Source organism: Paraburkholderia sp. SIMBA_054, from assembly GCF_046534875.1.
Classification (GTDB): Bacteria; Pseudomonadota; Gammaproteobacteria; order Burkholderiales; family Burkholderiaceae; genus Paraburkholderia; species Paraburkholderia hospita.
The window spans coordinates 285,254-342,924 of sequence record NZ_JAWRXV010000002.1; the positions used below are offsets into that span (position 1 = coordinate 285,254).

Consider the following 57,671-nt stretch of genomic DNA (forward strand, 5'->3'; position numbering starts at 1 on the left):
CCCCTGCCGATCTTGCGTCCGGCGATCGCCGCGATGACCGTGGCGAAAAGCGGCACGGTCGCGACCATCACGGCCGCTGTGCCCGTGCCGACGGTGCGCATCCCGTACGCGAGCATCCCGCTCGACAGTCCAACGAGCATCGTGCCAACCATCCCGGCATTGCGGATTTCCGTGAGGGGCGGCCACGTAGGTTTGCGGCGCATCGCGAAGATGAACAGTCCGACACCCGCGAAGAAATTGCGCAGCCCCGACATCAGCAGCGGCGGAAACGAGCCGAGCGCGACGTGCACGGCCAGATAGGTCGAGCCCCAGACGATATAGACGACGCCGAGCGCAAGCGCGATCTGTCCGCCATGGGATTGCGGAAGGCGAAACGGGAAACGGTCAGGAAAATTCAGCGCCACGTTCAGCCCGCCCGTGCCGGCGATTGCGCCGCGGCCCCGCTGAACACCCACGAACGGGACGGCAGGCGCCGCATCGGCGACGCGGCAGGAAGGGCAAAGCGGGCGGGCATAGCAGTAGAGCGGATGTCGAACGGCAAGGGAGGCACCAGGTCAATGGTGCGAATTGATGGCCTACGCGATGCAGAATGCAACAACAGCAGCCAACGGGCGCGAATCGCTCGCGCCGCCGAGCATTATGCAATATCTGGGCAATCCTCCGGCAAGAGAATCGTAACTTTCGTTGTAAGCGGGATGAAACGTCGAGCGCGGGCAGGAATCGCGCGCCGCCCGCCCGGATTCGCCACAGTCAGTCGTAGCTCACCAGCACCGTCACGGCACGTTCCGTTGGCGCGCCGCCCACGATCGACAGCGTGCCGCCCGCGTGGCCCACGCTGTACTGCGCGCGCGCTGCCAGCGTGACGCGATTCGCGTTGTCGGTGAACCGCGTCTTCAGCGTATGCGGTGCGGCGACGCCCGCGTCCGTATTGATGAGCACCGCGATATGCGCTGCCGGCGAGGTATCCGGTGCGGGCGTGAACGTCACATCGATCGTCGATTCATGCTTCACGCCCAATTTTTCAGTATGGAATCCTTGATAATTGTCCAAAACGTAACTCGCGATATCGTACGGCGGCGCGACGATCGTCCCCTTGAACGTGATGGTCCCTCCCGGCCCAAACGACGCTGCTGCAAGCGCCATCGGCGACCACAGCGCTGCCGCGACGACACTTGCGGCTACCGCCCCGAGCGCCCGACTCGATATTTTCATTGCACGATCCTTTCAAACTGATTTTGTTTAGGCTGACTGATCAATCATCTGCCTCGAGGGGTGTATCGGCTCGGCTCGGGCAAACTTGAATAGAGCCGGTGAATGTTTGCCCGGGGACAAAAAACCTTTCTCCCCAGCATTGATGAGATAACAGCCTGAGTGGGGCGCGAGCCGCACGCCAGCGATGCGATCGCAAGAAAGCCCGATGTAGCGCGGCTTTCCCGCCGGCCATGGCACGCGCAAATCGCGCGAGGCGCCCGCGCATTCCGCCAATTTCAAGACAAGTTGCCAAACCCGGCCCGGCCAGGTTATCGTGTGCGCTGCTAACGCGGGGGTCCTGCGTTGTGCGTCGCCTGAAAGACACCGGGCACCGCACGGCGTGGGTGAGAAATACCCTTTGAACCTGATCTGGATAATGCCAGCGCAGGGAAGCGTTCGGGCTCGCCGCTTCACCTGCCGCACCGTTTCACCCTCCTCGCGCGAACCCGGTCCACTTCCCCTTCGTCTCGTTCTCCTGCGTAGCTGTAACGCCCCACATTTGCATGGAGAGACGCATGAACGCCAACCCAAAATTCATTTCCGCGGACGCGCACGTCGACGAAGCCGCCGTCGCGCCGCTGCCGAACTCGCGCAAGGTCTACGTGACCGGCTCGCAGCCCGATATCCGCGTGCCGATGCGTGAAATCACGCAATCGGATACGCCGACGGGCTTCGGCGGCGAGAAGAATCCGCCCATCTACGTGTACGACACATCCGGCCCGTACACCGATCCCGACGCGAAAATCGACATTCGCGCGGGCCTGCCCGCGCTGCGTCAGGGTTGGATCGAAGCACGCGGCGACACGGAATCGCTGGACGGTCTGTCGAGCGATTACGGCCGCGAGCGCGCCGCCGATCCCGCCACCGCGCAACTGCGTTTTCCCGGCCTGCATCGCACGCCGCGCCGCGCGCAGCCCGGCAAGAACGTCTCGCAGATGCACTACGCGAGGCAAGGGATCATCACGCCGGAAATGGAATACATCGCGATTCGCGAGAACCAGCGCCGCGCCGAGTATCTGGAGAGCCTGAAGACGAGCGGCCCGACGGGCGAAAAGCTCGCCGCGATGATGGGCCGCCAGCATCCCGGCCAGGCGTTCGGCGCCAGCGCGTTCGGCCCGAACGGACTGACGGAAATCACGCCCGAATTCGTGCGCGAGGAAATCGCGCGCGGCCGCGCGATCATCCCGGCGAACATCAATCACCCGGAAAGCGAGCCGATGATCATCGGCCGCAACTTCCTCGTGAAGGTCAACGCGAACATCGGCAATTCGGCCGTGACGTCGTCGATCGGCGAGGAGGTCGACAAGATGACGTGGGCGATCCGCTGGGGCGGCGACACGGTGATGGATCTGTCGACGGGCAAGCACATTCATGAGACGCGTGAATGGATCATCCGCAATTCGCCCGTGCCGATCGGCACGGTGCCGATCTATCAGGCACTCGAAAAGGTCAACGGCAAAGCCGAGGACCTGACGTGGGAAATCTTCCGCGACACGCTCATTGAACAGGCCGAACAGGGCGTCGACTACTTCACGATCCATGCGGGCGTGCGCCTGCAGTACGTGCCGCTCACCGCTAACCGGATGACGGGCATCGTGTCGCGCGGCGGCTCGATCATGGCGAAATGGTGTCTCGCGCATCACAAGGAAAGCTTCCTGTACGAGCACTTCGAAGACATCTGCGAAATCATGAAGGCCTACGACGTGAGCTTCTCGCTCGGCGACGGCCTGCGCCCCGGTTCGATCTACGACGCGAACGACGAAGCGCAGCTGGGCGAACTGAAGACGCTCGGCGAACTCACGCAGATCGCGTGGAAGCACGACGTGCAGGTGATGATCGAAGGTCCGGGCCATGTGCCGATGCAGCTCATCAAGGAGAACATGGACCTGCAGCTGGAATGGTGCGACGAGGCGCCCTTCTACACGCTCGGACCGCTGACGACGGACATCGCGCCCGGCTACGACCACATCACGTCGGGCATCGGCGCGGCGATGATCGGCTGGTTCGGCACGGCGATGCTCTGCTACGTGACGCCGAAGGAGCACCTGGGTCTGCCGAACAAGGACGACGTGAAGACGGGCATCATCACGTACAAGCTCGCCGCCCACGCGGCCGATCTGGCGAAGGGCCATCCGGGCGCGCAGGTGCGCGATAACGCGTTGAGCAAGGCGCGCTTCGAGTTCCGCTGGGAAGACCAGTTCAATATCGGCCTCGATCCCGACAAGGCGCGCGAGTTCCACGACGAAACCTTGCCGAAGGACTCGGCGAAGGTCGCACACTTCTGTTCGATGTGCGGCCCGCACTTTTGCTCGATGAAGATCACGCAGGACGTGCGCGACTACGCGGCGAAGGAAGGCATGAGCGACACCGACGCGCTGAAGAAAGGCATGGAAGTGAAGGCCGTCGAGTTCATCAAGAACGGCGCGGAGATTTATCAGCGGCAGTGAATGTGATCCAACCACGCTTCTAAATGCGAAGCCCGCCTGCAGTCGAGGCGGGCTTTTTTGCGCGCGTTTTTACCGCATCGCGTCGCGTTTGCATGTGCTTTTTACGTCATGCCGTGATTGTTCGACGCGTCGAAACATTTGATTACCAAACCGACACTTTACTGACAAGCCCATACAAACAGAAACGGCACGCGGCGATACCATCGAATCACCAGATCAGGACCGCGATTTGCGAGTCCCGTCGATACGAACATCAGGGAGACGCAATCATGAAAACCTTCCATCGAATCGGTGCGCTGGCTACGGTCATAGCCGTGGTGGCAAGTCTCTCCGCATGCGACGGCATGACCACGCGGCAGCGCGATACGGCAATCGGCGCGGGCGTGGGCGGCGCAGCGGGCGCGGCGATCGGCGGCAACGCGCTGTCGACGCTGGGTGGCGCGGCCGTCGGCGGCGTGATCGGCAATCAGGTCGGCAAGTGACGTAGCGAGCCATTGACTGAAGTGCGAGCGCTCTCATCAAGCGATTCGCGCGCAACATGAAATACGACAAATCGCCGTCGAAGGCGATGCAGGCAAACGGCTTCGAATCCCGCGCCGGCGAGGTTGCAGTCGCGGAAATTCAAAGCCGAAGGGAGATGGGCAAAGTCCGGCGCGCACGTACGCGCCGGACATGTCCTTTCACTGATCGTGCATGAAATACCCCGTTACCACTTTGTGACGTGCGCGTTGAAACGCTGACGTAAGCTCCATAGATAACGCGCGCGAAATGCGCGCCGCGAGATTATGAGGAGCACGTCATGAAACCGCTCGATGCAACGATGCGCGCCGCCAGCGCCGTTGCAGCGCTGGCAATGTCGGGCGTGCTGTCCGGCTGCTACTACTATGGCCCGTACGGCTACTATCCCGGCTACGGGTACTATCCCGGCTACCCCGCTTACCCCACCGTGCCGACGGCGGCAACGCAGCAAGAGATGCCCATCGGACCTGGCTATCCAGCCGGCGGTCCCGCACAAGCCTCCGCTCAGGCGCAATTCGCTATGCCTGGCGACAGCGCGTCCTATCCGGCCGGACCCGCCTACGACCCCACTGTCGCTTACGCCGCCGCGCCTGCGTATTACCCTGTTGCGTATCCCGTCTATCCGTACGGTTACCCCTACTACGGCTGGCCCGGCTGGTGGGGACCGTCGATCTCGCTGAGCTTCGGCTACTGGGGCGGATGCTGCGGCGGCCACTACGGCTACTGGGGGCATCACGGCTATTGGGGCGGCCATGGCTACTGGGGCGGCAACGGACACGGTTCCTGGGGCGGCGGCCACGGCAACTGGAATGGTGGCCATGCTGGCTGGGGCGGCGGACATGGCGGCTGGGGTGGCGGCGGTAACAGCTGGGCAGGCGGCGGCCACGGGCGCTCGCACTGAGCCGTATCGAATGCGGCACGCGTCGAAGCACGCGCGCCCCGTTCCGCGGACACCAACGAACGCTAACGAAACACCAACGAAGCGCCAACGAAGCGCCAACGAAAGCCCACGCTACGATTCAGCACCCACTTCTATTCCCGCAACAACCTTCTTCGTTTTCCCTGCTTGACTGGAATCGCCAGCGCTCTATGCTGGCGGTTGCCTGTGCAACATCTGTTTAATTGCGTGATCCGACGTCGCGCGTTCCCCAGCTTTCCCCACTCCGCGCTACGCCGCTTTCATCCGTCCAGCCCTGCCGCTTCGCCGCGTCGGTGCAGTCCTCGCGTCGAATCGAAAAACAATGATGGAGACGTGATGTTCCACCAGTTTCTGACTCCTATCGGCAATTCGCTGTTGCCATCGTTTCTCGTTGCTGCATTGCCCATTTTCGTCGTGCTCGTGTTGCTCGGCTGGGCGCGTCGCCCGGCGTGGCAGGCGTCGCTGGCCGGTCTCGTCGTCGGGTTGCTGATTGCGATCGTCGGCTGGCACTTTCCCGTCGGCCTCGCGCTCGATTCCGTCGCGGCGGGCGCGGTGTTCGCCTGCTGGCCCGTGATGTGGATCGTCGTCACGGCGATCCTGCTCTACAACATCGCGCAGTACTCGGGCCGCTTCGCCGCCTTCCGCATGTGGATGATCGACAATCTGCCGAACGACCGGCGCATCGTGCTCGTCGTGATCGGCTTTTCGTTCGGCGCGCTGTTCGAAGGCATTTCGGGCTTCGGCACGCCGATCGCGATCACCAGTTCGCTGCTGATCCTGCTGGGCTTCCCGCCACTCGAAGCGCTAACCTTCACCCTGATCTTCAACACGGCGCCCGTCGCGTTCGGCGCGCTGGGTGTGCCGATTACGGTGCTCGGCGCAGTCACGCACCTGCCCACCGACGCGCTCGCCAAAATGGTCGGCCGCCAGTTGCCGTTCTTCGCGTTGGCGCTGCCGTTCTACGTGATCGGCGTGTACGCGGGCTTTCGCAACATGCTGCGGGTGTGGCCCGTGCTGCTGGTGTCGGGCGGCAGCTTCGCGCTGACGCAGTTCGTCACGTCGAACTTCATCAACTACAGCCTGACGGACGTGCTGTCGTCGCTAGTTTCGCTGATCCTGACAATTGCCTTCCTGCGCGTCTGGCGCCCCGCCGCCGATCCCGCCTTCGCCATCAACGTCGATCGCGTGAACGAGACGCGCGGCAAGATCACGGGCGCGCAGGGCTGGTATCCGTGGCTGATCGTGTCGGCTGTCGTGATCATCTGGACGATCTCGAAGATCTTCATGATCGGCGACGTGAAAGTGCCGTGGCCGGGTCTCGACAAGGCTGTCTTCATCACGCTGTACAACGCGCCGTATGGCGCGATCTGGGACTTCCAGCCGCTCGCGACAGGCACCGCGATTCTCGTCGCGGCGCTCATCACGGCGTTCGTCGTCAAGCTGAAACCCGGTGACTTCGGCCGCGCGATCGCCGATACGTGGGTGCAGACGCGCATCGCCATCCTGACGGTGGCGACCATCGTGGGCCTCGCATACCTGATGAACTATTCGGGCATGAACTACACGCTGGGTCTCGGCGTGGCGTCCGTGGGCGCGTTCTTCCCGCTGGTGTCGGCGTTCCTCGGTTGGGTCGCCGTGTTCCTGTCGGGCAGCGATACGTCGGGCAACGCGCTGTTCGGCAATCTGCAGGTGGTCGCAGCGAATCAACTGAACCTGAACCCGGTACTGATGGCCGCGACCAACTCGTCGGGCGGCGTGATGGGCAAGATGATCTCGCCGCAAAACATTTCCACAGGCGTCGCGACGACTAATCTCAAAGGCAAGGAAGGCTTCGTGTTCGCGAAGACTTTCAAGCATTCGATCCTGCTGACCGTCCTGCTCGGCATTCTCGTGTGGCTGCAGCAGAACGTGCTGCAATGGATGATTCCGCATTGACGCCTGATCGTTGCCAGAGCGGGCGCGACACGCTTCGCGCCCGCGCGCCCGCCTGATAGCGCCAATCCTGACGGGCGAATTGTCGATTCTTGCTGTTTCATCCCATCGTGAAACGACGCGCGTAATCCCGGTGTTAGCATGCGTACGCATCGCGACTCAACTGCGCGCGATACCTTCACGATGAATCCAGTCAACATCCTCCAGCTTCTCATCCTCGCGGCCCTCTGGGGCGCGTCGTTCCTGTTCATCCGCGTCGGCGTGAGCGACTTCGGAGTCGCGCCGCTGATGGCGCTGCGTGTCGGCATCGGCGCGCTGTTTCTGCTGGTCGTGCTCGTCGCGCGGCGCCCGTTGCGCGAGTCGGCGGCGACGTTGCGCACGCGCGCGCTGCCGTTGCTCGTGGTCGGCATTCTCAATTCTGCCGCGCCGTTCTGTCTGTTCGCGTATGCGGAGATCACGCTGTCGGCGGGCGTCACCTCCGTGATCAACGCGACGACGCCGCTGTGGGGTGCAGTCGTCGCCTTCGTGTGGCTCAAGGACCGTCTGAGCGTGCTGCGTACTATCGGTCTCGCGATCGGTTTCGCGGGCGTGCTGATGCTCGTCTGGGATCAGATCGCCACGCCGAGCGGCACCAACATCTCGCCCGCGACGACGGCGCTCGCGGCGGCCGCCGCGCTCGGCGCGACGCTACTGTACGGCATCGCCGCCAGCTATACGAAGAAGCATCTGACGGGCGTCGACGCGCTCACGGTCGCGACGGGCACGATGATCGGCGCGACGATCGTGGTATTGCCGCTGGCCGTGGCGACGTGGCCCGCGGTCGCGCCGTCCGTGAAGGCATGGGGCTCGGTGATCGCACTGGGCGTCGCGTGCACGGGCATCGCCTATATGCTGTTCTTCCATCTGATCGCCGTCGCCGGTCCCGCGCGTGCGATCACCGTGACGTTCGTGATCCCCATCTTCGGCATCCTGTGGGGTGCGATGTTTCTCGGCGAGCACGTGTCGATGGGCATGATCGAGGGCTGCGCGGTGATTCTCATCGGCACCGCGCTCGCGACGGGCGTAGTCAAGCGCATTCCAGGCTTCGGCGGACACCGGGCGAGCGAGCGCTGCTGATTCGCCGGTCTGCCCTTCGCTGCACCTGCTGGTAACGGCGGCGACGGCGGCGACGGCGGCCGCACAAAAAAAATGGCCCGCGCTCCAACCATGGAGCGCGGGCGAAACCGCCGCCCTACGAGGATAGGCAACGCGGCCACTGAGACGGACGCTGCGAGACGCCCGTCCATATCCGGCGATAAGCACATCGATCCGCAACGGGCGCAAAGCCTGGGCAGGTTCACGGTCAAACTTCCCGCAAATCCAGACCGCATCAGGCTTTTCGACCCATTTCGTCAAGCTCGGGACAGTTAAGAGCAGCTACCGCGCCAATCACGCGCGTCGCGTGTTATTCACGCAAGTGCTTGCTTTGGTGTGGAGAATCGAAAGTGAGGGCGCTGCGGGCCGCCGTGTGTGGCGCGCGTTACGGCGTAACGTCACGTTACGCGCGGGCCGCGACACGAGCGCGGGGCCTGCGTGGATCATGCTCGATGGAGTTTGCAGAGTCCGTGAAGTCCGCGCCGCGCTGCGCGAAACTTCGAAGGTGGAACGACAGCGCCGCGCCGCACATCACAGCGAGCACGATCAGGCTCACAACCCACATCCAGTACGGTATGACGTCGAACATGGCCGGTCTCTTCCGATGGTTGGCCTGATCGACGTCTGAGCAAAACGCATGCACGTGTGCTTCGCTTCCACTAGAGGCAGTCGCCGAAGCGGAACGCGTCGGCAATAAAAAAACCCGCGTGACGACGTCCGTCACGCGGGTTTTTTTGTCTTTGGCCGCCTGAAGCGCGGCCTTTGGCGTCAATGCAACTGATCAACCATCAGCGACATGATCTGCTTCGCTTGCGGCGACGAATCGACGTCGCCCTTGTCGTCGACGACGGCAACACGCGTCTGGTTCGGCGTCACGGCGCGCACGTTCACGCGATACTGCTTGGCGACCTTTTCCTTGCGGCCGTGGAACACCTGGTTCCAGAAGCCCTGCTCAGCCGACGTCATGTCCTTCGGATCGACATAGCGGACAAAGTAGATGCCGCGCGTGAGATCGCGGTCGTCGACGGTGAAATTGCTGCGGTCGAGTGCGAGACCGACGCGCAGCCACGCGCGGTCATACGGCTCGCCCAGCGTCAGTTCCGTCGACGAGAGCTGCGCCGACGTATCCTCCGACCTGACATCCGGCGTCGACGGCTGCGCAGCCAGCGCGACATTCTGTGCAGCCGTTGCGGCCGCTGCCGACTTCGCGCCGCTTGTCGCTGCGTTCGGCGGCGTTTGCGAGCCGGCGGGCGAGGCATCTGCGGGTGCCGTCGCGCTGGCCGTACGCGTGCCCGTGTCGTTCTTGGCGAGCGTCGCCATCAGGCGCTTCAGGTATTCGGTTTCGAGCCCGGGATCATTCGGCTTCGGTTCCCACTTGCTCGTGTCGTTGTTCACGCCGCTGAGCGCTTCGCGCAGGCCCTTCTGGCTGATGAACACATAGGTGCCGCCGTTCGGCGCCGCTTCCAGACGCGTGCGGTACTTGTTGCGCTCGGCCGTCACGTACGAGTTGCCCATCGCCTTCGACAGCGTGCTGCGGATCAGGCCGTCGTTGATGGACGGATGCGTTTCGTTCCAGTCCGTCTCCATCACGCCCTTGTCGCGCTGGTCAACGACGAGCAGAAAGCCCTGTTCCTGCCAGAAACGGCGGATTTGCGGCCACGCCTTGTCCGGGCCCTGATTGTCGAGCACGAGCCAGCTTTCCGTGCCGTCGCGCTGGATATGCATGCCGCTGACGGCGGGTGCGACAACTGCCGCGGTCGGCGCATCGCTTTGCACCTGCTGCAACGTGGACAGCGACGTCTGACCGCTTTGCGGCGGCAGCGAACGCTGGTCTGCGGTTTCCTCGAGCATGTTCGGCGGAACAGCGAGTGACACTTCCTTCGATTTCGAGTCGCTCTTGTAGTCGATCTTGTTCGGCGACGACGTGCCGCAGCCGGCGACCAGACCGCCTGCCATCAGCAATGCTGCAAACCGCTTGGTAAGACGAAGTTCAGTCATGTTCCAGGAATCCTTCCTATAAGCCACGGAAGCCACGGCAAGTCCGTGGACTAACCCATCATTTTACCGGCCCGGCGACACGAAGTGCAAAAAGCGCGGCTTACCGCGCGTCATTTTGCTTTCAATCGAGGCCTGATTGACCCGTCCGCTTGCTGTGTCGGGTGTTCGAATTGCGAACTTCCGCGTCGGCCGCCCCCGCGCCGCAAAAAAACCGCACGCATCATCTCACAATGAACCGGGAAGTCTGCATTTTGGACCGGTTTTCGGCTCGATATTTAACATTCCGACACAGTGTTTTGGGCGGCGGAAACGATCAATCGCCTTGCTCTATGTCATTGATTTCCATGAACTAAATGTGCGTGGTCGGGGTGTCGCATTTTGAGAGACGCACGTGACGTTTCTGCGGTCGCAAATCTCATCTCAAAACCCCGGTGCTATCTTGAATTAACGATCTCAAAAACAAGCCCGACGGGCCCGAGGGAGTTGCCACATGTCATTCATCCGTACTCATCCGGCGACCGCCATCGCTACATCCGTCGTGTTCGCGCTGTGCGCGAACACACTCGCTGCCGGCGACGCGCGCGCCCAGCTCGGCGGCACGATGCCCGCGTCCCAGGTCACCGGCAACCCGACACAGCGCGTATTGCCGGGCAGCGCGGTGCGGGTGCGTTCGACCGTCGATGCAGGTGGCACGACCATCAACGAGTACGCAACTGGCGACGGTTTGATCTTCGCCTACGCGTGGCAAGGCCCGACCATGCCGGACCTCACGCGAATGCTGGGCCCGTATGCGGAGCGGTATCGCGCGAAGGCAGCGGAAGTGTTCGACGCGACGGGACATCTTCATGCATCCCGCGTCGAGCAACCGGACGTCATCGTTGAATCGGGTGGACAGATGCGCAGTTATGTCGGTCGGGCGTGGCTTCCGGCTGCCCTTCCAGCCGACGTTTCGCTCGCCGATCTGCGTTGACGGGATTTCCCATGAACAAGGTACTGATGGGTGCAGTTCGCTTTGCGCAGGCCACGATCGTTACGCTCGCCACACTGGTCACATTAGCGGGATGCGGTGGCGGCGGTTCCAGCACGACGAACGCCGCCGGCAATTCGCCCCAGTCAACACCCGCTTCGCCTGGCGCAACGGCCAGCAGCACACCATCGGCCAGCGCGCCCGCAACCGCACCCGTCGCGACAGTGCCGCAATCGACGACCCCAAACGTTCATCCGGTGGTCGTTACGTCGACGCCCACGCAGACCCGCAACATGCTCACGACGAGCGTGACGGTATGCGTGCCGGGCACGTCGAATTGCGTGACGATCGACAACGTGCAGGTCGATACGGGTTCGCAGGGCCTGCGCGTGCTCGCCTCACAATTGCCGGCGAGCCTCGAGCTGCCCGCCGTGCCCGCCACACCGCCTGCGGGCACGGCAAACACGCTCAACGGGGAATGCAGCGTATTCGGCACGGGCTTTACCTGGGGCGCCGTACGCTCCGCCGATGTCCGCATGGCCAGCCAGCTCGCGCCCGGCATCGCGATCCAGGTGATTGCCGATCCTTCCGTCCCGACGGTGCCGTCCGATTGCGCCGCTTCAGGCTTGCCAATGATGACGCCCAGCGCGCTGCGCGTGAACGGCATTCTCGGCGTCGGCCTGTTTTCCGCCGATTGCGGCGGAGGCTGTATCACGTCGGCCTTGCCTCGCTGGTATTACGCGTGCGACCCGGCGGGCTCGTGCACATCGACCAGGCAGCCCCTTGCTCAACAGGTGGCCAACCCCATCAGCCAGTTTGCGCTCGACAACAACGGCATCGTACTCGACCTGCCCGCCGTGGGTCCGGACGGCGCGGCGACGTTGAATGGATCGATGATCTTCGGCATCGGCACGCAGGCCAACAACACGCTCGGCAACGCGACTGTGCTGAAGGCCAACACGACGAGTGGCTATGTAACGACCTCCCTCAACGGACAACCGTATTCACAAAGCTTTTTCGACAGCGGTTCGAACGGCCTGTTCTTCCCGAGCACGACGCTCGCGCGTTGTGGTTTCTGGTGGTGCCCCGCGTCGGCGCAATCGCTGACGGCAACGGTGACGGGCACCAACGGTGCATTGGCTTCACCGGCATTTTCGATTGCCAACGCGCAAACGCTGTTCGCCACCCAAAACTATGCGTTCAATAACCTTGGCGGCCCCTCGAACGCGTTCGACTGGGGGCTGCCGTTCTTCTTCGGAAGGCGCGTCTACACCGCGATCGAATCGCGCCTGACTTCCGCCGGCAAGGGACCGTTTTACGCGTTTTGAACCTGCCGCTCATGCGCGGTTAATGAACGGTCGTAACGCGATGTCTGGCACGGGTGCAGAAGGAACGGACACCCGCGCCAGCTCACCGCAGTCAGTTGCCGAGCACGATGCCGATACCCGCACGCACAATCGTGCTGTTGCTGCCCGACGACGCTACGCCCGCATTGAGATTGATCGTCCCCTTCTCGTTCCAGCGCGACACGCCTAGCCCGAATGCCGCCTGGCCGCGATAGCCGGCGACACCGGCATTGAGCGTCGTGCGCCCGGGCAGATAGGGCGTAACGATCTGCAAGGCAGAAGCGGATGCAATGCCCTTTCGCGTGCTTCGGTCGAGATCGTTGATCGACTGGTAAGTCTGATCGACAGCTGCATTCAACTGGTTCAGGTTGACGGCATCCGTGCCATGCGTGCCGGGCGCGACATTGACGATCTGCCGCTCGCTGCCCGCCTGACCGACCGACACGGTATTCGCCCGATCCGCAACCGAGCCCGCGCCGAGCGCAACCGAACCGCTGGCAGTGGCCTGGCTACCCGCGCCGAACGCCGAAGCGTTTGCGCCATTGACGACGGCCTGTGCGCCTACGGCCGTCGCGGCGGCAGCATTGGACTGCGCGCCGCCGCCGATCGCAGTCGCCTGATCGCCATTCGCGACCGCGGCTGCGCCTACCGCCGTAGCATGGGTACCTGTCGCGGACGCAGCTTCCGTCGTGGCGTCTCCATTCGCGCTCACGAATGGCGTGGACGCCGTTTGCACGTTGATGACCCGGTTCATTGCGTCGTTCAACTGACTGAGGTTGATGGCGTCGCCAGCAAGCACGCCATCGGCCAGATTGTGAATGACGGTGCCGCCCGCCACGCCTTGCCCGAGGGTCACGCTCGCGTAATCGACCTGGCCGTCCGGGTTGTCATAGACCACCGCGCTCGCCATATGGCCATTGCCGTCAACCAGCCCCGCCTGCTTCAACTGGGCGACGTTGACTGCGTCGGTGTCGGCCGTACCCGCGGCGACATGCGTGATCTGCCGCTCGTTACCCGCCGATCCCACCGACACCGAATTGGCGCGATCAGCCACCGCGTTCGAACCGAGCGCGACCGAATTCGAAAACGCCGCCTGCGCGCCGCCGCCGATCGCGACCGACTCCACGCCTGTTGCCAGCGAGTCGGCAAGTGTCGAACTGGCGTGGAAGTAGTGCGGTTCGACGCCATTGTTGATCACGTTGCCGAGTGCGATGTTGAGGTCGTTGATCGCGCTGGCGTTGGTCGTGACCCGGGTATCGAGATTGCCGAGTGCGTCGCCAACATTGCGAAACACGCTGCCGCCGACGCGATAGGTCGGCGCCACGACCGTTCCATCGGGCGACACCGACGCGCCGCCGCCTAACGCCGACGCGACACTTGCGCTCAGCCCATACAGTTGACTACCGTTGATCGCGTCGTGGCTGGCAGCATCGACTGCGCCGTTGGCCACGTTGGCGACCCGCACGGGCGCACTTGCTGTCACGCCGCCCAGCGTGACGGAGTCATGCGCGGACGAGTCATACGTCACGGCATCCGCCAAACCTGACGACACAGCGTCCCGCAACTGACTGACGTTGACCGCGTCCGTGTTGGCCGTGCCTGCTGCGACGTTGACGATCTGGCGTTGCAGCGTCGCATTGCCCACCGACACCGTGTTCGCCCGATCGGCCTTCGCGTTCGCGCCCAACGCGACAGCGCCGTCTACGAGGACAAGGCTGTTCGATCCCAGCGCCAGACTGTCTGCCGCGTTCGAACCGGTAAAGGCGTTGAAGCCAAAGGCGAGCGAGCGCTGCCCCGTCGCGATCGAAAACGAACCGAGCCCGAGTGAATCACTGCCGTCCGCCGCCGCCATATAGCCGATCGACACCGCCCGGTCCGCATTGAAGCCTGTCGACGCGCCATATCCGATCACCGCCGAGTTCACAGCCAATGCAGCCGACAGCGAGCCGATCGCAGTCGATCCGGTGCGCGCCGCGCCCGCCCCTGCTCCGACGGCCAGCGCATTGTCGCCCCACGCATTCGCGGACGGCCCGATGGCCATTGTGTTCAGGGTGTTCGCTGCCGTGGTGGGCGCGCCCGTCATTACGTTGTTGCTCACCGCGATGTAGTCGGTGACGGAAGCAGCGCGCACCGCCTGCGGCGTCCCTGCCATCGTGCCCACACTGATCGCGACGGCCATGCCGGCATACCCGCGACGGGCGAAACGCCCATTCGCGCGGCGACTCGGCGAAGAAGCCGGCTCACGTCCAACACCTGTTCCACGTTGCAAATTGCTCATCCAAAACCTTGGTACGGTTACAACCTCTCTCCCCAGAATGCAGCAACGCGCGGGGCGTGGCGCATTCACTTCGCATACCGAACCAATATGGTCACAGTATTCGAAACACGATTGCACCTACGCATCCGCAAGGATGCCTCCTACGTACCGTCACTTCTTCGATGTCGGTTACGACAGGCAAATCCTACGGAGACGGTTCATCCGTCAATACAAGAAAACTCCCAAAGTCGGAATTCTTCGATCAGCGGAGCGACCCACGTCGAGCGGCCATGCAAGCCGCACGAAGCGAACCCGACGATAAGCAAAGGAAAACCCGTGCCGAAAGCGCGCGAGCGGGCCGGACGAAAACCGGCGAGAAGGAATTCGGGCTACGCGCCCTGATGGCAATGGAATCGTGCCGCGCTACGAGCCGCCGCCCGCCAGCACCTGTTCGAGCGCCATTGAACGTGCGGCTTCCTCGGCTTCTTCAGGGGTGTCGAACACGCTGCCCGACACATGGACCTGATGCCATTCGGGTTTGTCGGCGGCGTCGCGGAAGATGCGAAAGCGCGCGCAGTAGCCGCGCGGCGTGACGGGCACTACGTCGATATCGACGGATGCGCCTTCAATCTGATGTCTGACGAAGCCGTCCATGCTGCCCTCCTGACATCTGCATTGCACGCGGAAATCCTAGCATGACAGGAGTGCGTGCGTTGCAGCATGGCGACGTGTGGCGCAAACGCCGCCTGTATCACTCGTCGGAGTGCGTTTCGTCGTCCGGCGATGTGGCTTTCACGAGGCGTGCCGGCGCCAGCCAGCGGAACGCGCTCTGCTGGCCGTTCGCGTCGTACGTGCACTCCGCTGCGGCGGCCACCGCTGTTGTTGGCGGCTGGGTCTTTGCGATCGCGGCCATGAGGGGCGCGAGCAACCCGGCTTCGATGATATTGGTGTTGGGCGGCTTCGCGACGGCGGCTTCCGACGCCGTCTGCGGATGCTCGAGCGTGCCTTCGACGACCACGCGGCTGCCATGAATGCCCGAACCCGCGTGCGTAACCTTCAGCGTGTCGCTGCCGGAAAGCTCGCTCGCCGACTGCCGCATCGTCTGCTCGCATGCGCTCGTGTTTTTGTACACGGCCGCGCAGCCCGCGGACAAAGCGGCGGCAACCATGCAGCAGGCGATAACAGGAGTGCGGGTCTTCATCGATCTTCCATCATTCGGGGCGACGGCCATTGTAGCGTAGCTGTCCGCCCCGAGCATGAAGCGCGGGCGCCAGAAAGAAACAAGGGCGCCTGAGGCGCCCTTGCAACGATGCACGACAGACAGCGTTCAGTCTTCCCAGCTATCCGGCAGGCTTTGCGTGAGCGTCGACACGAAGTTCGCGGTTTCCGGCTGCGCCGGGCGCGTGAAGATGTCGCGCGAACGGCCCTGCTCGACGATCGCGCCGTTGCTCAGAAACACGACATTGCGCGCAATCGATGCCGCGAGCCGCAGGTCGTGCGTCGCCATCAGCATCGTCATGCCTTCCTTCGCGAGCTGGCGCAGCACTTCGACCACTTCGGCGGCGAGGCCCGGATCGAGCGCGGAGGTCGGCTCGTCGCACAGCAGCACTTCCGGCGAAGGCGCAAGCGCCCGCGCAATCGCGACGCGCTGCTGCTGACCGCCCGACAGCGTGACAGGCCATGCATCGGCCTTGTGCGCGATGCCGACCTTCTCCAGCAATTCGAGCGAGCGCACCCGCGCGCGTTCGCGGTCCCACTTCTGCACGGTGAGGAGCCCTTCCATCACGTTCTCGATCACCGTGCGATGCGGGAACAGCTGGAAGTTCTGGAACACCATACCCGTACGGCGGCGCATCGCGAGCACCGCTTCCTTCGACGGCTTCTCCGTGCGGCTGAACTGAATGCGCTGGTCGCCGAGTTCGAGCGAGCCGGCTTCGGGAATTTCGAGCAGGTTCACGCAGCGCAGCAGCGTACTTTTGCCGCTGCCCGACGGCCCGATCAGCGCCGTCACGTTACCTTGCGCGAGCGCGAGATCGACGCTGTTCAGCACGCGATGATCGCCGAAATACTTTTCGATTTTTTCGAGGCGGATCATCGTTCAGTTACCCGACGTGAAAAGCGCGTGACGGCCGAAGCGGCGTTCGAGGCGCACCTGCGCGGACGACAGCACCGAGCTGAACACCAGATAGATCAGCGCGGCTTCCGTATAGAGGATCAGCGGCTCGTAAGTCACCGACGCAATACGCTGCGCGGCCTGGAAAATTTCCGGCACGGTCAGCACGGCGGCCAGCGACGTGTCCTTCACGAGCGCGATAAACGAGTTCGACAGCGGCGGCAGCGCCACGCGCGCCGCCTGCGGCAGGATCGCGCGGCGCAGCGCCTGGCCGCGCGTCATGCCCATCGAGTACGCGGCTTCCCACTGCCCTTTCGGGATCGACTCGATCACGCCGCGTATCACTTCCGAGTTATACGCGCCGACGTTCAGCGAGAAGCCGATGATGGCTGCCGTCAGCGGATCGAGCACGATCCCGACATTCGGCAAGCCATAGAAGATGACGAACAGCTGGACCAGCAGCGGCGAGCCACGAAACAGCCACACATAGAAGCGCACGATCGCTACCGACCAGCCCGGCCCGAACAGCCGGACCAGCGCCACGATGAACGCGAGCGCGATCCCGATCGCAAACGACACGAGCGTCAACGGCACGGTGAACACGAGGCCGGCATACAGCAGCGGCCACAGCGATTCACCCATCAGGTGCAACCATGCAGGCATGATTCAGACTCGCCTTGTCGCTTACTTGGAAACGTCTTTGCCGAAGTACTTTTCGGAGATCTTCGCGTACGTGCCGTCCGCCTTGATCTCTGCCAGCGCCTTGTTGATGGCGGCCTGCAGTTCAGGATTGCCCTTGCGGATCAGGACGGCCGAGTGGTCCGAGCTGTCCGAGGAGGTATCGATGGCGGCGATCTTCACCTTCGCATCCGGCTTGTGCTTCTTGAAGTCGAGGAACGACAGCGAGTCGTTGACGGTCGCGTCGACGCGGCCCGACGTCAGCAGATCGATCGATTCGTTGAAGCCCTGCACGGGGATCACTTCCGCGCCGTGCGCGGCAGCGATCTTGCCGAAGTTGCTGGTCAGCGTGTTGGCCGACTTCTTGCCCTTCAGGTCGTCGAAGTTCTTGATCGTGGTGTTGTTCGAGGCCACGATCAGCGCGGCGTGCGACACGATGTACGGGTCCGAGAAGTCGTACTTCTGCTTGCGCGCGTCGGTCACGGCCACTTCGTTGATCACCGCGTCGTAGCGGTTCGCGTCGAGACCGGCGATCAGGCCGTCCCACTTGCCTTCGATGAACTCTGCCTTCACACCCAGCTTGGCCGCGATCGCGCGGGCAATATCGACGTCGAACCCCGTCAGCTGGTTCGACGAGTCGTGGTACGTGAACGGCGCATAGGTGCCTTCCGTGCCTACCTTGAAGGCGCCGGCGGACTTGATCTTCGCGAGGTCGTCAGCGGCGAATGCGGCCGTCGCCGTTGCGACTTGCAACAGGCCGATCAGCAGAAGGGATCGAATCGACTTCATAGAGTGTGCTCCGAGGTTCGTTTTGTCCGGTTTTGCGTGTTGTCTGCAGGAACACCCGTCCGGCAGCGTGGGCGGACTGTAGCAAACGGTCCTTATTTCCACAACGCATTTGAAGGCTTATTCATATGCCGAGACGGAATAAACCGGACTGATTTCTTGGGGTTGAGCAATGCGCAAGTATAGGGTGGCAGGCCAAACCCCTGCAGACTTTGGGGCCTTGCTAATGCCAGCATGTCGCCTGCAGCGAGGCGCGAAAGCATACCCGAAAACGAAAATGGCCGCTCCCGCTGCAAAAATGCGGGGCGGCCGCGCGTGCTGCACCGCGACGAAACGGGTGCGGCAAGCCGTTAGCGCTCGACGGGATGCGGCTCCTTCAGCTTGTTCGCGACCCGCACGGCGTCGTAGTAGGCGGCGTTCGGCGGACGTTTAAGATACTGCCCCGCGCCGCGTTGCGCGCGCAGATCGCCGTCGGCCCATGCATGCGCGCCGCGCGTGAACGTGTGCATCGCGACGCCCTGCACCGTCATCCCTTCGAACACGTTGAAGTCGACCTTCTGATGATGCGTCTTCACCGAGATCGTCTTCGTCGCGGTCGGGTCCCAGACGACGAGATCCGCGTCCGCGCCGACCTGCACCGCGCCCTTACGCGGATACAGGTTGAAAATCTGCGCGGCGTTCGCCGACGTGATGCGCACGAACTCGTTTGGCGTGATGCGCCCTTTGTTCACACCCTCATGCCACAACACCGACATCCGGTCTTCGACACCGCCGCAGCCGTTCGGAATCTTCGTGAAGTCCTCGCGGCCCATCGCCTTCTGCGACGCGCAGAATACGCAGTGGTCGGTGGCCGTCGTGTGCAACTGGCCCGATTGCAGCCCGCGCCATAACGCCTCGCGATGCTCGCTCGTGCGGAACGGCGGGCTCATCACGTGCGCGGCGGCGCGCGTCCAGTCGGGATCGCGATACACCGATTCGTCGATCACCAGATGCCCCGGCAGCACTTCGCCGAACACGCGTTGCCCTTCGTTGCGTGCGCGAGAAATCGCTTCGACCGCTTCTTTCGACGAGACGTGCACGATGTACACCGGCACGCCCAACACCTGCGCAATGCGGATCGCGCGATTCGCAGCCTCCCCTTCCACTTCGGGCGGACGCGACAACGGATGCGCCTCCGGTCCCTTGAAGCCCTTCGCGAGCAACTGTTTCTGCAACTGGAATACAAGCTCGCCGTTCTCCGCGTGCACGGTCGGCAGCGCGCCGAGTTCGAGCGAACGCGAGAAGCTGTTCACGAGGACTTCATCGTCGGCCATGATCGCGTTCTTGTAGGCCATGAAGTGCTTGAAGCTCGACACGCCATGCTCGTGCACCAGCGTGCCCATGTCGCGATACACGGAGTCGTCCCACCATGTCACGGCCACATGAAAGCCGTAATCTGACGATGCTTTCTCGGCCCAGCCGCGCCATTCCTTGAACGCATCCATCAGCGGCTGCTTCGGGCTGGGAATCACGAAGTCGATGATGCTCGTCGTGCCGCCCGACAAGCCCGCCGCCGTGCCCGTATAAAAGTCGTCGCTGGCCGTCGTGCCCATGAACGGCAATTCCATGTGCGTGTGCGGATCGATGCCGCCCGGCATCACGTACTGATCGTGCGCATCGACGATGTTCGCGCCCGCGGGCGGATCGATCGTGCGTTCGATCTGCAGGATCGTGCCGCCGTCCTGCGGATCTGCGATCAGCACGTCGGCTCTGTGCGTGCGGTCCGAATCGATTACCGTGCCGCCGCGAATCAGGGTTGTCATCGGGTGCCTCCTCTATTAATTCATCAGAACCGCGCTTCTCACGCGCTCGCCATGCTCGCGCCAGGACTGCGGCGCATCTTCATCCACGTGCCGTACACGATGGATGCGAGCGCCAGTCCCACGAACCATGCATACGTGTAAAGCGTATTGAAGAACGCGGGCACATTCGGAAACGATGCGGGAAACGCGGTATGCAGAAAGCCCGGCAGATTCGGCAGCACGCCAATCACCAGCGCCACGACAGCGGCGATGTTCCATCCGCCCGTGTAGCTGTATTCGCCGTTCTCGTCGAACAGTTCGCGCTGGTCGAGCCGCGTGCCGCGAATGAAGAAGTAATCGACCATCAGAATGCCCGCAACAGGCCCGAGCAATGCCGAATAACCAACGAGCCACGTGAAGATGTAGCCCTGCGTGGTCGCGAGAATCTTCCACGGCATCATCACGATGGCGATAGTCGCGGTAATCATCCCGCCCGCGCGATACGAAATACCCTTGGGCCACAGGCTCGAAAAGTCATACGCGGGGCCGACCAGGTTCGCCGCGAGATTGCAGCACATCGTATCGAGCGTGAGGATGATGAGCGCGACGCCGACGCCGATGCCCGTCATGCGGCTGGTCAGATCGATAGGGTCCCAGATCGCCTTGCCGTAGATCACGACCGTCGCCGACGTGACGACAACCGAGATCACAGACAGCAACGCCATCGGCACGGGCAGCCCAATCGACTGGCCGACGATCTGGTCGCGCTGCGTCTTCGCAAAGCGCGTGAAGTCGGGAATGTTGAGCGCAAGCGTCGCCCAGAAACCGACCATCGCCGTGAGACTCGGCCAGAACGTGAGCCAGAAAAGCCCTTCTTTCTTGCCGCCCGGCGCGAATTGCGAAGGGGCCGACAGCATCGAGCCGACGCCGCCCGCTTTCGACGTCGCCCACCACACCAGTGCGATGCACATCACGACCTTGATGGGCGCCGACCAGCTTTCCAGCCAGCGGATCGAATCGGTGCCATGCACGATGAAGTAGATCTGCAGGGCCCAGAACGCGAGAAAGCACGCGAGCTGCGCGATCGAAATGTCGAGAAACGGCAGCGCCGCGCCGTGCAGCGCGTTGCCCGTCAGGATGTTGAGCAGCGTATAGATCGCGCTGCCGCCGAGCCACGTCTGGATGCCGTACCAGCCACACGCGACGATCGCCCGCAGCATCGCGGGCAGTTTCGCGCCCTGCGTGCCGAACGACGATCTCACCAGCACCGCGTACGGAATGCCGTGCTTCGCGCCCGCATGCCCGATCAGCAGCATCGGCACCAGTACGATCAGGTTGCCGAGCAATACCGTCAGCACAGCCTGCCACGGCGACATGCCCTCTTCTGTCAAACCGGCCGCGAGCATGTACGACGCGATGTTCATCACCATGCCGACCCAAAGCGCGGCGAAGTGATACCACCTCCACGTGCGCTGCGCGGGGCCCGTCGGCGCGAGGTCTTCGTTGTATAGACTGCTGCCGGCGTGAGTCGTATCGGCGGATTGCGCTGTCTGCTTCATCGATGGATCTCCACTTGATCGCTCGTTGATTGTTGAAGTTCAGGCCGCTTTTACCGCGTGTTCCTGTGCGTGCGTTGTGTCAGCTGCGTCCGCAACGACTCGCGCCGGATTGTTCGGATGCGTGGTCCAGTTCGCGTACTCGCCGCTATCAACGCGCTCCATCGTGATGCATTGCTCGACGGGACACACATGCATGCAAAGATTGCACCCGACGCACTCCGCATCGACCACTTCGAAATGACGCTTGCCGTCCTTCTCACGCGTGATCGCCTGATGCGATGTGTCTTCGCAAGCGATGTGACAGAGGCCGCACTGGATGCACTTGTCCTGATCGATGCGGGCCTTGATGTCGTACTTCATGTTCAGATACTTCCAGTCCGTGACGTTCGGCACCGCACGGCCGCGAATGTCGTCGAGCGTCGCGTAGCCTTTTTCGTCCATCCAGTTCGACAGGCCGTCCGCGAGATCGGAGACGATGCGAAAGCCGTAGTGCATGGCGGCCGTACACACCTGCACGCTGCCAGCGCCGAGCACCATGAACTCGGCCGCGTCGCGCCACGTAGAAATACCGCCGATGCCGGAGATCGGCAGGCCCGGGGTCTCTGAATCGCGCGCGATTTCAGCGACCATGTTCAACGCGATCGGCTTCACGGCCGGGCCGCAGTAGCCGCCGTGCGTGCCCTTGCCGTCGACCGTCGGCATCGGCGCCATCTGGTCGAGATCGACGGCGACGATCGAGTTGATCGTGTTGATCAGCGACACGCCATCCGCGCCGCCTTTGTAGGCCGCGCGCGAGCCCATACGGATGTCGCTGATGTTCGGCGTGAGCTTCACGAGGCACGGCAGTTTCGTGCCTTCCTTCACCCAGCGCGTGACCATCTCGATGTACTCGGGCACCTGGCCGACAGCGGAACCCATGCCGCGCTCGCTCATTCCGTGCGGACAGCCGAAGTTGAGTTCGACGGCATCGGCGCCCGTGTCTTCGACGAGCGGGAGAATCCATTTCCAGTCGCGCTCGTTGCACGGCACCATCAGCGAGACGATCATCGCGCGGTCGGGCCAGTCACGCTTGACCTCTTTGATTTCGCGCAGATTGACCTCGAGCGGCCGGTCGGTGATCAGCTCGATGTTATTCAGGCCCGCCATGCGCTGGCCGTTCCATTGCACCGCGCCGTAACGCGAGCTGACGTTGACCACGTGCGGGTCGAGCCCGAGCGTCTTCCATACGACGCCGCCCCAGCCCGCTTCGAACGCGCGGTTCACGTTATAGGCTTTGTCCGTTGGAGGCGCGGACGCGAGCCAGAAAGGATTCGGCGAAGTGATGCCGGCAATTGTGCAGCGAAGATCAGCCATGTTCGGCTCCGTGGGGATTCGGTTTTATCGTTTTCGCGTGATGCGTGCTCGCGTGTTCGCTTCAGGCCTTTAGACCTTCAGGCAGCCTTGACAGCGGCGAGCGCGAATGCAGCGTCGATCGATGCCGCCGCGAGCTTGCCGTCCTGCACCGCCTGCACGGTCAGATCGACGCCGCCCGATGCCGCGCAATCGCCGCCTGCCCAGACTTTGTCTAGCGACGTGCGCAGATCGGCGTCGACTGCGATGCGGCTTTGATCGAGCGTCAACAGTTCGTGGTCGAGGCCGACGCTCACGAGCGTCTGGCCGATCGCCTTGAGCACCATGTCGGCTTCGAGCGTGAAGCGCTCGGCGCTGCCGTCGCTCGCAGTACGTTCGAATTCGACGCCCGTCACCACGCCGTCGCCGCCGATCAATCGCACGGGCTTCGCATGCGTGATGAGCGTCACGTTCTGCGTCTGCGCGAAATCGCGCTCGGCCCACGTCGCGCTCATCGACTCGACGCCGCGCCGGTACACCATCGTCACGCTCGTCGCGCCGAGCTTGCGGCTTTGCACGGCAGCATCGACGGCCGTATTGCCGCCGCCGATCACAATCACACGGCGGCCAACCGGCACCGTCGCGAGATCGCTCGCCTGACGTACCTGCTCGATGAAATCGACGGCATTCATCACGCCGTTCAGTGCTTCGCCTTCAAGCGCGAGCGCGCGCACGCCTGCGAGACCGATCGAGAGAAACACGGCGTCGTGTTGTTGACGCAGCGAATCGAGCGATACGTCATGTCCCAGCTTCATGCCCGTCTTCAATTCGATGCCGCCTACCGACAACAGCCATTGCACTTCACGCTGCGCGAAGTCATCGACCGTTTTATATGCGGCGATGCCGTATTCGTCGAGGCCACCGCCCTTGTCATGCGCGTCATAGATCGTCACGCTATGACCCGCCACGGCAAGACGATGCGCGCATGCAAGACCCGCCGGGCCTGCGCCGACGACGGCCACATGCCGCCCGCTATCCGGCGCGCGCGTGAATTTCACGGCATCGCGCGCCATCGCCCAATCGGTTGCATGACGCTGCAATGCGCCGATTGCGACGGGCTTCGCATCCTGGTGATTGCGCACGCATGCGCCTTCGCAGAGGATCTCGGTTGGACACACGCGCGAGCACATGCCGCCCAATGGATTCGCCGAAAGAATATCGGTCGCGGCGCCCTTCAGATTGCCGTTGCCGATCTTGCGGATAAAGCTCGGGATATCGATTTGCGTGGGACACGCCTGCACACACGGCGCGTCGTAGCAGTAGTGACAACGGCTCGCGGCCGCGGCGGCTGCCGTGGGATCGAGCAGCGGCGCAATGTCGGCGAATTCGCAAGAAAGCTGTTGGGACGACAAGCGCTGCGCCGCGATGTCGCCCGTTTGCTTGATGGCCATACGCGTTCCTTCGTCAAAGTGAGGACGTAGCCGTACCTGCCGGCTTCGCGTGAACGAAGCCGGGACGGCGTGTTTTATGGGTACAGCGTTACAGCGTGATCAGGCTCTTACGATGCCGGTTCGCATGCACGCTCCAGCATCGCGTGCAACAACACGTTTGCGCCCGCCTCGATCCATTCGGGCGTCGCATCTTCGATTTCGTTGTGACTGATGCCGTCCACGCACGGCACGAACACCATCGATGTCGGCGCCACCTGCGACAGATAGCACGCGTCGTGGCCCGCGCCCGACACCATGTCGCGATGCGGATAGCCGAAACGCTCGGCGGCGGCACGCACGGACTTCACGCAGGCCGGGTCGAACCTGACGGGCTCGTAGTAAAAGATCTGTTCGAGCTGTGTTTCGAGGCCGATGCCGCCCGCGATCTTCGCGACGCCTTCGCGTAGCGCGGCGTCCATCTTCGCGAGCACGGCATCGTCGGGATGACGGAAATCGACGGTGAAAAACACGCGACCTGGAATCACGTTGCGCGAGTTCGGATGGACCTGCATCATGCCGACCGTCGCGCACGCGAGCGGCGCGTGATCGAGACCGATACGGTTGACGAGATCGACCACGCGCGCCGCGCCCAGCAACGCATCCTTGCGGCGCGGCATCGGCGTCGGGCCCGCGTGCGCCTCCTGGCCTGTCAGTGTGATTTCGTACCAGCGTTGGCCTTGCGCATCGGTGACGACGCCAATCGTCTTGTTTTCCGCTTCGAGTATCGGCCCCTGTTCGATGTGCAATTCGAACGCTGCATGCAGAGGGCGGTCGCCGCACGGCACGTCGCCCGCATAGCCGATGCGCGTCAGTTCCTCGCCGATCGTCTTGCCGTCAACATCCTTGCGCGACAAGCCATAGTCGAGCGTGAAAACGCCTGCGAACACGCCGGACGCCACCATCGCGGGCGCAAAGCGCGAGCCCTCTTCGTTGGTCCAGATCACGACTTCGATCGGATGCTCGGTTTCGATGCCGCGATCGTTGAGGCTGCGAATCACTTCAAGCCCGCCGAGGACGCCGTAAATACCGTCGAAGCGGCCGCCTGTCGGTTGCGAGTCCGCGTGCGAGCCCGTCATCACGGGCAGCGCATTCGGGTTCACGCCCGCGCGCCGCATGAACACGTTGCCCATCTGATCGATGCTGACCGTGCAGCCCGCGTCCTTCGCCCAGCTGACGATGAGGTCGCGTCCCTCCTTGTCGAGATCGGTCAGCGCGAGGCGGCAGACGCCGCCCTTTTGCGTCGCGCCGATTTTCGCCATCGTCATCAGGCTGTCCCACAGACGTTTGCCGTTGACGGTGATCGACGTATCGAGTCCTTGTTTCAACGCTTCGGATACCGCATTCATTCGTTGCTCCTCTGGATCAACACGCTTTGCAATTCAACCGCGAGCGGCTTTGCGTCCTCTCGCGACGAAGTGAAACTGGTGCATCGGCGGCGCGTTCGAATTCGCTTTGGGGCATGGCTGCACAGTCGGCGTGCACGTTTCCCAAGCCTTCGTTTTAGCGGTAAACCCTGGCCACCGGCCGCTCTGCGAATCCTGTCCGATTGGACAGGTTGTAGCCGATTAAAAACATCAAATCAATGTCTTTCGTGCGGACAGGAACAGAAGAACACGAGAGCGAGAACCATGCCATTGCAACGCAGCATGACTTTCTGCGTGCGCAATGAAACGGTGCATACGTTGATGTCGATCCCGACACGAGCGGCTAGAATGAAGCGCGACGCGGCACAAAGGCTAACGATGAGACACGACGACACGACAGTGAGCGAGACCGGCAACGACGAAGCGCCTGCACCTTTGCGGCGGCGCAAGGCTCACATTCGTGAGAGCAATGAAACGCATCTTCTGGCGTGTGCGGAAGCCGTTTTTGCGGAGCGCGGCTTCGAAGGGGCGAGCACGGCGATGATCGCGGAGCGTGCGGGCTTACCGAAAGCCAACGTCCACTACTACTTCCCGACCAAGCTCGCGCTCTACCGGCGCGTGCTCGAAGACCTGTTCGAAGACTGGCATCGGGCGGCGAATACGTTCGAAGGCAGCGACGATCCCGTCGAAGCCATCGGCGGCTATGTGCGCGCGAAGATGGAGTTGTCGCGGCGGCGGCCGCTCGGCTCGAAGGTGTGGGCGAACGAGATCATTCACGGCGCGGACCACATGCTCGACATTCTCGAGCAGCGCGTGAAGCCGTGGCTCGATACGCGCGTGACTGTCATCGACGACTGGATCGCGCGCGGCCTGCTCGCGAATGTCGATGCGCAAACGCTGATGTACATGATCTGGGCCACGACGCAGCACTACGCGGATTTCGACGCGCAGATACGCGCGCTGGGCGGCAAGCGCGCGTTCTCGCAAAAGGCCTTCGATGCAACCACGGAGCAGGTCGTGCAACTCGTGATTCGCGCGTGCGGGGCGCAGTCTCCATCGGCGAAGACCTGACGCCCGCGCGCGCTCAGTATGTTTCCAGATGCAGGCGCCCTTCGCGCTTGAGCCGCTGCCACAGCGCGTCCCATTCGAGGCCATGCAGGTCGGCGATGTCCTTCAGCGACTGCAACACGCCATCTTCCATCCCTTTCAACCCGCACACGTAGATGTAGGTGTTGTCGTCGCGCAGCAACTGCGCGACGTCGACGGCACGCTCGCGCATTGCGTCCTGCACGTAGCGCTTCGGCTCGCCCGGCGTGCGTGAAAACGCGAGGTTCGTGTCGATGAAGTCTTTCGGCAAATTCGTCAACGGCCCGAAGTAAGGCAACTCTTCCTTCGTACGCGCGCCGAAGAACAGCATCAGCTTGCCCGTTGCGCCCTTCAGCCTGCGCCTGCGCCGATACTCGGTCATCGCGCGCATCGGTGCGGAACCCGTGCCCGTGCAGATCATCAGCAGATGCGAATTCGGATGGTTCGGCATCAGGAATGTGCTGCCGAATGGGCCTATCACGTTGACGACGTCGCCCTTCTTCAGGTCGCACAGATAGTTCGAGCACACGCCGTTCGCCGCGTCGCCCTGATAGTCCTGGGTGACACGCTTCACGGTCAGCGAGACATTGTTGTAGCCGGGCCGCTCGCCGTCGCGCGGACTGGCAATCGAATACTGGCGCGCATGATGCGCGCGTCCATCGGCGGCGCTGCCCGGCGGCAGAATGCCGATCGACTGCCCTTCGAGGACAGGGAACGGCATCGAGCCGAAATCGAGCACGATGTGATGGATATCGCTTTGCGTCGTCTCGTCCGTCAGCCGATAGTTGCCGACGACCGTGGCCGTCGTCGGATTCTTGTGCGTGTAGAGATTCACGTACGGACGCGCGGCGGACCACGGCGGCACCACCGCGCCGCGCACCGTATCGACGTCGATGCCTTGCGCTTCGCTGGTAATGTCGCTGCTCGCGGCGTTTTCTTGCGCCGGCGTCTCGGTTGAAGATGGCAACGCCATCGTGCCCTGCTCCGGCAACACATCCCATGTGTATTGCTCGTCGATGCTGTAGGCGTCTGCCTTGAGCACCGAGCGCCAGTTGTCGATCGCGCCCGTCGGACACGGCGGCACGCACGCCATGCAGCCGTTGCACACGTCCGGCATTACGACGTAATTCGTGCCGTCGTGCGTGATCGCATCGATCGGACAGGTCTCTTCGCATGTGTTGCAGCGAATGCAGATCTCCGGATCGATCAGATGCTGCTTGAGAATTTCGACCGGTACGGGCGCGTTCATGATGGTTCTGCCTTTTGCCTTACGTTACGTTCAGTTGCGTTCAGTTGAAGCGCACGTATTCGAAGTCGACGGGCTGGCGGTTGATGCCCATCGCGGGCGGCGCGATCCAGTTCGCAAACTTGCCGGCCTCGACGACACGCCCCATCAGCGATGCGACGTACGCGCGATCTTCCGCACTGGGCATCCATTTCGCTTCGTTCGCTGCCCATTCCGTCTCGCTGATCACGCGGCCATCGGGCGACACACGCGTGCCCGCAAAGGTGCCGATCTGCCGGTTAAACGCCTTGTGCGGCACAGTCAGGCGAAAATCGATGCCCGCCTTCTCCAGCACCTTGTTCCAGCGTCCGACACCCGCGACGGAATCCTTGATGTAGTCGTCGCGCAGCACTTCGTTCATGGCGTTGAGCATCGGCACTTCGCGCTCAATCAACTTGCCGTCCGCGACATCGAGCAGCTTGTAGCTCTGCCCGTTCAGTTGATGATCGTCGTCGCGCTTCGTTTCCTCGTAGCGGCCCTTGAGGCCCGAGCTATAGAACGTCGCCGCATTCGACGAATGGTCCGCGCCGAACAGATCGATCGTCACCGAGTAGTGGAAGTTCAGATAACGCTGGATAGTGGGCAGATCGATCACGCCGGCTCCGCGAATCTTGCTTGCGTCGTCCGTCTTCAGTTCGTTCATCACCTGCGCGGTGCGCTGCACGACACGCGACACACCCGATTCGCCGACGAACATGTGATGGGCTTCTTCCGTCAGCATGAACTTCGTGGTGCGCGCAAGCGGATCGAAACCGGATTCGGAGAGCGCGCTCAACTGGAACTTGCCGTCGCGATCCGTGAAGTACGTGAACATGTAGAACGCGAGCCAGTCGGGCGTTTTCTCGTTGAACGCGCCGAGAATGCGGGGGTTGTCGTCGTCGCCCGAGCGGCGGCCGAGCAGTGCTTCCGCTTCCTCGCGCCCGTCGCGGCCGAAATGACGATGCAGCAGATACACCATCGCCCACAGATGCCGGCCTTCCTCGACGTTCACCTGAAAGAGGTTGCGCAGGTCGTACATCGACGGCGCCGTGAGACCGAGGTGACGCTGCTGCTCGACGGAAGCCGGCTCCGTATCGCCTTGCGTGACGATGATGCGGCGCAAGTTCGCGCGATGTTCGCCCGGCACGTCCTGCCACGCCGCTTCGCCCTTGTGCTCGCCGAAGTTGATCTTGCGATCCTGATCGCCGGGTGTGAGAAAAATGCCCCAGCGGTAGTCAGGCATCTTCACATAATCGAAATGCGCCCAGCCGCCGGGATCGACGCTGGTCGCCGTGCGCAGATAGACGTCGAAGTCATGCGAGCCATCGGGGCCCATGTCGCCCCACCATGACAAGAAGTTCGGCTGCCATTGCTCGAGCGCGCGTTGCAAGGCGCGGTCGTCGGCGAGGTTGACGTTGTTCGGGATCTTGTCGGTGTAGTTGATCGTGGACATGTCGGTTCCTTGAGCGCGGTGCGATGGTTCGCATTCGGTCGCGTTGGTTCGCGTTTATTCGGCTGGCGAGAGGCTTCGGATCGGTGCGATTGATGTGATGCAAGCGTGATGCGGGCCTACACGCGCGATACGTCGAATTGCGCCTTGCTGCCCTTGCCGTATACCTTGAGCGCGCCCTTCTCGCCCACCGCGTTCGGCCGGTTGAAAATCCAGTTCTGCCACGCCGTCAGACGGCCGAAGATGCGCGTCTCCATCGTCTCGCGGCCGTTGAAACGCAGATTCGCTTCCATGCCCGTCAGCGCATCCGGCGACATCGCCGCGCGTTCTTCGAGCGCAATGCGGATTTCGTCAGCCCAGTCGATGTCATCCGGCGACGCCGTCACGAGACCCAGGCGCTCCGCTTCGACCGCCTTCACGGGCTGACCGATCTTCGCGCGCACGGCATCGAGCGGCTCCGTTTCTTCGTAGAAGCGCCGCGCGAGCCTCGACTGATGCGTGACCATTGGATACAGCCCGAAGTTGACTTCCGACAGCGTGATCGCGGGCTCTTCATCTTCGTTCGCAGGCAGCGCGGCCATGTAGGTGCGGTCGGCGGCGAACGCGAACTCGGCGAACGTGCCCGCGAAGCACGAACCCGGCTCAATCAGCGCAAACAGCGAACGCGACGACACGTCGATGCGCGCGAGCGTGCGGCGCAACAGGCCGATCGTTTCGCGCACCAGCCAGTGGTCCTTGTGTTGCAGCAACGTGGCGTCGACAGCGAGCACCGCGCGTGCGTCGCCTTCCGTCTTAAGGATCCACGTGCCGATATCGAGCTCGTTCGTGCGCATCGACAGGATCGCGTCGTCGAGTTCGCGCGCGTACTGCAGCGGCCACCAGCTCGCGCCCTTCGCGACGATGGCGTCGATATCTGTCGGCTGTTCGGTCGTAGGCGCTTTGGCCGTGAAAGTGGCCGTGCGTTTCGCCCGGTCGATGGTCACGTCGAGCGTCGCATACGTGAGGCCGTCGTCGCGATCCGTGCGTTCGATGCGCGTCAGCGCCACGCCTTGCGCATCCGCTGGACGATCGCTTTGCTGCGCGAGTTCCAATGCACGCGCAGCGATCGCCTGCTCGAACTGGTTCGGCTTCACGACTTCATCGACGAGACGCCACTCCTTCGCGCGCGCGCCGCGGATGCCTTCGACCACGGTGCAGAAAATGTCGGCGCGATCGTGCCGCACCTTGCGTTTGTCGGTGACGCGCGTGAGGCCGCCCGTTCCCGGCAGCACGCCGAGCAGCGGCACTTCCGGCAGCGCCACCGATGACGAGCGGTCGTCGATCAAATAGATCTCATCGCACGCGAGTGCCAGTTCGTATCCGCCGCCTGCACATGCACCGTTGACTGCTGCAAGAAACTTCAGGCCCGAATGACGCGACGAGTCCTCGACGCCGTTGCGGGTTTCGTTCGTGAATTTGCAGAAGTTGACCTTCCATGCATGCGACGACAGGCCGAGCATGAAGATGTTTGCACCCGAGCAGAACACGCGGTCTTTCAGGCTCGTGAGGACGACCGTCCGCACTTCCGGATGCTCGAAGCGGATGCGCTGGAGTGCATCGTGCAGTTCGATATCGACGCCCAGGTCGTATGAATTCAGCTTCAGCTTGTAGCCGTCGCGGATGCCTCCGTCTTCGGCGATGTCGATCCCGAGCGTCGCCACCGGACCATTGAACGCGAGCTTCCAGTGCTTGTACTGCGAGGGATCGGTGCGGTAGTCGACTCGTACGGCGGCGGTCTCTGCCGGGAACACGGCTGCGGACATGGGGCGTCTCCTGAGACGGATGCAAATTGTTTGAAAGAACAATAGTGCACCATCACAGCCATGTAAAGCACTTTACTTCATGTTTTCGGGTTATCCCTATCTCAATCGGCTCTGGACCGACTTCGGCACATGCATCAGGTTTCATCGCCCAGTTCTGCGGCGAGACGCGCGGCGAGGCGGTCGCGCAGTTGCAGATAGGCGTCGGCCAGCGTGCGCTCGCTGGTGTCGAAGGTCATGTCGGCACGGTTATAGAGTTCGCCGCGGCCCGCGAGGATGCGCTTGAGGTCCTCCATCGCCTCCTTGTTGCCCGACATGGGCCGCAAGTCGCCCTGCGCGACGACCCGGCGCATGTGCTCTTCCGGGGTGGCCTGCAGCCACACCGTGAAGCAGTGCGCGAGCAGCGCATTGAAGGTGGCGGGCTCCGACACCAGTCCGCCCGGCGAGGCGATCACGGCGCGCTCGTGCTCGCCGATCACCGCCTCGAGCGCACGCTGCTCGTAACGGCGGTACGCGCTCGCGCCATACAGAGAATGGATCTCTGCCGGCGGACAGCCCGCCATCTGCTGGATCACCTTGGTGATCTCGATGAACGGCACCTTGCGCTCCTGCGCCAGCATGCGGCCGAGCGTCGATTTCCCCGCGCCGCGCAGCCCGATCAGCGCGATGCGGTCCTTGCGATGCGGATCGCGCGGCGCCTGCGCGAACATCTCCGACAGCGCGACGCGCGCGCGCTGCAGCGCCGCCTGGTCTCGCCCCTGCAGCAGTTCGCGGATCAGCAGCCATTCGGCGGACGACGTGGTTTCATCGCCGATCACTTCGGCGAGCGGGCAGTTCAGCGTGGCCGCGATTTGCCGCAGCACCAGCACCGACGCGTTGCCGACGCCCGACTCGAGATTCGCGAGATGCCGCTCGGATAGGCCCGTTTCCGACGCCAGCGTCTTGCGCGTCATGCCGCGGCGCGCGCGCAGCAGGCGCACGCGCTCGCCCATCGCGGTCAGGAACGGATCGCGTTCTTCGCGCTCGGCTTTCGGCGCTTCGTCGTCTGCGCGGGGGTTTGGCGGAGCGTTCCCCGCAGCGTCGGAGTAAGTTTGGTTCATGTCGCTAAGCCTCATCGACTAGGTATATGTACTATAGTGCTTGACATGCTCAAGGTGAACGGTTAATTTTCGCCGCATATCGATGCAATAACAACGCCGAATGCCCTCCACCGGATGGCATAGGCAAAATCGGAGACGATCGGCGGCAGAGCACATGAACTAAGGTGCGTGTCGACCGGCAGCAAAATCATCTTGCATGAGACCTGAGCAAGGCGCGGGCAGGCAAGCGCGAAAGCGTCAGCTTCGTTCGATACGCCGGTTCAGGTCGACAGGAGGCAAGCATGTCCCCTCAGGATTTTCAGCGTCTGATTGCAGGCGTGACCGCGCAATTGGACGGCCGCCCGCTCGACCCGTCGCTGGCCGGGTGGCTCAACGCGACCTGGCCCGCCGGCAGCGCCACTTACGACGAGCTCGCCAACGCATGCCGCGTGGGCGTCGCCGAAGGCTGGCTGTGCAATCGCGAGCACGGCGGCATCCGCTACGGCCGCGTCATCAAGCCCACACCCGACACGCACGGCTTTTCAGTCGACGTCGTCGACATGCAGGACATTTCCGGTCCGCATCACGTGCACCCACACGGCGAAATCGATCTGATCATGCCGCTCACAGAAGGCGCGACCTTCGACGGTCATCCGGCCGGCTGGTGCGTGTACGGTCCCGGCAGCGCGCATCGACCGACGGTCGCGCGCGGACAGGCGCTCGTGCTGTATCTGCTGCCGCAAGGTGCAATCGAATTCACGCGGGACGCCAGCGTTGCCTGAAACGCCCCACGCGCGCTTTCACGTCCCCTTTTCCGTTCCCATGCACTCCGCCTCAACTCGCCGGAGGAAACATGCAAGCCTTGCTGGAATCGCACCCGGGGGAGCCCGCGCCGAACGTCGAAGCGCCCCCCGCGCAGTTCAACTTCGCGTCGCATCTGTTCCGCCTCAACGACGTGCGGCCCGACAAGCCCGCCTATATCGACGACGCCGGCGTCACCACCTACGCGCAACTCGAAGACCGCGCGCGCCGCTTCGCTGGCGCGCTGCGCTCGCTCGGCGTGCATTCCGAAGAGCGCATCCTGCTCGTGATGCTCGACACGGCCGAATTGCCCGTCGCGTTTCTCGGAGCGCTTTATGCGGGCGTCGTGCCCGTGGTCGCGAACACGCTGCTGACGTCCGCCGACTATCTGTACATGCTCACGCATAGCCACGCGCGGGCCGTGATCGCATCGGGCGCACTGCTGCCGAATGTCGAAAAAGCGATGAGCGAGGCGGAACACGACGGCTGTCTGTTGATCGTGTCGCAGCCTGTGCAGGTCGATCCGCCGCCAACGTATGTTCTTGGCCAGTTGATCGACGGCGCCGAGCCGTCGATGAAACCCAATGCATGTAGCGGCGACGATATTGCGTTCTGGTTGTATTCATCCGGTTCAACCGGCAAACCGAAAGGCACGGTGCACACGCATGCAAACCTGTACTGGACTGCAGAGCTCTATGCGAAGCCGATACTCGGCATCAGCGAACGCGACGTGGTGTTCTCCGCCGCCAAGCTGTTCTTCGCCTATGGCCTCGGCAATGCACTGACGTTTCCCCTGTCGGTCGGCGCTTCGGCCGTGCTGATGGCCGAGCGTCCGACACCCGACGCCATCTTCAGGCGACTCGTCGAGCATCGGCCGACGATCTTCTACGGCGTACCGACGCTGTACGCGAACATGCTCGTGTCGCCAAATCTGCCGCCGCGCGAGCAGGTCGCGATGCGCGTCTGCGCATCGGCGGGCGAAGCGTTGCCGCGCGAGATCGGCGAGCGCTTCACCGCGCACTTCGGCTGCGAGGTTCTCGACGGCATCGGTTCGACGGAGATGCTGCATATCTTTCTGTCGAATCGCCCAGGTGCAGTCGAGTACGGAACAACGGGCCGCCCTGTGCCGGGATATGAAGTGGAGTTACGCGACGAAGCGGGCCATTCCGTGCCCGACGGTGAAGTCGGCGATCTGTTCATCAAAGGGCCGAGCGCCGCGCTGATGTACTGGAGCAACCGCGAGAAGTCGCGCGCGACCTTCCTCGGCGAGTGGATTCGCAGCGGCGACAAGTACAGCCGCTTGCCGAACGGCTGCTATCAATATGCAGGCCGCAGCGACGACATGCTGAAAGTAAGCGGCCAGTATGTGTCGCCCGTCGAAGTGGAAATGGTCCTCGTGCAACATACTGCCGTGCTCGAAGCCGCCGTCGTCGGGGTCGATCACGGCGGCCTCGTGAAAACGCGTGCATTCGTCGTGCTGAAACGAAATGCCGATGCATGCGATGCACTCGCGGATGAACTCAAGTCGTTCGTCAAGGACAAGCTCGCGCCGCACAAGTATCCGCGCGATATCGTCTTCGTCGATGATCTGCCGAAGACGGCAACCGGTAAGATTCAACGCTTCAAACTGCGGGAACAGCTCAACAGCTGATGAACGGAATGGCCGAACCTGTTACGACCTTGCGCGAAGACGCCGGTAGCGCGTCGGTCGCGTTGCCTGCGACTGCACAACGCGACGCGCTGGATATCGAATACCGCTGGCTCAACGCGCATCTTGCCGATGCGCCGCTGGCCGTGTTCCTGCACGAGGGACTCGGCTCCGTCGCGATGTGGAAGGACTGGCCCCAGAGCGTATGCGACAGGCTCGGCATGCGCGGCCTCGTGTATTCGCGCCCGGGCTATGGACGTTCGACACCGCGTCCACACCATGTCAAATTGCCCGTCGATTTCATGTCGGTGCAGGCGCGCGACATCTTGCCCGCGTTGCTCGATGCACGCGATGTGAGCGCTGAGGAAAGAAAACGCATGTGGGTGATCGGTCACAGCGACGGCGGATCGATCACGCTGCTTTATGCTGCCGCTTTTCCGGATGCACTGGCCGGCGCCGTTGTGGTTGCGCCGCATGTCTTCGTCGAGGACATTTCCGTCGCGAGCATTGCCGAGGCGAAGACGGCCTACGAGCAGTCGGATCTGCGTAGCAAGTTGGCGCGTCACCACGACGACGTCGATTCGGCCTTTTATGGCTGGAACGACGTATGGCTAAGCGATGCGTTCCGGTCGTGGAGCATCGTCGATGAACTCGAGTGCATTCGCTGCCCGCTGCTTGCCGTGCAGGGGTACGACGATCATTACGGCACGATGGCGCAAATCGACACGATTGCGCAGCGCGCTCCACATACTCAACTGGCGAAGCTCGACAACTGCGGGCACTCGCCTCATCGCGATGCGCCGCAAGCGCTCAACGATGCGATCATCGATTTCATCAAGAAGCACGACGCCACTGCGCAGGCTTGAATCGGCAAGCGAACCAAGCCGGCTTGAGAGTGCAGCAAAGCATTGCACTGTAGTTCTCCACAGAAACCGTTCATAAGCCTGTGGGTAACCTGGGCAAGACCCGCTCAAGTCATTGATGCAATTCAGATTGCACACGCTGCATCCACCTCGCGTCCGCGCGCACGCTTCTTCTGCGCGCGGACACGCCGCGAGGTTGTCCACATTTTCCGTGACCAACCTTGTGGACAACGCGCCGATAACGCACTCAAGTCATTGAACCGTCACAGGGAATGCGCGTTGCATCGGATGCAGCGCATTCCACTGCATATCGATGCACACGCGCACCGTCGCGCATCCTTACACGCATCTTTCTGCACTTCCTTCCGCGCTCGCTCTGCATTTCTTTCGTCGCCTCACGCTTCACAATAGCTACACACACGATGGCTATCGTTACGCGTCTCTCAAGCATGGTGCCGGAGGATGACGATGCCCGCTCTGCACAAAACAGCACATAGCCCGCAACGCAAGCGATTGCACTGGATGCTCGCCGTCGTCGCGGCATCGATCGCCGCCACGGCATGCAGTGACGACTCGTCGATGCAGGCGTCGCAAGAACAGAATCAGCAGCAACAGACACAACGCGAGCAACAGCCCGCCCTCGCGACGACATTCAACGCCCCGCCCACGCAATCCACGTCGGCCGCCGGCACCACGCTTCAAACACCGCAATCCCCTTCCGCGCAGGCACAAACCGCAGCCCCCGGCGGCGCCAGCGCAGCCGATTCCGTCGTTCTCGCACCACCCGTGATTCACACCGTCGATTGAGTTCTGCCCAGTCAGGCTCCATGCCCCCGCATGGATGCCGTCCCTTACCGTTTCTTCCCTCACGATCAAAGGCAACATGACTTCAAAAAACCGCCGTGATTTTCTGCGAGCCGCCGCCCAGGCAGCCGGCTCCGCCACCGCATTGACGATGCTCCCCCTCGGCATCCGCAATGCGCTCGCGATTCCCGCGAACAACAAGACGGGCAGCATCCGCGATATCGAACACATCGTCGTGTTGATGCAGGAAAACCGCTCGTTCGATCATTACTTCGGCACGCTGCGAGGCGTGCGCGGTTTCGGCGACACGCGCGCGATCAACCTGCCGAACGGCAAACCGGTGTGGCATCAACCGCTGGCGGGCGGCGCCGGCGAAGTGCTGCCGTTCCGGCCGACGGCGCCGAATCTCGGCCTGCAGTTCCTGCAAGACCTGCCGCACGACTGGCCGACGACGCACGGCGCATGGAACGGCGGCCGCAACGACCAGTGGGTGCCGAACAAGGGCACGACGACGATGGCGTACCTCACGCGCGACGACATCCCGTTTCACTATCAGCTGGCCGACTCGTTCACGATCTGCGACGCGTACCACTGCTCGCTGATGGGCGCGACCGACCCGAACCGCTACTACATGTGGACCGGCTGGGTCGGCAACGACGGCTCGGGCGGCGGCCCTGTCGTCGACAATTCGGAACTGGGTTACGGCTGGTCGACGTATCCTGAGGTGCTGGAAACAGCGGGCATTTCGTGGAAGATCTATCAGGACATCGGCACTGGGCTCGACGCGAAAGGGTTTTGGGGCTGGACGGACAATCCGTATATCGGCAACTACGGCGACAACTCGCTGCTGTACTTCAACCAGTATCGCAACGCGCAGCCCGGCAATCCGCTGTATGAAAAAGCGCGCACGGGTACGAACGTGTCGGCAGGCGACACGTACTTCGACATCTTGCGCAAGGACGTTCAGAACAACCAGTTGCCGCAGGTGTCGTGGATCGTTGCGCCAGAAGCGTATTCCGAGCATCCGAACTGGCCTGCGAACTATGGCGCGTGGTATGTCGATCAGGTGCTGCAGATCCTGACATCGAACCCCGAGGTGTGGAGCAAGACCGCGCTGCTCATCAACTACGACGAAAACGATGGTTTCTTCGATCACGTGTCGCCGCCGTTTGCGCCGTCGTCGAGTGCGAATGGTCTGTCGACCGTCGATACCACCAACGAAATCTATCCCGGCGGCAACAACGGCAAATACGCAGCCGGTCCGTACGGCCTCGGACCGCGCGTGCCGATGCTCGTCGTGTCGCCCTGGTCGAAAGGCGGCTGGGTGTGCTCGGAGGTGTTCGATCACACGTCCGTGATCCAGTTCATCGAAGCGCGTTTTGGTAAAGGCCACAAATTGTCGGAGCCGAACATCACGCCGTGGCGTCGCGCGGTATGCGGCGATCTGACGTCGGCGTTCAACTTCAAGAACCCGAACGATGCGTTCCCGACGCTGCCGTCCACCGCATCGTACAAGCCGCAGGATCAGGACCGTCATCCGGACTACAAGCCGTTGCCGCCCGCCGTCGGCTCCGTGCCGAAGCAGGAGTCGGGCGTGCGTCCGGCGCGCGCGGTGCCGTATGAGCTGTTCGTCCGCATCAATGACAACAGCAGCGGCAAGCTCTCGATGCGCTTCGTCAACACGGGCGACGCCGGCGCGAACTTCCTCGTGTTCGAAGCGCTGAGCGCCGATGCGCCGCGCACGTATACAGTGGAAGCGGGCAAGCGTCTCGTCGATCAGTTGCCGGTCAACGCAGATGGTTCGTACGATTTCACGGTGCACGGGCCGAATGGCTTCCTGCGCCGCTTTGCCGGCAAGCAGGTCGCGCAGCATTTCTGGAATAGCCACGATCGCGCGAACCCGGAAGTCGCGGAGGGCTACGACGTCGCGAACGGCAATCTGCAACTGCGTCTGAAGAACGACGGCAACACGCGCTGCCAGTTCAAGATCGTCAATGCGTACGATTCGGGCAAGCCCCTCACGCACACCGTACGCGGCGGCGACAGCGACACCGTGAATCTCGATTTGCGTCACGTGTACGGCTGGTACGACCTGACGATCACCGTCGATAGCGACGCGTCGTTCACGCGCCGTTTTGCGGGTCACGTCGAGACGGGCAAGCCGAGCATGAGCGATCCGGCGCTGGGCGGGCAGTAAGCGAGTTACCGGTTTGGCGGTTTAGCGCAGCTCAAAACGAAAGCCCGTGCCGTTGTGTAGACGGCACGGGCTTTTTTACTATCTGCGCTTACGCGCGCTTCGGAATGTCCAACCCTCGCGCGACAGCGGGACGCGCCAGAAACGCGTCGAGCGCGCGCTTCACATGCGGGAAGTCGTCAAAGCCGACAAGATCGGAAGCTTCATAGAAGCCGACCAGATTGCGCACCCACGGGAAGGTCGCGATATCGGCAATCGTGTAGTCGTCGCCCATGATCCACTTGCGCGTCGCGAGCCGCTCGTTCAGCACGCTGAGCAGCCGCTTCGATTCGTTGACGTAGCGCTCGCGCGGACGCTTGTCCTCGTAGTCCTTGCCCGCGAATTTGTGGAAGAAGCCGACCTGACCGAACATCGGTCCGATCCCTCCCATCTGGAACATCACCCATTGAATCGTCTCGTAGCGGACCGACGCGCGCTGCGACATCAGTTGCCCCGTCTTGTCCGCGAGATAGATCAGGATCGCGCCCGACTCGAAGAGCGGCAGCGGCTCGCCATCCGGGCCGCTCGGATCGATGATCGCGGGAATCTTGTTGTTCGGATTGAGCGACATGAATTCCGGCGACAGCTGATCGTTCGTATCGAAGCGCACCAGATGCGGTTCGTACGCGAGGCCTGTTTCTTCCAGCATGATCGACACCTTGACGCCGTTGGGCGTCGGCAGCGAGTACAGCTGGATGCGCTCTGGATGCGCAGCGGGCCACTTCTTCGCGATCGGGAAAATGGATGGGTCAGGCATGAAAGGTCCTTGTGAGCTTGAGTCGGCAAACAGGGACCAATATAGACGGGTTGAGTGCGCTTTGCTTGCGGTTGAACGGATGAGGGCTCGCGGACGCAACGTAGTGCGGTCTCGCTCAATCGATACGCGATATCCGCGCTTGCGTCTCCGATGGATCGAACAGATGCGCCAGCGTACGCACGCTCAGATAGCCGATGAACAGATTCGCGCCGACGAACACAGGCACCGACAGCGTCTGGGCAGGCGGCACGCCCGCGTGCGCGAGCTTCATGCATGCGAGCGTCGCCGACGCGACACCGAACGTGTACGCCCACCATGACGGCGCGAACGGATGCTTCGTCAGCCATCCGCCGAGCCGCAAGCCAATCAGCATCTGGAACAGGCCATAGCCGAGCAGCATCACGATCCAGTGATCGACGGAACCCGGCTGCAACACCAGCGCGGCCGCCGCGCCGACGACGGGCGGCGCGAACTGGATGCCGAGCAACGGCCGCTGCTCGGGCGGCAGCGCGGCACCGTGCCACAAGCGGTAGATGATCAATGGCTCGATTGCGAGCCACGAAAAAATGCCTGCACCGAACAGCAGCCAGCCCCATTCGGGACGGCCCATCGTGGCGAGCGCCGCCGCGCCTGTGAAGTTGCCGGCGACGGTCGGCAGATAGAGCGTGGGCGCCGTGTCGAGCATGTCGCGCCCGCCCTGCCACAACATCCCCGTATGCCACAGCGCAAAAGTCAGATGCCACGCGAGGCCTGCCACGGCGAGCGCCGCTGCGAGTCCGCGGGAATACGGGAAGACGGCCTGCACGATCAGCAGCGTCGACACGCCGAGCAGCGCGGCTGTGCCGCCCGCGACGGGATGCTTGAACTCGTCGACGACTTCGGCGGGATTGCGCAACGCGTGCAGCACGTATGCGATCAACAGGCCGCACCAGACGAGCGTCGCAAGCAGCAGGATCGCTTCACCGACGGCGGCGCTCACATGCCACATTCGCGCTGCGACCCGCCATGACTGGCCGAGGCCGGACAGACCGAGCACGATGCTGAAGAGCGAAGCGGAAATCGAGGTGCTTTTCATGTTGCGGGTTGATCTGACTGCGTGCGAAACGCGTTGCGGCGCAGTGGGATCGCGAGCATGCATAGCCGTGCACGCACGCTCGATCCGTTCGCGCGAGATTGCCCGAAGTATGCCGTCGATACGTGGATGGCGCCCGTCAGAACGATTGGCCGAAGTGCGTCGACACGCGGGCGGCAGAGCCGTCAGCCGCCCGCGGGACGGCGTCGGCCCGTTGATCTATTGCCGGATGGCCTGAGCCCTGTGCGGCAATCGTTGTGGCAACGTGTCGCAGACGTGTTTCCATCGCGCTCGGTTTCGAGCGCGATGGACCAGGCGCAAGCGGTGCGTCAACGTGCCGGGGCTACGCGAGAGCGCTTGACGACCTCGCCCTGACGCGCGCGGCGTCGTGTCGAACGAACGACGACGCCGCGCCGCCTTTGCTACGTCAGCCTGCGCTCACACGCGCGCCCACTACGTCCTCGCCAGAGTCACCCGCTACCCTCGCCAGCACCGGCTCCAGCGCCCGCCCCGTATGGCTCGCCGCGACGCGCACGAGGCCTTCGGGATCTGTCGACGCGACGATCGAGCCGCCACCCACACCACCCTCGGGTCCGAGATCGATGATCCAGTCCGCTTCGGCGATCACATCGAGATCGTGTTCGATCACGACAACGCTGTGCCCCGCGTCAGCGAGCCGATGCAGCACGCGAATCAGCTTTGCGACGTCGGCCATATGCAGGCCGACAGTCGGTTCGTCGAGCACGTATAGCGTGTGCGGCGCCTTTTGTCCGCGGCGTGTGATGTCGTCGCGCACCTTGCTCAGTTCGGTGACCAGCTTGATGCGCTGCGCCTCGCCGCCCGACAGCGTCGGCGACGGCTGGCCGAGCGTCAGATAGCCAAGGCCGACGTCCTTCATCAGTTGCAGCGGATGCGCGATGTTCGACATCGGCGCGAAGAAGTCGACGGCTTCGTCGATTTCCATCGTCAGCACGTCGCCGATATTCTTGCCGCGCCACGTCACCGCGAGCGTTTCCGGATTGAAGCGCTGACCATGGCACACATCGCACGGCACCTTTACGTCGGGCAGGAAGCTCATGCCGATCGTACGCACGCCTTGTCCTTCACACGCCGGGCAACGGCCGTCGCCCGTATTGAACGAGAAGCGCGATGCCGTGTAGCCGCGCGCCCGCGCTTCGAGCGTGTCGGCGAACAGACGTCTGATGGTGTCCCATACGCCGATGTACGTGGCAGGACACGAGCGCGGTGTCTTGCCGATCGGCGTCTGATCGACTTCGAGCACGCGGTCGATCGGCTCGAAGCCGCTAATCGATTCGCAGCCCTGCCACGCATGCGCGACGTTCAGCGACGGCCGGGACGCGCTGCGTGCGAGCACGCTCGAACGACGGTTCGCAGCGGGCGCCTCTTCCGTTTGCGCGGCCTTGCGCGCGCGGCGCACGGCGGGCGACGACAGCACCGACCGGCCGACGGCATCGAGCAGATTCGTCATCAGCACATCGCGCGCGAGCGTCGACTTGCCCGATCCGCTGACCCCCGTCACGGCGACGAGACGCCCGAGCGGAATGCCGACGGTCACATCGCGCAGATTATGCAGCGTTGCGCCATGCACGGTGAGCCACCTTTCCGGCACGGCGGGCGCGCGTTTTGTGGTGAGCGAAACAGGACGCCGCGCTTGCAACGGATGAAGAATCGGCTGTGCGAGAAACTGACCTGTCAGGGAATTCGACTGCGCGGACAGATCGCCGACGCGTCCCTGCGCGACCAGCGTGCCACCGCGCTTGCCCGCGCCCGGACCAATATCGATGATGTGATCCGCGCGGCGTATGGTGTCTTCGTCATGCTCGACGACGACCAGCGTATTGCCCTTGTCGCCGAGCTTGCGCAGCGCGTTCAGCAGAATCTGGTTGTCGCGCGGATGCAAACCAATAGTCGGCTCGTCGAGCACGTAGCAGACGCCCTGCAGATTGCTGCCAAGTTGAGCCGCCAGACGGATGCGTTGCGCTTCGCCGCCCGACAGACTCGGCGCTGCCCGGTCGAGGCTCAGATAACCAAGGCCCACTTCCTCGAGGAACTGCAGGCGGCTGCCGATTTCACTGATCACGTCGCGTGCGATTTCCGCATCACGCCCAGTCAGTTCGAGTTCATCGATCCAGCGTCGCGTATCCGACACGGTCCACTGCGCGACGTCGACGATCGACGTTTCGCTGAACGATACGGCGCGAGCGGACGGATTCAGACGCGTGCCGTGGCAATCCGGACACGGCTCGTCGACGACGCCCTCCGGTTCCTGCTCGTCCGACGGCAAGGTCTGTTCGCGCCCGCGGTTGTCGTCGACGAGGACGGTGTCGTCATAGTCGGCGCGCTGTTCGCGAGTCAGTGCGAGACCCGTACCGACGCAGGTCGTGCACCACCCGTGCTTGCTGTTGTACGAGAACATGCGCGGGTCCAGTTCGGGATAACTGGTGCCGCACACAGGACACGCGCGCTTGACCGACAGCACCTTCACTTCGCCGACATGCGCGGTCGGCCCATTGCGGGTCATCGCGTGTTCGAGGCCGTCGAGCGGCGCGAGCAGATGGATCACGCCCTTGCCCGCTTCGAGCGTTTCGTCGAGCAGGCGACGCAGTTCGGCTTCCTTGTCCGCCGACACGACAATGTCTCCGACGGGCAATTCGATCGTATGCTCGCGGAAACGATCGAGCTTCGGCCACGGATCGACGGGCACAAACTCGCCGTCGACGCGCAAGTGCGAATTGCCGCGCGCTTTCGCCCACTTCGCGAGGTCGGTATAGACGCCCTTGCGGTTCACGACGAGCGGCGCAAGCAGTCCGACATGATCGCCTTTGTGATCGCGCATCAACTGCGCGACGATCGACTCGACACTTTGCGACGTGACGGGCGCGCCGTCGTGAATGCAATGCTGGATGCCCAGCTTCACATACAGCAGACGCAGAAAGTGCCATACCTCCGATGTCGTCGCGACCGTGCTCTTGCGTCCGCCACGCGACAAACGCTGCTCGATTGCAACGGTGGGCGGGATGCCATACACAGCATCGACTTCGGGACGGCCGGCGGGCTGCACGATGGAACGCGCATACGCATTCAGCGATTCCAGATACCGGCGCTGCCCCTCATGGAACAGGATGTCGAACGCGAGCGTCGACTTGCCTGAACCCGAGACACCTGTGATGACGTTGAACTTCCCATGTGGAATATCGACGTCCAGCGCTTTCAGGTTGTGCTCGCGCGCATTGACGATGCGCACGACGTCTTCGCCTTCCACCGCGCGCCGCGCGCGCGCCGCGTTCAGCGCCGTCTGGAGCGGCATGCCATGTGCGGCGGCTTCCGCCTTTTCGGCCGCCTCCGTCGGCTCGATTGCGAGCCCCATTGCGCGGTCGTATTGGACGAGCGCTTCGCCTGTGTGCGAACCCGGGCATTGCTTGACGTCTTCCGGCGTACCCGCGCACACGACGAGGCCGCCGGCATCGCCACCCTCGGGACCGAGATCGATCAGCCAGTCAGCCGCACGGATCACGTCGAGATTGTGCTCGATGACGATCAACGAATGACCGCTCGCCAGCAGCTTGCCGAACGCCTGCATCAGCTTGGCGATATCGTCGAAGTGAAGACCGGTGGTCGGCTCGTCGAACATGAAGAGGCGTGCCACCGGCGCCTGCTTCGCACCGCGCGCCGTCTTCGCTTGAGCGGTTTCCGCGAGGAAGCCCGCGAGCTTCAGACGCTGCGCCTCGCCACCCGACAACGTCGGCACCGGCTGGCCCAGTTTCACGTATTCGAGACCGACATCGACGATAGGCTGCAACACCCGCAGGACTTCGCCATCCGCGGCGAACATCGTGACCGCCTCGTGCACGGTCAGTTCCAGCACGTCTGCGATGCTCAGCCCGCGACCGGCGCGCTCGATCTTCACCTCGAGCACTTCGGGCCGATAACGGCTGCCGTCACAGTCCGGACAACGCAAATAGACGTCGCTCAGGAACTGCATTTCGATATGTTCGAAGCCGGAGCCGCCGCAGGTTGGGCAGCGGCCGTCTCCCGAATTGAAGCTGAACACGCCCGCGCCATAGCCGCGTTGCAGCGCGAGCGGCGCCTTCGCGAACAGCTTGCGGATTTCGTCGAACGCGCCGACGTAGCTCGCGGGATTCGAGCGCGTGGTTTTACCGATCGGCGACTGGTCGACGAATATCGCGTCGCTGATCTGCTCGACGCCCGTCAGACTGCGGTGCGCGCCCGGCGATTCTGTCGCCTTGCCAAGCTGGCGCGCCAGCGCGGGATACAGCACATCCTGGATCAGTGTCGACTTGCCGGAGCCCGATACGCCCGTCACGCACACGAGACGTTGCAACGGAATGTCGACCGTCACGTCGCGCAGATTGTGCTGGCGGGCGCCTTCTAGCACGATGCGCGGCGTGCTTGTATCGACAGGCCGACGTGCCCAGTGCGCGGCATCTGCGACGTGCTTGCGTCCGCCGAGATACTCGCCCGTCAGCGTGCCCGCCGAACGGATCTTGTCCGGCGCGCCGTCATAAATGATCGTGCCGCCGCGTTCGCCCGGCCCTGGTCCCATGTCGATCAGGCGATCGGCGGCGAGCATCACGGAAGGATCGTGTTCGACGACGACAAGCGTATTGCCCGCATCGCGCAGCCGATGCATCGCTTCGACGATTCTGTTCAGGTCGCGCGGATGCAGGCCGATGCTTGGTTCGTCGAGCACGAACAGCGTCTTGGTCAGCGACGTGCCGAGTGCCGTGGTCAGGTTGATCCGCTGCACTTCGCCGCCCGACAGCGTACGGCTCTGACGATCGAGCGTGAGGTAGCCGAGGCCGACGTCACACAGATATTTGAGGCGCGTGCGCACTTCGGCGAGCAACAGCTTTAGCGCGTCGTCGAGCAGCGCGCTCGGCAACGTGATCTCGTCGAAGAAGCGCCGGATGCGTTCGATGGGCAGCAGCATCAGGTCGTGCACCGTCAGCCCCGCCAATGCTTCGAGCTGCGCACGGTTCCAGTCGACTCCGCGCGGCATGAAACGCCGTGCCGGCTCCAGCACCCCGTCCGCATTCTGTTTCGAACCGAGTCGCCACAGCAGCGATTCCGTCTTCAGGCGCGCGCCGCCGCACGTCTCGCACGGCGTGTAGCTACGGTACTTCGACAGCAGCACGCGAATATGCATCTTGTACGCTTTCGACTCCAGATAGCCAAAGAAGCGCTTCACGCCATACCACTGTTTCTGCCACTCGCCGTCCCAGTCCGGCGAGCCGTTGATGACCCAATCGCGCTCGGCTTCCGTGAGCTCGGACCAGCGCGTATCGCGGCGAATGTTGGCCTTCGCGGCGTAGCGCATCAGGTCGTCTTGGCACTCCTTCCATGCGGGCGTCTGCATCGGCTTGATAGCGCCGCCGCGCAACGTCTTGCGCTCGTCTGGAATCACGAGGCCGAGATCGACCCCGATCACCCGTCCGAAGCCGCGACATGTATCGCACGCGCCATAGGCCGAATTAAACGAGAACAATGCGGGCTGCGGATCGGCGTAGCGAAGATCGCTGTCCGGATTGTGCAGCCCCGTGGAGAAGCGCCAGATCTGCGGCTCGGCTTCTTCGCCCTCTGGCGCCTGCGACAGCACGTAGACGTTGACGCGCCCGCCGCCGCGTTTGAGCGACGCCTCGATAGCCTCAACCACCCGTGCCTTTTCGACCTGATGCAGACGGAAACGGTCGGCCACGACGTCGAGCACCTTGCGCATGCCTGTGGGCGACGCGACTTCGCGCTGCGCCTGAACACGCGTATAGCCACTCGCGGAAAGCCATTGCTCGACTTCCGCCTCGCTCGTCGATTCCGGTAGCTCGACCGGAAAAGTCACGACGATGCGCGGATCATCAGTGGTCGTGCGGGCATCCAGTTCGGCGTAAATCGTCTCCGGCGAATCGTGCCGGACAGCCTGTGCGGTCTTGCGGTCGAACAGTTCCGCCGCGCGCGCGTAAAGCAGCTTCAAATGGTCGTTCAGCTCCGTCATCGTGCCAACCGTCGAGCGGGAACTCCGCACCGGGTTGGTCTGATCGATGGCGATGGCGGGCGGCACACCGTCGACGCGGTCGACCTGCGGCCGGTCCATCCGGTCGAGAAACTGCCGGGCGTACGCGCTGAACGTTTCGACGTAGCGCCGCTGCCCTTCGGCATACAGCGTGTCGAACACGAGACTCGACTTGCCCGAGCCCGACGGCCCCGTCACGACGGTCATTTCGCCCGTGTGAAGGTCGAGGTCGACGTTCTTCAGGTTGTGCTGGCGTGCGCCACGAATTCGGATCGTTCCGTTAGATGACAATTTGCCTGTCCGTCTGAATGAGTTGGCCGGGGCATGATGGCCGGCCGTTTGCGGCCACGCGTGCTCGTGCGGCGAGGTTCGTGCGGCGCGCGGAGCCGAGATAGCTGGAGGCCGCCGCGCCGGATAGGTGAATACTATACTGTATGTTTATACAGTTTTGCACGCCGATTGCACGACGATAACGCTGCGAACGGCATAAGCCAAATGACCAGTGTGTGACGCCGCGAACTTGGTGCGGTTCAGCGTGGAATCGAGTCAATCCTGGCGCAGGCTCCCGCCGCTCGCGTCATGTTCCGACGCGCAACGCAAAAGAAAAACCCGGCGGAGCACCGGGTTCGAATGGCCGTCCCCCACAGCCTTCGGGCGAAGGCCGCGCGGCCGCTTACCACACGCCATCTGCCACCTTGCGGCGGTCGAATGCGCATCGACGATGGTCTTCGTCTGGTTCGCCCCCCGGCGGACCACGAAGCGTCGGGCGACTCCTCGCAGCACTTCATGCATCGTCCGAACGCTCAAGCAATGTATGAGCGCAGGCTTAACGGAAACTTAAAGCGCGACGCGCTTGCTGGATGGGATGCGGTAAGGCGCACAGAAACGGCCCAAATACTCCGTACTCGCGGCTGGAAGTTCGATGCGGGGTGCCTATCATTCTTTGGAACGCCGAGGTGGCGGCATCGGGTTGTGGATTCAGTAGGATGAATCTGCATGCGGTGCGGGCTCCTGAGCGCCGCGATCCGCAGCGCCCGTCACGGTGACGGCTCGCCACTGGCCGGCATCGCCGCGACTGAAGTGGAGGTGCGCAATGAAGTTCATTGTTCAGTGGAACGGGCTGCCAACAGCACAGCAATCGGCCGTCGAGCGCTTCATGAAAACGGGCGGTGCCCTGCCGCCCGATGGCATCACGATGCTTGGACGCTGGCATTCGATCGGCGAGTTGAGCGGCTGCGCGATCGTCGAGTCCGACAGCACCGCACCGATGGCCGCGTGGATGCTGCAATGGGGCGATATTTTTACGTTCAGGATTTCGCCCGCCGTCACCGACGAGGAACTCGGGGCCGCGTTGGGTGCGTTTCTGGCGCAGAAGTGAGGTGCTGCTGCGTTCGGCGATTGCGTTGATCCCGCGGGACATCGATTAATCAGGATGACGATGCAGTTCGATGTTTATCCGGGACACGTGCAGAACGGCGGCGCAAAAGAAAAAAGGACTTACGGCATGACACCGTAAGTCCTTTTTGTCTTTCTGGTCGGGGCGAGAGGATTTGAACCTCCGACCACCTGCACCCCATGCAGGTACGCTACCAGGCTGCGCTACGCCCCGAAAGCATGAAATTATAACAGACCCTTCACGCGAATAGAACTGCAACAATCAATCTCGATACAACTAAATCGTTCAATGCCCGAGCAGGTCGATCACTTGCAGCAACTCCTTGCGCAACTGATCGACATCGACCGTGGCCGTGGTCGCGGTCGGTTGCATGACCGTACCTTCGACCACTTCGCCCTCGCCTTCCGCGGCTTGACCGGCACCATGCGCATCGAGCCGGTTGCGCGCGCCGTTGATCGTGAAGCCCTGCTCGTACAGCAGTTCGCGGATCCGCCGGATCAGCAGCACTTCGTGATGCTGGTAGTACCGGCGATTGCCCCTGCGCTTCACCGGACGCAACTGCGTGAACTCCTGCTCCCAATACCGCAGCACATGCGGTTTCACTCCGCATAGTTCGCTGACTTCACCGATCGTGAAGTAGCGCTTCGCGGGAATCGGAGGCAAGACGACTTTTTCGATCGTCGCTGTCATCGTCAGTTAGCGGTCGGATAACCGTCGTAGTGGTTGCGCGGGCGCGCGAATCGATCAGCGCGCGAAGCTCTCTTCAGCGCCGTTCTCGACCAGCGCCTTCAGCTTTTGACTTGCGTGGAACGTCACGACGCGGCGCGCGGCGATAGGAATCGCCTCGCCCGTTTTCGGATTTCTGCCCGGACGCTGTGGCTTGTCGCGCAACTGGAAGTTGCCGAAGCCGGACAGCTTGACGCTGTCGCCACTCTCCAACGCGTCGCGAATTACCTCGAAGAACGCTTCGACCATGTCCTTCGCTTCCCGCTTGTTGAGCCCGACGTTGTCGAACAGCAGCTCGGCAAGCTCAGCCTTGGTGAGCGTCGGCGCTTCGCCCGACGCGCTGGCGGTTGAGGTAGGGATATCGCGAATCATGGCGCTACGCTGCGCCGTAAGAAGGGCTTCGAAATCACTCGAGTTCATTTCATTCATATCTGTCAAATGGCGCGTCAACCAGAACGGAACTTGCGGAACAGCCGTTATCGGTTATCCGCGCAACCGGGCGCCATATACTCGAGCAAGACGATCCACCAGAGTCTGAATGGCCAGATCGACCGTTTCATCCTGAAGGGTGCCACCAGTATCTTGCAAGGTTACACGGAACGCAAGGCTTTTCTCGTGCGCTGCCAGCCCGCCGGAAGTATTTGATTTTGCACGAAATTCATCGAAAAGCGCAACCCTTTGAATGGTCTTGCAAGCCTCGTCCGAAAGCGCCTTTTGCATCTCGTCAAAGAGCGCCTGAACTTCGATTTTCTGATCGACGACGATCGCGATATCGCGCCGCACGGGCGGGAATTTCGACACTTCCGTCGGGGCCGGCAGCGCGCGCTGCATCAGCGCCTCTGCTTCGACTTCGAACAGGATCGGCGCATGCGGCAGGTCGTACTTCTGCATCCAGCGCGGATGCAGTTCGCCGATCCAGCCGATCGCATGGCCATCGAGTTCGATGCGCGCGCTACGTCCCGGATGTAACGCAGGATGTTCAGCCTTCACGAAGCGCGCGACGGCAGGTGCCAGCAACGCTTCGAGATCGCCCTTCACGTCGAAGAAGTCGACGGCACGCGTTTGCGCGCCCCACTGCTCTTCGGCGACGGGACCGTATGCGAGCGCACCCATCATCTTCGGTTGCGCGAAGCCTTCGATGGCCAGTTCACCCGCCTTGATCGACGCGTCCTGCAGGAACACGCGGCCCGCTTCGAACACGCGAATGCGGTCCGCGCGACGGTTCAGGTTATGGCGCAGCACGTTGATCAGGCTGCCGAACAGCGTCGTGCGCATCACCGACAGCTGGCTCGCGATCGGATTCAACAGGCGCACCGGCTTGTCGTTGCCCGCGAAATCCTGCTCCCATTCGGTATCGACGAAACTGAAGTTCACCGTTTCCGCGTAATCGCGCGCGGCGAGCGCGTGACGCAGCATGTGAATGGAGCGCTGCGTTTCGTGCGTGCGGCGCATCTCGCTGCGCGCCACGGGCGGACGCGCCGGAATTTTCTCGAAGCCGTAAATGCGCGCGACTTCTTCGATCAGGTCCTCTTCGATTTCGATATCGAAGCGATACGGCGGCGGCGTCACGAGGAAGTCATCGCCTTCGCGCTCGAACGGCAGGCCAAGGCGCGTGAAGATCTGCGCGATCTCGTCAGCGCTGATCGCCACGCCGATGATGCGGTTCGCGCGCGCGACGCGCATCTTCACGGGCGCACGCTTCGGCACGTTGACGATCTGATCGTCGACGGGACCGGCCTCGCCGCCGCAGATGTCGAGAATCAGCTGCGTGATCCGTTCGATATGGTCGACGGTTGTCGAATAGTCGACGCCCCGTTCGAAGCGATGGCCCGCGTCCGTCGAGAAGTTATAACGGCGCGAACGGCCACGGATGCTATCGGGCCACCAGAACGCGGCTTCGAGATAGATGTGGGTCGTATCGAGCGTGACGGCCGTGCTGTCGCCGCCCATGATGCCCGCGAGGCTTTCGATGTGGTGATCGTCGGCGATCACGCCGACCGTTTCATCCACTTCGACGGTGTTGCCGTTCAGCAGCTTCAGCGACTCGCCGAGCTTGCCCCAGCGCACGTCCATGCTGCCGTGAATCTTGTCCAGATCGAACACGTGCGACGGACGGCCGAGTTCGAGCATCACATAGTTCGAAATGTCGACCAGCGCCGAAATGCTTCGTTGACCGGAACGTTCGAGACGCTCGACCATCCACGCCGGCGACTTTGCGCGCGCGTTCACGCCACGAATGACACGGCCCGAGAAACGGCCGCACAGGTCTGGCGCCGAAATCTTCACGGGCAGCGTTTCATTGAGCTTGACTTCGACGGGCTTGATGTCGAGCGGACGCAGCGGCGCACCCGTGATCGCAGCCGTCTCGCGCGCGACGCCGAACACCGACAGGCAATCGGCCTTGTTCGGCGTCAGCTTGATTTCGAACACGGTGTCGTCGAGGTTCAGCGTTTCTCGGATATCCTGGCCGATCGGCGTATCTTCCGGCAGGATCAAGAGGCCGCTATGATCTTCGGACAGCTTCAGCTCGCGCGCCGAGCACAGCATGCCTTCGCTTTGCACGCCGCGCAGCTTCGAGAGCTTGATCTCAAACGGCGCGCCGCCCTCTTCGGCAGGCGGCAGTTGCGCGCCCACCAATGCGACGGGCACCTTGATGCCGGGCGACACGTTCGGCGCGCCGCACACGATGTTCAGCGTCGCGCCCGTGCCGGCGTCGACCTGACACACGTTGAGCTTGTCCGCGTCCGGGTGCTTGACGACTTCGAGCACGCGGCCCACCACGATCTTCGACGTCGGCGGCGCAGCGGGACGCAGGTCTTCCACTTCGAGACCGGCCATCGTCAGGGCGTGCGACAGTTCGTCCGTCGTCAGTTGCGGATCGACAAAGGTTCTGAGCCAGGATTCCGGGAATTGCATGGTTCTGTACGTTCTAAACAGGTTGTGTCCGCATCCGGCCAGTATGTCGACAATGTCGGCACCAAGCTGGAGGCGCTGTTTGCAGCGTGGCACTCAGGTTGCCGAATGCCATGCCGCTCTCGTCGCGTGCTTAAAGCCTGTTGGCTCACGCTCTACGCTTAGGCTCGCCTCAGGCGAACTGGCGCAGGAAGCGCAGGTCGTTTTCAAAGAACAGACGCAGGTCCTGAACGCCGTAACGCAGCATCGCCAGACGCTCGAGGCCGCTGCCGAATGCAAAGCCGATATAGCGCTCGGGGTCGAGGCCCATGTTGCGGATCACCGTCGGGTGAACCTGGCCCGAGCCCGAAATTTCGAGCCACTTACCGGCGTTCTTGCCATGCTCGAACATCATGTCGATCTCGGCTGACGGCTCGGTAAACGGGAAGTACGACGGACGGAAGCGCACGAGAATATCGTCGCGCTCGAAGAATTTCTTGAGGAAGTCGGTGTAGACGCCCTTCAGGTCGGCGAAGCTGATGTTCTCGTCGATCCACAGGCCTTCGACCTGATTGAACATCGGCGAGTGCGTCGCGTCACTGTCTACGCGGTACGTGCGGCCGGGCACGATCACCTTGATAGGCGGCGTGTTGGTGCGCGCGTAGCGGACCTGCATCGGGCTGGTGTGCGTGCGCAGCAGCAACGGACGGCCTTCGGCGTCCTTGCCGTCGACGTAGAACGTGTCCTGCATCGAACGCGCCGGATGGTTTTCCGGGCTGTTCAGCGACGTGAAGTTGTACCAGTCGGTTTCGATCTCCGGGCCGTCGGCCACGTCGAAACCAATCGTGCGGAAAATCTGTTCGACGCGCTCCCACGTGTGCATAACGGGGTGCAGGCTGCCCGTGCCCGCACCGCGGCCGGGCAAGGTGACGTCGATAGCTTCGGCCGCGAGACGCTGGTTCAGCAGCGCGTCGGCAAGCGCCTGGCGGCGCGCCGTCAGCGCGGCTTCGACCTGCTGCTTGACGATGTTGATCCGCGCGCCTTCCGTCTTGCGCGTTTCGGGATCGAGCTTGCCGAGCCCCTTCAACAGTTCCGTCAGTGCGCCCGACTTGCCGAGAAAGCGTGCCTTCTCGTTTTCGAGCGTGGTGACGTCTGAGGCTTGTTCAAAGGCGCCTTTTGCGTCGGCGACAATCTGGTCCAGATCCATTGATCCCATCTTTTCAACGTCAGTATTCAATCGAAGTAAAACTGGCTCGACCAACAAAAAAGGGGCTCGGTGAGGAGCCCCGTTTTTGTTGCAGCGTCACCGAGACTACCGGATTGTTCGCTGCAACGAACCACGCAGTACTAGATGCTAACAGCGCACTCAGGCTGCAACGGCGGCTTTCACCTGCTTGACGATCGCAGCAAAAGCAGCCTTGTCGAACACAGCCATGTCGGCCAGCACCTTGCGGTCGAGTTCGATCGACGCCTTCTTCAGGCCGTTGATGAACACGCTGTACGTCATGTCGTGCTGACGCACCGCCGCGTTGATACGCGTGATCCACAGTGCGCGGAACACACGCTTCTTGTTGCGGCGATCGCGGTAGGCGTATTGGCCTGCGCGCATGACCGCCTGCTTGGCGATGCGATAGACGTTATTGCGGCGGCCGCGGTAACCCTTGGCCAGTTTGATGATCTTCTTGTGGCGGGCCCGTGCGGTAACCCCACGTTTGACTCGAGGCATGTTTCGCTCCTATGAGTGTCGGTTAAGGGTTAGGCGAACGGCAGCATCGCGCGTACGGAGTTCAGATCGGAATCATGAACTGCCGTGGAGCCGCGCAGGTGACGCTTGTTCTTGGTGGTCTTCTTGGTAAGAATGTGGCGCTTGAAGGCTTGACCGCGCTTGACGGTACCGCCCGGACGAACCACGAAGCGCTTTGCAGCGCTCTTCTTGGTCTTCATCTTCGGCATGACAACTACTCCATTATTTGATGGACATGGGTGTGCGGTTGGCCCAGAAAGCCCTCATCCGCCCTTTGAAACCCACTCCACTTGGTATGCAGACGGCCTGAACTGCTGACCGCTGCTTTTCAGGAAGAACGCACGCTGTAAAACTGCGAGCGCATTCCGAAACCTGCTTGCACACGCCGCCTTCGACGACGCGCGACTCTAACTTTCCGACAAACGCGCCGCGCACATTGAGATGCGCAGCGAACGTCTACTTACTTCTTTTTCTTCGGCGCCAGCACCATGATCATCTGGCGGCCTTCCATCTTGGGCATCTGCTCGACCTGACCGACTTCATCCAGATCGGTACGCAGACGCTCGAGCATACGCATGCCGATTTCCTGGTGAGCCATTTCGCGGCCACGGAAACGCAACGTGATCTTCGTCTTGTCGCCATCTTCAAGGAAGCGGACGAGATTGCGCAGCTTGACGTTGTAGTCACCGTCATCCGTACCCGGCCGGAATTTGACTTCCTTGACCTGAATGACCTTCTGCTTGAGCTTGGCCTCGTGCTGCTTCTTCGCTTCCTGGTACTTGAACTTGCCGTAGTCCATCAGGCGGCAGACGGGAGGAACCGCTTGCGGGGCGATTTCAACCAGATCCACGTCCTGCTGTTCCGACAGGCGGAAAGCATCAGCCAGTTTTACGATGCCGAGCGGTTCGTTGTCGATTCCGACCAGACGCACCTCGGGTGCAGTAATTTCACCGTTGATGCGATGCGACGACTTATCAGTAGCGATGTTACGTTTCCTCTAAAAATTAAAAAAACGAGCCGCGCTGCCTGGTGGTTACTTGAACGACTGCACGTCCTGGCGCAGACGCTCGCTGAAGGCATCGAGGGACATCACGCCCAGATCGACACCGCCACGGGCACGCACGGCTACCGTTTGTGCATCACGCTCTTTATCGCCGACGACCAGCAGATACGGCACCTTTTCCAGCGTGTGCTCGCGTATTTTATAGCTAATCTTCTCGTTGCGCAAATCGGCCTCCACTCTAACCCCTTGTTTTTGCAACGATTGGGCCAGAGATTGTGCGTATTCCGCCTGACTTTCCGCGATATTCATCACGACAACCTGCATCGGCGCCAGCCAGGCAGGCATTGCACCGGCATGGTGCTCGATCAGAATGCCGAGGAAACGCTCCATTGATCCGACGATTGCCCGGTGCAGCATGATCGGGCGGCGGCGGCTATTGTCCTCCGCCACGTACTCGGCGCCGAGGCGCTCGGGGAGCACCATGTCGAGCTGCAGCGTGCCGCACTGCCACGAACGGCCGAGCGCATCCTTGATGTGATATTCGACCTTCGGACCGTAGAACGCGCCCTCGCCCGGCAATTCTTCCCAGTTCACGCCGCACGCCGTCAGCGCGTCACGCAGGCCCTGCTCGGCGCGATCCCAGGTTTCATCCGTACCCGCGCGCGCGTCGGGGCGCAGCGACAGCTTGATCTCAACGTTGTCGAAGCCGAAATCCTTATAGACGCTCATCGCAAGCGTGTTGAACGCGATCGATTCGCTGATGAACTGGTCTTCGGTACAGAAAATATGCGCATCATCCTGGACGAAGCCGCGCACACGCATCAGGCCGTGCAGCGCGCCCGATGATTCGTTCCGATGGCACGAGCCAAACTCCGCATAACGCAGCGGCAGATCGCGGTACGAACGCAGGCCATGATTGAACACCTGCACGTGACCCGGGCAGTTCATCGGCTTGATTGCGTAGTCGCGCTTTTCCGACTCCGTCGTGAACATGTTTTCACGATAATTCTGCCAGTGACCGGACGCTTCCCACAGCGAGCGGTCCATGATCATCGGCGTTTTGATCTCGAGGTAGCCCGCGTCGTTCACGCGACGGCGCATGTATTGCTCGACCTGCTGCCACAACGTCCAGCCGCGCGGATGCCAGAACACCATGCCCGGTGACTCGTCCTGCATGTGGAACAGGTCGAGCTGCTTGCCGAGCTTGCGGTGATCGCGCTTTTCCGCCTCTTCGAGCATGTGCAGATACGCGTCCTGATCTTCCTTCTTCGTCCAGGCCGTGCCGTAGATACGCTGCAATTGCTCGTTCTTCGAGTCGCCGCGCCAGTACGCGCCCGCGAGCTTCATCAGCTTGAAGACCTTCAGCTTGCCCGTCGACGGGACGTGCGGGCCACGGCACAGATCCGTAAAGCCGCCGTGCGAGTACAGCTTGATCTCATCGCTTGCGGGAATCGATTCGATGATCTCAGCCTTGTACTTCTCACCAATGCTCTTGAAGTACTCGACGGCTTCATCGCGCGACACTACGCGGCGCGACACCGGCTCGTCCTTCTTCGCGAGCTCCTGCATGCGCTTTTCGATCTTCTCAAGATCTTCGGGTGTGAAGGGACGGCTATACGAGAAGTCGTAGTAGAAGCCGTTGTCGATCACCGGCCCGATCGTCACCTGCGCCTCGGGAAAGAGATCCTTCACCGCGTACGCGAGCAAATGCGCCGTCGAGTGGCGAATGATGTCGAGGCCATCGGCGTCCTTGTCCGTGACGATCGCGAGCGAGACATCGCGATCGATCAGCGCGGACGTATCGACCAGTTCACCGTCGATCTTACCGCCGAGCGCCGCCTTCGCGAGACCAGGGCCGATCGAGGCCGCCACTTCGGCGACGGTCACGGGATGCTCGTACTGTCGAACAGAACCATCGGGCAGTCGTATCGAAACCATTGCGTTCTCCGTAATGCCGGCCGGCGGCACAGGCAACAAGACTTAAAGACTAAAAAGCACGACAAAAAAAATGCGGCCCCGCTTTCGAGGGGCCGCATTCACATTTCTGCAAGACTGCTGCAAACAACAAGGGCGAAAGTGGTCCTCGACTAGCGTCGCTCCGAAACAGTTCCGGTCAACGTTCGCGGTGTCATAACCATGTTCGCTTGATTCGCCATTTACGCCGAAGCGCTCATTGCTACTTGCGTTTGCGAAACATCGGCAAGCCGAAGTTTCAGATTCGTTGGTAGGCTCGATTGGACTCGAACCAACGACCCCCACCATGTCAAGGTGGTGCTCTAACCAGCTGAGCTACGAGCCTAGAGAAACGAGATTATATGGAGCGTTGAGAAAGTTGGCAAGCGTTTTTATGCGGCGACATCAAAATCCAAATGCCGGCTTCGCGCAGGGCCAATATCATCACTTGCGCGTGGCCCTGACGACGCCCGCTACTTCGCCCAGCATCGCGCACGCGCGCTGGATCTGCGCCGCGCTCCACACTTCCACCGTGAACTGCATGAACGCAGCGTTGCGCCGCGACTGCGTCTTTACGCCAACCACGTTCATCTTCTCGCGCGCGAATACTTCGGAGATATCGCGCAGCAAACCTTGCCGGTCGGTGGCTTCGATCGAGAGATCGACGGGATAGACCGACTTGCCACGCCCGCTCATCACGTCCGCGGACCATGCCGTTTGCAGCACGCGCTCCGGCGCGCGCTCGGCCATGCGCAGGAACGTCGGGCAGTCGCTGCGATGTATCGACATGCCCTTGCCGCGCGTGACGAAGCCCGCGATGTCGTCGGGCGGCGCTGGGCGACAGCAACGCGCGAGCTGCGTGAGCAACGCGTCGACGCCGACGACGAGCACACCCGTCGACGCGCCATGCGCAACGCTCGCGCCGCTGCTGCGCTTCTCGAACTGCTCGGGCGCTTCGACGACGGGCTCTGCCGGCGGCGCATCGTTCAGCGCCTGCTCGACGAGCCGCAAGCTGAACTCTTCCTTGCCGACCACCGAGAACAGATCGTCGGTGGACTTGAACCCGAGCTTCGCAGCAAGCTGATCGAGATTGACCGACGTCTTGCCTTCGCGCTGCAAGGTCTTTTCGACCATCGCGCGCCCCGTTGCGATGTTCTCCTGGACTTCGACCGCGTTGAACCACGC

46 protein-coding genes, 2 tRNA genes and 1 riboswitch (2 of these 49 running past the window's edge) are annotated in these 57,671 nt (G+C 62.6%); of the genes, 15 read left to right on the forward strand and 33 right to left on the reverse strand.

The window, feature by feature from the left end; translation table 11 throughout:
• Positions 1–404, reverse strand: the 5' end (the start) of a protein-coding gene (locus tag SB822_RS04110; protein ID WP_176133812.1) for an EamA family transporter. 526 nt of this gene lie to the left of the window's left edge; only the first 404 of its 930 coding nucleotides appear in the window; the start codon lies at positions 402–404; its stop codon lies off the left edge, out of view.
• Positions 405–750: 346 nt separating this feature from the next.
• Entirely contained in the window at positions 751–1,212 is a 462-nt protein-coding gene (locus tag SB822_RS04115; protein WP_079484833.1) for a hypothetical protein, read from the reverse strand.
• Positions 1,213–1,532: 320 nt separating this feature from the next.
• Positions 1,533–1,660, forward strand: a riboswitch (TPP riboswitch).
• A gap of 106 nt (positions 1,661–1,766) precedes the next feature.
• On the opposite strand from SB822_RS04115, the gene thiC reads away from it, so the two are divergent.
• The 5 genes from thiC (at position 1,767) to SB822_RS04140 (ending at position 8,184) form a co-directional block, all read left to right on the forward strand.
• Complete coding sequence (thiC, locus tag SB822_RS04120) at positions 1,767–3,698, forward strand: phosphomethylpyrimidine synthase ThiC (RefSeq protein WP_090835444.1); 1,932 nt, start codon at positions 1,767–1,769, stop codon at positions 3,696–3,698.
• Between the two features lie 269 nt (positions 3,699–3,967).
• Complete coding sequence (locus SB822_RS04125; protein ID WP_079484831.1) at positions 3,968–4,180, forward strand: glycine zipper 2TM domain-containing protein; 213 nt, start codon at positions 3,968–3,970, stop codon at positions 4,178–4,180.
• Between the two features lie 317 nt (positions 4,181–4,497).
• Positions 4,498–5,118, forward strand: coding sequence for a hypothetical protein (locus SB822_RS04130; protein WP_007585534.1), 621 nt, complete (start codon positions 4,498–4,500; stop codon positions 5,116–5,118).
• Positions 5,119–5,472: 354 nt separating this feature from the next.
• Positions 5,473–7,071, forward strand: coding sequence for an L-lactate permease (locus SB822_RS04135; protein WP_090835440.1), 1,599 nt, complete (start codon positions 5,473–5,475; stop codon positions 7,069–7,071).
• Between the two features lie 138 nt (positions 7,072–7,209).
• Positions 7,210–8,184 carry a DMT family transporter gene (locus SB822_RS04140; protein WP_079484825.1) on the forward strand — a complete coding sequence of 325 codons (975 nt, stop codon included), beginning with the start codon at positions 7,210–7,212 and terminating at the stop codon, positions 8,182–8,184.
• 421 nt (positions 8,185–8,605) lie between these two features.
• Here the strand turns inward: SB822_RS04140 and SB822_RS04145 are convergent, their stop codons facing one another.
• Both SB822_RS04145 and bamC read right to left on the reverse strand, forming a co-directional pair.
• Positions 8,606–8,791: a hypothetical protein gene (locus tag SB822_RS04145; protein ID WP_090835439.1), complete on the reverse strand. Its 186-nt coding sequence runs from the start codon at positions 8,789–8,791 to the stop codon at positions 8,606–8,608.
• A 179-nt stretch (positions 8,792–8,970) separates the two neighbouring features.
• On the reverse strand, positions 8,971–10,200 hold the full coding sequence (gene bamC / locus SB822_RS04150; protein ID WP_086910109.1) for an outer membrane protein assembly factor BamC: 1,230 nt from the start codon (positions 10,198–10,200) through the stop codon (positions 8,971–8,973).
• A gap of 490 nt (positions 10,201–10,690) precedes the next feature.
• Between bamC and SB822_RS04155 the strand changes: the two genes are divergently transcribed.
• Both SB822_RS04155 and SB822_RS04160 read left to right on the forward strand, forming a co-directional pair.
• The gene (locus SB822_RS04155) at positions 10,691–11,170 is read left to right on the forward strand and encodes a DUF2844 domain-containing protein (protein WP_090835436.1); all 480 of its coding nucleotides are present in this window, start codon (positions 10,691–10,693) and stop codon (positions 11,168–11,170) included.
• 11 nt (positions 11,171–11,181) lie between these two features.
• Positions 11,182–12,495, forward strand: coding sequence for a DUF3443 domain-containing protein (locus SB822_RS04160; RefSeq protein WP_090835434.1), 1,314 nt, complete (start codon positions 11,182–11,184; stop codon positions 12,493–12,495).
• 91 nt (positions 12,496–12,586) lie between these two features.
• On the opposite strand, the gene SB822_RS04165 is transcribed toward SB822_RS04160, so the two are convergent.
• The 11 genes from SB822_RS04165 to SB822_RS04215 form a co-directional block, all read right to left on the reverse strand.
• Positions 12,587–14,692, reverse strand: coding sequence for a YadA family autotransporter adhesin (locus SB822_RS04165; RefSeq protein WP_090835432.1), 2,106 nt, complete (start codon positions 14,690–14,692; stop codon positions 12,587–12,589).
• Between the two features lie 501 nt (positions 14,693–15,193).
• A complete protein-coding gene (locus tag SB822_RS04170) occupies positions 15,194–15,424 on the reverse strand; it encodes a hypothetical protein (protein ID WP_007585520.1) in 231 nt (76 codons plus the stop codon).
• Between the two features lie 97 nt (positions 15,425–15,521).
• Positions 15,522–15,971, reverse strand: a complete 450-nt coding sequence (locus SB822_RS04175; protein ID WP_079499919.1) for a hypothetical protein — start codon at positions 15,969–15,971, stop codon at positions 15,522–15,524.
• Between the two features lie 126 nt (positions 15,972–16,097).
• On the reverse strand, positions 16,098–16,865 hold the full coding sequence (locus SB822_RS04180; RefSeq protein ID WP_090835430.1) for an amino acid ABC transporter ATP-binding protein: 768 nt from the start codon (positions 16,863–16,865) through the stop codon (positions 16,098–16,100).
• A 3-nt stretch (positions 16,866–16,868) separates the two neighbouring features.
• Positions 16,869–17,546, reverse strand: a complete 678-nt coding sequence (locus tag SB822_RS04185; RefSeq protein WP_007585514.1) for an amino acid ABC transporter permease — start codon at positions 17,544–17,546, stop codon at positions 16,869–16,871.
• Between the two features lie 21 nt (positions 17,547–17,567).
• Positions 17,568–18,350 carry an amino acid ABC transporter substrate-binding protein gene (locus SB822_RS04190; RefSeq protein ID WP_090835428.1) on the reverse strand — a complete coding sequence of 261 codons (783 nt, stop codon included), beginning with the start codon at positions 18,348–18,350 and terminating at the stop codon, positions 17,568–17,570.
• A gap of 347 nt (positions 18,351–18,697) precedes the next feature.
• Positions 18,698–20,149, reverse strand: coding sequence for a dihydropyrimidinase (gene hydA / locus SB822_RS04195; protein WP_079499921.1), 1,452 nt, complete (start codon positions 20,147–20,149; stop codon positions 18,698–18,700).
• A 38-nt stretch (positions 20,150–20,187) separates the two neighbouring features.
• Positions 20,188–21,687: an NCS1 family nucleobase:cation symporter-1 gene (locus SB822_RS04200; RefSeq protein ID WP_090835425.1), complete on the reverse strand. Its 1,500-nt coding sequence runs from the start codon at positions 21,685–21,687 to the stop codon at positions 20,188–20,190.
• A 39-nt stretch (positions 21,688–21,726) separates the two neighbouring features.
• Positions 21,727–23,040 carry an NAD-dependent dihydropyrimidine dehydrogenase subunit PreA gene (gene preA / locus SB822_RS04205; RefSeq protein WP_007585505.1) on the reverse strand — a complete coding sequence of 438 codons (1,314 nt, stop codon included), beginning with the start codon at positions 23,038–23,040 and terminating at the stop codon, positions 21,727–21,729.
• Between the two features lie 77 nt (positions 23,041–23,117).
• Positions 23,118–24,467, reverse strand: a complete 1,350-nt coding sequence (locus SB822_RS04210) for an NAD(P)-dependent oxidoreductase (RefSeq protein ID WP_410854153.1) — start codon at positions 24,465–24,467, stop codon at positions 23,118–23,120.
• A 107-nt stretch (positions 24,468–24,574) separates the two neighbouring features.
• Positions 24,575–25,852 carry a Zn-dependent hydrolase gene (locus tag SB822_RS04215; protein WP_090835421.1) on the reverse strand — a complete coding sequence of 426 codons (1,278 nt, stop codon included), beginning with the start codon at positions 25,850–25,852 and terminating at the stop codon, positions 24,575–24,577.
• A gap of 366 nt (positions 25,853–26,218) precedes the next feature.
• On the opposite strand from SB822_RS04215, the gene SB822_RS04220 reads away from it, so the two are divergent.
• Positions 26,219–26,941: a TetR/AcrR family transcriptional regulator gene (locus SB822_RS04220; protein ID WP_079499925.1), complete on the forward strand. Its 723-nt coding sequence runs from the start codon at positions 26,219–26,221 to the stop codon at positions 26,939–26,941.
• A gap of 13 nt (positions 26,942–26,954) precedes the next feature.
• Here the strand turns inward: SB822_RS04220 and boxA are convergent, their stop codons facing one another.
• The 4 genes from boxA to SB822_RS04240 all read right to left on the reverse strand — a co-directional run bounded on the left by boxA (position 26,955) and on the right by SB822_RS04240 (position 32,569).
• Entirely contained in the window at positions 26,955–28,205 is a 1,251-nt protein-coding gene (gene boxA / locus SB822_RS04225; RefSeq protein ID WP_086915236.1) for a benzoyl-CoA 2,3-epoxidase subunit BoxA, read from the reverse strand.
• 40 nt (positions 28,206–28,245) lie between these two features.
• Positions 28,246–29,673, reverse strand: a complete 1,428-nt coding sequence (gene boxB, locus SB822_RS04230; protein WP_090835419.1) for a benzoyl-CoA 2,3-epoxidase subunit BoxB — start codon at positions 29,671–29,673, stop codon at positions 28,246–28,248.
• Positions 29,674–29,789: 116 nt separating this feature from the next.
• Positions 29,790–31,472 carry a 2,3-epoxybenzoyl-CoA dihydrolase gene (gene boxC / locus SB822_RS04235; protein ID WP_090835418.1) on the reverse strand — a complete coding sequence of 561 codons (1,683 nt, stop codon included), beginning with the start codon at positions 31,470–31,472 and terminating at the stop codon, positions 29,790–29,792.
• Between the two features lie 134 nt (positions 31,473–31,606).
• Entirely contained in the window at positions 31,607–32,569 is a 963-nt protein-coding gene (locus tag SB822_RS04240; protein WP_079499929.1) for a helix-turn-helix transcriptional regulator, read from the reverse strand.
• Between the two features lie 281 nt (positions 32,570–32,850).
• On the opposite strand from SB822_RS04240, the gene SB822_RS04245 reads away from it, so the two are divergent.
• From SB822_RS04245 to SB822_RS04265, 5 genes are all read left to right on the forward strand, one after another.
• Positions 32,851–33,330 (forward strand): DUF4863 family protein, encoded by a 480-nt coding sequence (locus SB822_RS04245; RefSeq protein WP_090835416.1) that lies wholly within the window; start codon positions 32,851–32,853, stop codon positions 33,328–33,330.
• A gap of 71 nt (positions 33,331–33,401) precedes the next feature.
• Positions 33,402–35,000, forward strand: coding sequence for a benzoate-CoA ligase family protein (locus SB822_RS04250; RefSeq protein WP_090835413.1), 1,599 nt, complete (start codon positions 33,402–33,404; stop codon positions 34,998–35,000).
• Between the two features lie 8 nt (positions 35,001–35,008).
• Positions 35,009–35,863, forward strand: coding sequence for an alpha/beta fold hydrolase (locus SB822_RS04255; RefSeq protein WP_176133808.1), 855 nt, complete (start codon positions 35,009–35,011; stop codon positions 35,861–35,863).
• Between the two features lie 465 nt (positions 35,864–36,328).
• On the forward strand, positions 36,329–36,667 hold the full coding sequence (locus tag SB822_RS04260; RefSeq protein ID WP_086915252.1) for a hypothetical protein: 339 nt from the start codon (positions 36,329–36,331) through the stop codon (positions 36,665–36,667).
• A 76-nt stretch (positions 36,668–36,743) separates the two neighbouring features.
• A complete protein-coding gene (locus SB822_RS04265) occupies positions 36,744–38,861 on the forward strand; it encodes a phosphocholine-specific phospholipase C (RefSeq protein ID WP_007585484.1) in 2,118 nt (705 codons plus the stop codon).
• A gap of 88 nt (positions 38,862–38,949) precedes the next feature.
• Here the strand turns inward: SB822_RS04265 and SB822_RS04270 are convergent, their stop codons facing one another.
• Positions 38,950–39,654: a glutathione binding-like protein gene (locus tag SB822_RS04270; protein WP_007585483.1), complete on the reverse strand. Its 705-nt coding sequence runs from the start codon at positions 39,652–39,654 to the stop codon at positions 38,950–38,952.
• Positions 39,655–39,769: 115 nt separating this feature from the next.
• On the reverse strand, positions 39,770–40,729 hold the full coding sequence (gene tehA, locus SB822_RS04275; RefSeq protein ID WP_090835408.1) for a dicarboxylate transporter/tellurite-resistance protein TehA: 960 nt from the start codon (positions 40,727–40,729) through the stop codon (positions 39,770–39,772).
• Between the two features lie 57 nt (positions 40,730–40,786).
• Between tehA and SB822_RS04280 the strand changes: the two genes are divergently transcribed.
• Positions 40,787–41,101 carry a hypothetical protein gene (locus SB822_RS04280; RefSeq protein WP_143055693.1) on the forward strand — a complete coding sequence of 105 codons (315 nt, stop codon included), beginning with the start codon at positions 40,787–40,789 and terminating at the stop codon, positions 41,099–41,101.
• A gap of 52 nt (positions 41,102–41,153) precedes the next feature.
• Here SB822_RS04280 and uvrA read toward each other — a convergent pair whose 3' ends face one another.
• The gene (gene uvrA / locus SB822_RS04285; RefSeq protein ID WP_090835406.1) at positions 41,154–47,063 is read right to left on the reverse strand and encodes an excinuclease ABC subunit UvrA; all 5,910 of its coding nucleotides are present in this window, start codon (positions 47,061–47,063) and stop codon (positions 41,154–41,156) included.
• A gap of 802 nt (positions 47,064–47,865) precedes the next feature.
• Between uvrA and SB822_RS04290 the strand changes: the two genes are divergently transcribed.
• On the forward strand, positions 47,866–48,150 hold the full coding sequence (locus tag SB822_RS04290) for a DUF3303 domain-containing protein (protein WP_007585480.1): 285 nt from the start codon (positions 47,866–47,868) through the stop codon (positions 48,148–48,150).
• Between the two features lie 154 nt (positions 48,151–48,304).
• Here SB822_RS04290 and SB822_RS04295 read toward each other — a convergent pair.
• The 11 genes from SB822_RS04295 to SB822_RS04345 all read right to left on the reverse strand — a co-directional run.
• Positions 48,305–48,381 (reverse strand) — tRNA-Pro (locus SB822_RS04295).
• A 72-nt stretch (positions 48,382–48,453) separates the two neighbouring features.
• Entirely contained in the window at positions 48,454–48,858 is a 405-nt protein-coding gene (locus SB822_RS04300; RefSeq protein ID WP_090835402.1) for a MerR family transcriptional regulator, read from the reverse strand.
• 54 nt (positions 48,859–48,912) lie between these two features.
• Positions 48,913–49,323 (reverse strand): integration host factor subunit alpha, encoded by a 411-nt coding sequence (locus tag SB822_RS04305; protein WP_007585478.1) that lies wholly within the window; start codon positions 49,321–49,323, stop codon positions 48,913–48,915.
• A gap of 54 nt (positions 49,324–49,377) precedes the next feature.
• Positions 49,378–51,810, reverse strand: a complete 2,433-nt coding sequence (pheT, locus tag SB822_RS04310; RefSeq protein WP_090835397.1) for a phenylalanine--tRNA ligase subunit beta — start codon at positions 51,808–51,810, stop codon at positions 49,378–49,380.
• A gap of 169 nt (positions 51,811–51,979) precedes the next feature.
• Positions 51,980–52,993, reverse strand: coding sequence for a phenylalanine--tRNA ligase subunit alpha (gene pheS, locus SB822_RS04315; protein WP_167449574.1), 1,014 nt, complete (start codon positions 52,991–52,993; stop codon positions 51,980–51,982).
• A gap of 159 nt (positions 52,994–53,152) precedes the next feature.
• Positions 53,153–53,512, reverse strand: coding sequence for a 50S ribosomal protein L20 (gene rplT, locus SB822_RS04320; RefSeq protein WP_007585475.1), 360 nt, complete (start codon positions 53,510–53,512; stop codon positions 53,153–53,155).
• 29 nt (positions 53,513–53,541) lie between these two features.
• A complete protein-coding gene (gene rpmI / locus SB822_RS04325; RefSeq protein ID WP_006052501.1) occupies positions 53,542–53,739 on the reverse strand; it encodes a 50S ribosomal protein L35 in 198 nt (65 codons plus the stop codon).
• Positions 53,740–53,990: 251 nt separating this feature from the next.
• Positions 53,991–54,515, reverse strand: a complete 525-nt coding sequence (infC, locus tag SB822_RS04330) for a translation initiation factor IF-3 (protein WP_079482295.1) — start codon at positions 54,513–54,515, stop codon at positions 53,991–53,993.
• A gap of 48 nt (positions 54,516–54,563) precedes the next feature.
• Positions 54,564–56,471 (reverse strand): threonine--tRNA ligase, encoded by a 1,908-nt coding sequence (thrS, locus tag SB822_RS04335; protein ID WP_007585467.1) that lies wholly within the window; start codon positions 56,469–56,471, stop codon positions 54,564–54,566.
• A gap of 284 nt (positions 56,472–56,755) precedes the next feature.
• A tRNA-Val gene (locus tag SB822_RS04340) sits at positions 56,756–56,832 on the reverse strand.
• A 98-nt stretch (positions 56,833–56,930) separates the two neighbouring features.
• A protein-coding gene (locus SB822_RS04345) for a RelA/SpoT family protein (protein WP_079500187.1) crosses the window boundary here: on the reverse strand, positions 56,931–57,671 show its final stretch. Its footprint extends 1,500 nt past the window's final position; the window shows 741 of its 2,241 coding nt (coding positions 1,501–2,241); its start codon lies beyond the right edge, outside the window; it ends in the stop codon at positions 56,931–56,933.

Excerpts from the sequence above, each read along its gene's own strand:
- preA (WP_007585505.1), bottom strand. The coding sequence starts at position 23,040 with ATGGCTGATCTTCGCTGCACAATTGCCGGCATCACTTCGCCGAATCCT.
- rplT (WP_007585475.1), bottom strand. The coding sequence starts at position 53,512 with ATGCCTCGAGTCAAACGTGGGGTTACCGCACGGGCCCGCCACAAGAAG.
- SB822_RS04130 (WP_007585534.1), top strand. The coding sequence starts at position 4,498 with ATGAAACCGCTCGATGCAACGATGCGCGCCGCCAGCGCCGTTGCAGCG.
- SB822_RS04265 (WP_007585484.1), top strand. The coding sequence starts at position 36,744 with ATGACTTCAAAAAACCGCCGTGATTTTCTGCGAGCCGCCGCCCAGGCA.
- SB822_RS04300 (WP_090835402.1), bottom strand. The coding sequence starts at position 48,858 with ATGACAGCGACGATCGAAAAAGTCGTCTTGCCTCCGATTCCCGCGAAG.
- hydA (WP_079499921.1), bottom strand. The coding sequence starts at position 20,149 with ATGACAACCCTGATTCGCGGCGGCACGGTAATCGATTCGGACCGCACG.
- boxB (WP_090835419.1), bottom strand. The coding sequence starts at position 29,673 with ATGTCCACGATCAACTACACCGACAAGATCCCGAACAACGTCAACCTC.
- thrS (WP_007585467.1), bottom strand. The coding sequence starts at position 56,471 with ATGGTTTCGATACGACTGCCCGATGGTTCTGTTCGACAGTACGAGCAT.
- SB822_RS04170 (WP_007585520.1), bottom strand. The coding sequence starts at position 15,424 with ATGGACGGCTTCGTCAGACATCAGATTGAAGGCGCATCCGTCGATATC.
- tehA (WP_090835408.1), bottom strand. The coding sequence starts at position 40,729 with ATGAAAAGCACCTCGATTTCCGCTTCGCTCTTCAGCATCGTGCTCGGT.
- SB822_RS04215 (WP_090835421.1), bottom strand. The coding sequence starts at position 25,852 with ATGAATGCGGTATCCGAAGCGTTGAAACAAGGACTCGATACGTCGATC.
- SB822_RS04305 (WP_007585478.1), bottom strand. The coding sequence starts at position 49,323 with ATGAATGAAATGAACTCGAGTGATTTCGAAGCCCTTCTTACGGCGCAG.
- pheT (WP_090835397.1), bottom strand. The coding sequence starts at position 51,810 with ATGCAATTCCCGGAATCCTGGCTCAGAACCTTTGTCGATCCGCAACTG.
- SB822_RS04185 (WP_007585514.1), bottom strand. The coding sequence starts at position 17,546 with ATGCCTGCATGGTTGCACCTGATGGGTGAATCGCTGTGGCCGCTGCTG.
- SB822_RS04115 (WP_079484833.1), bottom strand. The coding sequence starts at position 1,212 with ATGAAAATATCGAGTCGGGCGCTCGGGGCGGTAGCCGCAAGTGTCGTC.
- SB822_RS04290 (WP_007585480.1), top strand. The coding sequence starts at position 47,866 with ATGAAGTTCATTGTTCAGTGGAACGGGCTGCCAACAGCACAGCAATCG.
- SB822_RS04200 (WP_090835425.1), bottom strand. The coding sequence starts at position 21,687 with ATGAAGCAGACAGCGCAATCCGCCGATACGACTCACGCCGGCAGCAGT.
- SB822_RS04280 (WP_143055693.1), top strand. The coding sequence starts at position 40,787 with ATGCATAGCCGTGCACGCACGCTCGATCCGTTCGCGCGAGATTGCCCG.
- SB822_RS04245 (WP_090835416.1), top strand. The coding sequence starts at position 32,851 with ATGTCCCCTCAGGATTTTCAGCGTCTGATTGCAGGCGTGACCGCGCAA.
- SB822_RS04240 (WP_079499929.1), bottom strand. The coding sequence starts at position 32,569 with ATGAACCAAACTTACTCCGACGCTGCGGGGAACGCTCCGCCAAACCCC.
- SB822_RS04260 (WP_086915252.1), top strand. The coding sequence starts at position 36,329 with ATGCCCGCTCTGCACAAAACAGCACATAGCCCGCAACGCAAGCGATTG.
- SB822_RS04210 (WP_410854153.1), bottom strand. The coding sequence starts at position 24,467 with ATGGCCATCAAGCAAACGGGCGACATCGCGGCGCAGCGCTTGTCGTCC.
- SB822_RS04155 (WP_090835436.1), top strand. The coding sequence starts at position 10,691 with ATGTCATTCATCCGTACTCATCCGGCGACCGCCATCGCTACATCCGTC.
- SB822_RS04180 (WP_090835430.1), bottom strand. The coding sequence starts at position 16,865 with ATGATCCGCCTCGAAAAAATCGAAAAGTATTTCGGCGATCATCGCGTG.
- pheS (WP_167449574.1), bottom strand. The coding sequence starts at position 52,993 with ATGGATCTGGACCAGATTGTCGCCGACGCAAAAGGCGCCTTTGAACAA.
- SB822_RS04140 (WP_079484825.1), top strand. The coding sequence starts at position 7,210 with ATGCGTACGCATCGCGACTCAACTGCGCGCGATACCTTCACGATGAAT.
- boxA (WP_086915236.1), bottom strand. The coding sequence starts at position 28,205 with ATGAACGCGCCCGTACCGGTCGAAATTCTCAAGCAGCATCTGATCGAT.
- thiC (WP_090835444.1), top strand. The coding sequence starts at position 1,767 with ATGAACGCCAACCCAAAATTCATTTCCGCGGACGCGCACGTCGACGAA.
- SB822_RS04250 (WP_090835413.1), top strand. The coding sequence starts at position 33,402 with ATGCAAGCCTTGCTGGAATCGCACCCGGGGGAGCCCGCGCCGAACGTC.
- SB822_RS04135 (WP_090835440.1), top strand. The coding sequence starts at position 5,473 with ATGTTCCACCAGTTTCTGACTCCTATCGGCAATTCGCTGTTGCCATCG.
- SB822_RS04220 (WP_079499925.1), top strand. The coding sequence starts at position 26,219 with ATGAAGCGCGACGCGGCACAAAGGCTAACGATGAGACACGACGACACG.
- SB822_RS04270 (WP_007585483.1), bottom strand. The coding sequence starts at position 39,654 with ATGCCTGACCCATCCATTTTCCCGATCGCGAAGAAGTGGCCCGCTGCG.
- SB822_RS04165 (WP_090835432.1), bottom strand. The coding sequence starts at position 14,692 with ATGGCCGTCGCGATCAGTGTGGGCACGATGGCAGGGACGCCGCAGGCG.
- SB822_RS04160 (WP_090835434.1), top strand. The coding sequence starts at position 11,182 with ATGAACAAGGTACTGATGGGTGCAGTTCGCTTTGCGCAGGCCACGATC.
- SB822_RS04255 (WP_176133808.1), top strand. The coding sequence starts at position 35,009 with ATGGCCGAACCTGTTACGACCTTGCGCGAAGACGCCGGTAGCGCGTCG.
- SB822_RS04125 (WP_079484831.1), top strand. The coding sequence starts at position 3,968 with ATGAAAACCTTCCATCGAATCGGTGCGCTGGCTACGGTCATAGCCGTG.
- bamC (WP_086910109.1), bottom strand. The coding sequence starts at position 10,200 with ATGACTGAACTTCGTCTTACCAAGCGGTTTGCAGCATTGCTGATGGCA.
- SB822_RS04190 (WP_090835428.1), bottom strand. The coding sequence starts at position 18,350 with ATGAAGTCGATTCGATCCCTTCTGCTGATCGGCCTGTTGCAAGTCGCA.
- SB822_RS04175 (WP_079499919.1), bottom strand. The coding sequence starts at position 15,971 with ATGAAGACCCGCACTCCTGTTATCGCCTGCTGCATGGTTGCCGCCGCT.
- SB822_RS04145 (WP_090835439.1), bottom strand. The coding sequence starts at position 8,791 with ATGTTCGACGTCATACCGTACTGGATGTGGGTTGTGAGCCTGATCGTG.
- boxC (WP_090835418.1), bottom strand. The coding sequence starts at position 31,472 with ATGTCCGCAGCCGTGTTCCCGGCAGAGACCGCCGCCGTACGAGTCGAC.
- rpmI (WP_006052501.1), bottom strand. The coding sequence starts at position 53,739 with ATGCCGAAGATGAAGACCAAGAAGAGCGCTGCAAAGCGCTTCGTGGTT.